Raw genomic sequence first — 55,510 nt, 5'->3', positions numbered from 1 at the left:
GGCGGAGCTGGACCGCACCCAGCGCCTGGAACTCTTCCGCGGCCTCGACGGCCGCGGCGTCTTCGCCGTGCGGCGCGCCGTCGAGCAGGTCGCCGCCCGGCTCGGCATCTCCCGCGCCTCCGCCTACCACTACCTCGCCCAGGCACGCGCCGCGACCGGCCCGGCTTCCGACCCCGATGGAGGACCCGCGTGACCAGCACCCCGCCCCTCACCCCCGACGACGTCCGGGACGCGGCCGCACGCCTCAAGGGCGTCGCCCACCGCACGCCGGTGCTGCGCTCGCGCACCCTCGACGGCCTCGTCGGCGCCGAGGTCTTCCTCAAGTGCGAGAACTTCCAGCGCGTGGGCGCCTTCAAGTTCCGCGGCGCCTACAACGCCGCCTCCCGGCTGACGCCGGACCAGCTCACCCGGGGCATCGCCACCTACTCCTCCGGCAACCACGCCCAGGCCGTCGCCCTCGCCGCCCGGGAACTGGGCACCACCGCCGTCATCGTCATGCCCGAGGACGCCCCGCCCGCCAAGCGGCGGGCCACCGAGGGCTACGGCGCCGAGATCGTCACCTACGACCGCTACACCGGCGACCGGGTCGCCCTCGCCGAGGCCCTGGCCGCCGAGCGGGGCCTCACCGTCATCCCGCCCTACGAACACCCCCACGTCATGGCCGGGCAGGGCACGGCCGCGCTGGAACTCCTCGAAGAGGTGGGGCCGTTGGACGCGCTGCTGACCCCGGTCGGCGGCGGCGGACTCATCGCGGGGAGCGGCACCGTCGCCAAGGCGCTGTACCCGCGGCTGCGGCTGATCGGCGTCGAGCCCGAGGCCGGGGACGACACCAAGCGGTCCCTGGAGGCCGGCCGGCGCATCGAGATCCCGGTGCCCAGAACCATCGCCGACGGCCAGGCCCTGCACACACCGGGCGAACTCACCTTCTCCGTCAACCGACGGCTCGTCGACGCCATCGCCCTGGTCGGCGACGACGAGATCCGGGACGCGATGCGCTTCGCCTTCGAGCGCCTGAAGATCGTCGTCGAACCGAGCGGCGCCACCCCCCTGGCGGCACTCCTCTCCGGCCGCGCGGGCGCGCTGCCGCCCCGGGTCGGAGTCATCGTCTCCGGGGGCAACGTCGACGCCGAGCGGTTCGCCCGGCTGTGCGCGCCCGCCGGCTGACACCCGGGCCGCGCGACCGCCGTGCCGCCGTCACCCGCATGGCGGCGCCGACTGGACAGGCGGACGATGGAGGGGTGGGGTCCGGCCCCCGCCGGGGCCGCTCGGCAGCGGCCGGGAGACGGAGACCGGCCCCGGCCGTACCGACGCGGCCGGAAGGAGATCCGTGATGATCGAAGTGAAGACGCTCGACAAGCCGGACGAGCGGCGCGATTTCCCCAGGGGACACCTGGAGGCCGTCCACCTGACCGGGCTCGACTTCGCCGTGGGCACCTTCGAGCCCGGCTGGCGCTGGTCGGAGTCCGTGGCCCCGATCGCGGGCACCGAGAGCTGCGAGGTCCACCACAACGGCTACGTCGTCCAGGGCCGTCTGCACGTCACGATGGACGACGGCGGCGAGGCCGAGGTCGGCCCGGGCGATGTCTTCGTGGTCCCGCCGGGCCACGACGCCTGGGTCGTGGGCGATGAACAGGTCGTCGTGTACGACTTCGCGGGCACCATGGCCACGGAGTACGCGAAGGCCAAGGAGTAGCGAGGAGGAGCGACGCTCAGACGGTGACGACGATCTTCGCGCGCGCGTGCTCCACCTCCAGGTGGCGAATCGCCTCGGCCGCCGCACTGAGCGGATACGTCCGCTCGACGACCGGCGCGATCCGCCCGGCCTCGGCCAGCTCCTTGAGGGCCGCGAGGTTCTCCCTGCTCTGGCGGGCGGGGAGTTCGAGCAGCCGCTGCCGTGTGAAGGGCGCCGCCAGCCGCCGCTTGAGGAACAGTCCCATGGGGCCGACGATGCTGCCGCCCTCGTAGAATCCGCCGCCGGACAGCACCAGGGTGCCGGTCGGGGTGAGCGCGCGCCGCAACGCCCGCAGTGAGTGGTTGCCGACCAGGTCCAGTACCACGTCGTAGCGCCGGCTCGTGCGGGTGAAGTCCTCGCGTGCGTAGTCGATGACATGGTCCGCGCCCAGTGAGCGGGCCATGTCCGCGTTGCGCGCGCTGCACACCGCGGTCACCTCCGCGCCGTACGCCTTGCCGAGCTGCACGGCGAAGGTGCCGACGCCGCCCGAGGCGCCGTTGACCAGCAGCGTCTGCCCCTGCCGCACACCGCCCACGTCCCGGACGCCGATCAGGGCCGTGTTCCCGGCGAGGGGTATCGCGGCGGCCTGCTCGAAGGTGAGGTGGGACGGCTTCGGGCCCACCGCGTCACCCGGCGCGCACACATACTCGGCGAAGGCGCCGTCGGCCTCGCCGAACACCTCGTCACCGGGCCCGAGACCGGTGATCCCGTCGCCCACCGCCGCCACCCGGCCCGCGAAGTCCCGGCCCCTGACCCGCGCCTTGGGTCCGCGCAGCCCCATCACCGCGCGCGCCACCTTCGGGTCGCCGTGCATGAAATGCCAGTCGTAGGCGTTGACCGACGCGGCGTGCACCCGCACCAGCACCTCGCCGGGTCCCGGCACCGGCCGTTCGATGTCCCGGAACTCCAGCACGTCCGCCGGGCCGTACCGGTCCTGCACCACTGCCTTCATGATCTCCCCCTTCACCGCTTTCGAGACTACGGATCCGGGCCGGTCAGGGACATCAGGGACGAACCCTGATTCGTCCCGGGGAGCGGAGCCCACGACCACCACCGAAGGTTCCGTCGCCCCGGTCACACCGGCAGCAGCCGGGACACCAGGTCGCTGAGCTGGCGGGCGTTGCGGCACTCGTGCATCTCCACCAGCTCGGCGTAGTCCGGCGCGGCGGAGTCGCCCGTGCCCCAGCTCGTGGTCTGCTCCGGGTTCAACCAGTAGACGCGGCGGGCCCTTTCGCTGATGAGCCGGACGGCCGCGAGGTTCGGGTCGCTCATATTGGTGCGCGCGTCGCCGAGCACGAACACCGTGGTGCGCGGGCCGACCGCGTCACCGTACCGCTCGGCGAACTCGCCCAGCGCCACGCCGTAGTCGCTGCTGCCGTGCCAGCCGGTCAGGGTGGCCTCGGTCCGGATGCGGTCGCCCAGACCCTCCGGGTCGGCCGTGCCGTGCACGAGCAGGCCGGTCACCTCGTCGATGCGGTTGACGAACGCGAACACCCGCACCTTGCTGAACTGGTCGTGCAGCGCCTGCACCAGCAGCATGGTGAAGTCCGAGAAGCCGGACACCGAGCCCGACACATCGCACAGCAGCACCAGTTCGGGCCGCACCGGCCGCCGCCTGCGCAGCACCGGCTTCATCGGCACCCCGCCCGTCGACAGCGAGCCGCGCAGGGTCCGCCGTAGATCGATCGCACCGCGCGCGGCCCGGCGCCGGCGGGCCGCCAGCCGGGTGGCCAGCTTGCGGGCGAGCGGCTGAACGGCCCTGCGCAGCTCGGCCAGTTGAGCCTTCCCCGCGAAGAGGAAGTCTACCCGGTCGGCGCTCGGCGCCACCGCCCGCCGGGCGATCTCGTCCCGGCCGCGCCGCTCCGCCACCCGGCGCCGCGCCTCCGCGGTGACCAGAGCCCGGAACCCCTCGATGCGCCGCCGGATCTCGTCCTCCAGCAGCCGGTCGGCGAACCCCGGAGCGCCGCCCCGCGCCCGCACGTCGTCGCGGACCCGGGCGAGCAGCGTCTGCGGGCGGAGCCGGTCGAGGGTCTGGTACGACGACCAGCCGTCCGACCCCGGGGAGGAGCCGTATCCGCCGAAGCCGTCGACCGCCTCCACCGCCAGCCGGCCCATCAGCGCCCGGTCGTTCGCCGCCAGCGCCGCCGCCAGCCGGTCGCGCAGGTCCTCCCGCCCCGCCGCCTCCTGCTCCGGCGCGCCGACGCCCCGCGGGAAGTACAGGTCGAAGACCGGGTCGAACACCGGCCGTTGGGCCGTACCGTGCAACAAGGTCGCCGCCAGGCCCTCGCGCAGCCGCTCCCGGTCCGTCAGGCCGAGCGCCGCCACCGCCTGCGCCGCGTCCACGGTCTCGCCGGTGCCGATCCGGATGCCGTGCGCGCGCAGGGCGGCCACCAGCGACGTCAGCCGCTCGGCGACCCCAGCGGGGGTGGTCACAGGGCGTCCAGGTCGAGCTTGGCGGTGGCCTTCAGCACGTCCTCCTGGTGCTTGAGGAGGACGCCGAGACTGTCCCGTACGACGGTCTCGTCCAGGGTGTCGGCGCCGAGCGCGAGCAGGGTCCGGGCCCAGTCGATGGTCTCGGCGACCGACGGCAGCTTCCGCAGGTCCATGGCGCGCAGCGCACCCACCACCCGTACCACCGAGCGGGCCAGCGCCTCGTCGAGCTCGGGCACCTTCAGCCGGACGATCCGGCGCTCCAACTCCTCGTCGGGGAAGCCGATGTGGAGGAAGAGGCAGCGGCGGCGCAGCGCCTCGGACAGTTCGCGGCTGGCGTTGGAGGTGAGGACGACGAAGGGGCGGCGGGTGGCGGTGACGGTGCCGAGTTCGGGGACCGTGACCTGGAAGTCGCTGAGCACCTCCAGCAGCAGGCCCTCCACCTCGACGTCCGCCTTGTCCGTCTCGTCGATCAGCAGCACCTTGGGGTCGTCGCCGCGGATCGCCGTGAGCAGCGGACGGGGGAGCAGGAACTCCTCGCTGAAGATGTCCGTGCGCGCCTCGTCCCAGGTCTCGTCACGGCCCGCGCTGATGCGCAGCAACTGCTTGGCGTGGTTCCACTCGTACAGCGCGCGGGACTCGTCCACGCCCTCGTAGCACTGGAGCCGGACGAGCCGGGCCCCGGCGACCTGGGCGACGGCCTTGGCGAGCTCCGTCTTGCCGACCCCGGCGGGGCCCTCGACCAGCAGGGGCTTGCCGAGGCGGTCGGCGAGGAAGACGGTCGTGGCGACCGCGGGCGAGGCGAGGTAGCCGGTCTCGGCCAGCCGCGCGGCGACGTCGTCGACGGAAGTGAACAACGGGGCCTCCAGGTCGGATACTGCCACCTATCTAAGCGCTTGTTCACCTCCTGTGTCACGGCGTCGAGGGCGCTCGCCGCCAGAACGCGCCGAGCCCCCCGCCATCCGTCACCCCACCGCGACCGCCGCCACCGCCGGAGTACGCAGCACCCGGCGGGTCGTCACCAGGCTGGTGCCCAGGGTCGTCGCGGCTGCTACGGCGATGACCGCGGCGGCGACGCCGTAGAACTCGGTGGGCAGGAGCCGGTCGGAGCGGACCAGGGTGAAGGGGATGATGCCCGCCAGCGCCGCCAGCGTCCCGCACACCACTCCGGTCAGCGTGAGGATCAGTCCCTCGGCGCCCACCATCCCCAGCACCTGGCCGGGCGTCGCCCCCGCCAGCCGCTGCTGGCCGAACTCCCGGACCCGGTACGTGGTCGCCGCGTACAGCGAGTTGACCAGCATCACGCAGACGAAGACCACGATGATGCCGACGACCGTGTAGTTGAGCGTCTCCAGGTTCTTCGCGTCGACCGACTTCACCGCGCCCGAGGCCGCGAGGGCGTCGCTCTCCACGGCCTGCGCGGTGAGCGTGGCCGTGGACACCGCCGTGAAGAGGATCAGCGACATCAGCGTGCCCGCCAGGTCGGCCAACCGCCGGCGCAGATTCCGCACCGCCAGCCAGCTGCTCGCACCCCGCGGCGCCAGCCGGTCCAGCACGCCCCCGAGCAGCCGGGGCGCCCGCAGCGCGAACCCCACCGACAGCAGGATCGCCCCGTACACGGCCGGCGCCATCAGCGCCTCGTCCGTCGCCGAGAAGGCGAAGGTGGCGCTCGCCGACAGGGCACCGGCCGCGAGCGCCGCGTACCCGAGATACGTCCGCCCCCTGCCCGGCCGTCGCGACCCGCGCGTGGCCCGCCGTACGGCGAGGAACGCCGCGCCCGCCGACGCGAGCAGCGTGATGCCGACGCCTGTCACGAGCGCGACCGGGCCGAAGACGTGGCCGACGGAACCGGCCACCTGGCCACTGTCCTGGAAGACGGCCAGCAGCGCCCGCCCGCCGAGCATCGCCGCGCCGACCGCCGGTACCGCGCCCACCAGCGCCACCGCCACCGCCTCACCCACCACCATCCGCCGGAGCTGCCCCGGCGTCGCCCCCGAGCAGCGCAGCAGTTCCAGCTCCGCCGTCCGCTGACGGACGTTGACCGTCAGCGTCGAGGCCACGGCGAAGAACACCAGCAGGCTGCCGTAGCCGCCGACGACACTCGCCGCCGTCGTCAGCGTCTCCGCGCTCGTCGCGTCGACGCCGTCCCGCGCCGCGGTGTCGTGCAGGGAGTTGAACGTCATGATGATCGCCGCGCCCAGGAAGGCGGCGAGCAGCGTCGCCAGGAACCGTCCGGGCCGCTGCCGGATCGACCGCATCGCCAGCAGGAACATCGCTCACACCTCCGTCGCCACGGCGTCGCCCAGGTGCGCGAGGCGCTCGGCCACCGCGTCCGGGGTCGGCGCGTCCATCCGGCCCGCGAGCCGCCCGTCCGCCAGGAACAGCACGGAGTCGGCGTAGGAGGCGGCGACCGGGTCGTGCGTCACCATCACCACCGTCCGCCCGTGCCCCCGCACCGCGTGCTGGAGCAGCGTGAGGACCTCCCGCGCGCTGCGCGTGTCCAGGGCGCCGGTCGGCTCGTCCGCGAAGATCACCCGAGGTTCGGTGACCAGCGCCCGGGCGATCGCGACACGCTGTCGCTGGCCGCCGGAGAGCTGGTCGGGACGGTGGCCGAGCCGGTCGCCGAGACCGACCGAGGCCAGCACCTCCCGGACCCGCCGCTTGTCCACCCGCCGCCCGGCCAGCTTCAGCGGCAGCACCGTGTTCTGCGCGACGGTCAGCGTCTCCAGCAGGTTGTACTGCTGGAACACGAACCCGATCCGGCCGCGCCGGAACTTCGTCAGCGCCGTCTCGTCGCCGCCCGTCAGCTCGGTGCCGTCCACCCGCACGATCCCGCTGTCCGGCCGGTCCAGACCCGCCGCGCAGTGCAGCAACGTCGTCTTGCCGGAGCCGGAAGGACCCATCACCGCGGTGAAGGTGCCGCTCCCGAGCCCCAAGGTGACCTCGCGCAAGGCGGTCACCGCGCTGTCGTCCGTGCCGTAGGTCCTGGTGACCTTGACCAGCCGCAGCGCCTCGGCGGCGGGTCCCTCGTCGTGCGCGGGTGTGCCCGTGCGGAACATCGTCATCACTCCCCGGTGGGGCACTCCCTGTGCCCCCCACCACGAAGCTACGGAGACGGCGGGCTCGGCACATGGGGTGCAGAACCCGTATCGGGGGGTGTACTCAGTGACACCACGGCCCCGTCTCCAGGGCAGTGGCCCGCCGAGGTGACACACCGGTGACAACCGTCACGGGACTGGTGCGGCGAGCCGACTTCCCGGCCGTCACCCGCGGCGGTACAGGTACCCCATGACGGTCGACGGGGGACGCCGCCACTCGTGGTGGCAGGGATTGCGGGAGTCGGTCGAGGGGGCGGACACCGATCTGCGGCCCGAGGGACTGATGCACATCGTGCCGGCCGGACTCGGCCCGGCCTACATGAAGTTCGGGGACCTGTACCCCGAACAGCAGCTGCAACTGCAGCTCTTGTACGGCGCCTCGCAGCGCGCCTTCGAGCGCACCACGCGCGTCGCGGCGCGGGTCGCCGTGCGGCGCGTCCTCCACAACGCGCTGAGCGATCCACGCCTCGAGGACGCCAAGCCGAACGACCACCTGGCCGAGTACCTCGACGAGGAGGTCGCCGACCTGCGGGGACGACTCGCCCAGGACAGCGCGATCGCGGTCAGTCGCGGCCTCAACGTCGGCCTGACGCTCGGCTCCGCCGCCAGCCTGGTGCTGCTCGTCGTACCGCTGCTCTGGGGTGCCGGACTGCTCCAGGCCCTGGGGGTGACGCTCAACTGCACCAACCGCTGGCAGCTGCTGGGCGCGTTCGTGTGCGGCGGGGTCGGGGCGCTCGGCGCGGTGCTGAGTGTGCTGGTCCGACTGCGGGGACACACCGAACAGTTGACGCAGCGTCAGAACGGTGCCCAGGACGGTCTGGTCGTGCCCGGCCAGATGGCCCGCAGGATGCGCCACGAGGGCGTGTACCGGGTGGTCGTCGGCTGGATCCTCGCCCTCGCGGTGTACTTCCTGCTCAGCGGCGGCCTCGTGCCCGTCTTCGAGGTCCCGGCCACGGCGGCCGAGATCTGCCCGTCCGCCGCCACGCCCGGCTCTCCCACGAAGGGCACGGACTTCTGGGGGTTCTGGTGCGCGATAGGTTTCGTCGCCGGGTTCAACGAGCGCTGGGCCTTCGGCATCCTGGCCCGCGAGTCGACCCGCAAGCCGAAGAACGCCTGAGTACGGGGGCGGGGATGCGCGGGGGTTGGGGCACCGGTGCGCGACCGGCGCCCCGAGGGCGTACGGCATCTTCCCCGCCCGGCGATCGACCGCTCCGACGTCAGGGCGAGCGGACGCGTCAGCGCCGCGGACTCGGCGACCGTGCGCCACGACGCCCCCCCACCCGCAGCCCACCTGGCCGACCGGCTCCGGCCGCCGCTACGCGCTTGCGTGTCCGGCGGCACGGCGGGTGGCCGGGCCCGTGCCACCGGCGGCCCCTGGCCAGTCCGCGCACCTGCACTTGCTCGGGTCGCCGCGCGTCGTGTGGCCGGGTCCGTGTCACGGGCGGCCGTCGGCCGTTGCGCGCTGGCCTGCGCGCTTGCGTGGTCCGGCGGCACGGCGGGTGGCTGGATCCCTGTCACACCGCGGCCCCCGGCCACTCCCCGCTGACCTGCACCTTTCCCTGGCTCCCCGTACGTCGTGTGGCCGGGCCCGTCCGGGGAACCCGGGCGCCATGGACGATCAGGCCCGCACCCGTAAGTCGCACTGGATCGAGACGGCGCCGCCCGGCGACCTCGCGCCCCCGCCGGACGGTGACCTCACCGTCGAGGTGGCCGTCGTGGGCGCGGGTATCGCCGGGATCAGTACGGCCTGGGAGCTGGCCCGGCGGGGCCACGGCGTCGCCCTGCTGGAGGCGGACCGGATCGCCACCGGCGTCACCGGGCACACCACGGCCAAGATGAGCGCCCAGCACACCCTGATCTACGACCGGCTCCGCCGTACCCGCGGCCGGGACGGGGCACGGCTGTACGCGGCCTCCCAGATGGACGCGATCCGGCACGCCGCCGAAACCGCTGAGGCGCTCGGCGTGGACTGCGACTGGGAGACCACGGCGGCCTACACCTGGGCCGAGAACGCCGACCGCACCGAGGAACTGCGGGCCGAGGCCGCCGCCGCCCGGGAGGCGGGGCTGCCCGCGCAGTACGTGACCGAGACGGACCTGCCGTTCCCGGTCGCGGGGGCCGTTCGGGTGGAGGAACAGGCCCAGTTCCACCCGCGCAAATACCTGCTGGCGCTGGTCGACGACCTGCAGCGGCTGGGCGGTCGCGTGTACGAGCACACCCGTGTGGTCGGCCTCTCCGAGGGCGAACGCTGTGTGCTCACGACCGAGGACGGCGTGAAGGTGACGGCGCGGTCCGTCGTGGTCGCCACCCACTATCCGATCTTCGACCGGGCGCTGCTGTTCACCCGCCTCACGCCCCGCCGGGAACTCGTCGTCACCGCTCCCGTCGACGCCGCCACGGCTCCGACCGGCATGTACATCACCCCCGAGCAGAACACCCGCTCCGTCCGCACGGCGCCCTACGGCGACGGCAGGCGCCTGCTCCTCGTCACCGGGGAACACTTCACCCCCGGCGCCGGCGGCGATGTCGAGGCCCGCTTCGAGACCCTCTCCGCCTGGGCCCGGGAACGCTTCGGTGACCTCGACTTCACCCACCGCTGGGCCACGCAGGACAACGACCCCACCGACTCCGTACCGCTCGTCGGCCCCCTGCACCCCGGGAGCAAGCACGTCTACGTGGCCACCGGCTTCGGCGGCTGGGGAATGGCGAGCGGGATCATGTCGGGCCGCCTGCTGTGCGATCTGATCACCGGCCGGGACAACGCGTGGAGCGACCTGTACGACCCGCGCCGGGTGGCGCCCGTCCTGCGGGAGGGGATGGACTTCCTCAAGCACCAGGCCGACGTGGCACGGCACTTCGTCGGTGACCGGCTCCAGCACCTGCCGGGCCCCTCGGCCACGTCGGTGGACGAGATCGCCCCCGGGGACGGCGCCATCGTCCATGTGTCGGGCAAGCGCTGCGCCGTCCACCGCGACGAGGACGGCAAGGTGCACGCCGTCTCCGCCAAGTGCACGCACATGGGCTGTCTCGTGGCGTTCAACCGCGCGGAGCAGGCCTGGGAATGCCCGTGCCACGGCTCCCGTTTCGCCCCGGACGGCCGGGTGGTCCAGGGGCCCGCGGTGCGGCCCCTGGAGCAACGGGACATCTGAGCCGCCCCCTCAGCCGACCAGGATCACCTCCAGGGTGCGCGGCCCGTGCACCCCCTCGACCCGGTCCAGTTCGATGTCGCTGGTCGCCGAAGGGCCGGAGATCCAGGTCAACGGGCGGACGGGGTCGAGCCGTTCGAGGGCCTGCGGCACGGAGGAGACGACCTGGTCCGGCACCCGTACGACGCAGATGTGATGGTCGGGGACGAGCGTGATGCGGCGACGGCCCTGGTCGGGGCCGCCGTCGAGGACGATGGTGCCGGTCTCGGCGACGGCCACCGCGCACGCCGTGATCACACTGTCGACGCGGTCCAGCTCGTGCGGGGTGCTCTCGATCCGGTCCGGGACCTGCTCTGCATCGGCCACCGCGAGCCACGACGACTCCAGACCGGGCGGCACGAGCACCGTCCTCGCCCCCCGCGCGGCCAGCAGCCCGGCGAGCGTCGCCGGCAGGTCATCGGGGGAGCAACGGTGCACGATCGCCCGGTAGTCGGCCAGGTTCTCGGCCAACAAATCCACCGTCTCCTCCGCGCCCCGCTCCCCGTGCTGCCGCAGATACCCGCGCTCGACCGGCGTGTCCTCGTCCGGTCCTACGTCGGCCAGCGCGCGCCGCACCCGCCCGAGGATCCGTTCCCTGCTGCTCACTTGGCGTCGTCCTTTCCGCCGTGCGTCCGCTGCCACCAGTCCCGGAACGGCTCCCGGGGCACCGCGGGCAGTTCCCGGGTGCCGCTCCACGCCTTCCCGGGCCCCGGCAGGCTGCGGGGATGCAGGCGCCGGGTGCGGGAGGCGAGCCGCTGCCCGGTGCGCAGGGCGGCCGGGTAGGTGAACGCCCAGCGGGCCGCCCGCATCGCCGCCCGTTCCGCCGCGTGTCCCTTGGCGGGCTTGAGCACGACCTTGTTGCCGCCCCGGGTCACCGGCCCGCCCTGCACGACCCGTTCCCGCAGGTGCACCAGCACCTCGGGGATGTCGATGGCCACGGGGCACACCTCGTAGCAGGCGCCGCACAGGGAGGAGGCGTACGGCAGGGAGGCGTCGATCTCGCTTGCCGTGCCCCGCAGTTGGGGGCTGAGGATGGCGCCGATCGGGCCCGGGTAGACCGAGCCGTACGCGTGGCCGCCGGCCCGCTCGTACACCGGGCAGACATTGAGGCAGGCGGAGCAGCGGATGCAGCGCAGGGCCTGGCGGCCGACCTCGTCGGCGAGGGTGTCGGTGCGGCCGTTGTCGAGGAGGACGAGATGAAAGTTCCGGGGCCCGTCCGCCGTCTCGGAGTCCGTCGTACCGGTCCACATGCTCGTGTACGGGTTCATGCGCTCGGCGGTGGAGGAGCGGGGGAGGGTCTGCAGGAACACCTCCAGGTCCTGCCAGGACGGCACGACCTTCTCGATGCCGACGACCGAGATCAGTGTCTCGGGCAGGGTCAGGCACATCCGGCCGTTGCCCTCGGACTCCACGACCACCATGGTGCCGGTCTCGGCGACCATGAAGTTGGCGCCCGAGATGCCGACCTTGGCGCGCAGGAACTTCTCCCGCAGATGCACCCGGGCGGCCTCGGCGAGTGCGGCCGGGGTGTCGGTGAGCCCTTCGGGGGCCGGACGGCCCCACTCGCTCATCTCCCGGGCGAAGATGTCCCGGATCTCGCCGCGGTTGCGGTGGATCGCCGGGACCAGGATGTGGGAGGGCCGGTCCTTGCCCAACTGCACGATCAGTTCGGCGAGATCGGTCTCGTAGGCGCGGATGCCCTCCGCCTCCAGCGCCTCGTTCAGCCCGATCTCCTGCGTGGCCATCGACTTGACCTTGACGACCTCCGACTCGCCGGTGGCCTTGACGAGGTCGGTGACGATCCGGTTGGCCTCGTCGGCGTCGGCGGCCCAGTGCACGGTGCCGCCCGCGGCGGTCACCGACTCCTCCAACTGCACCAGGTAGCGGTCCAGATGGCGCAGCGCACGGTCCTTGATCCGCGCGCCCGCGTCGCGCAGCGCGTCCCAGTCGGACACCTCCGCCACGGCCGCGGCCCGCTTGCCGCGGATGGTGTGCGTGGCGTGGCGGAGATTGCCGCGCAAAGTCTGGTCGTGCACGGCCTCGTGCGCGGCCTTCGGGAAGGCCGGCATCCCTACGAACGTCCCGCTCATACGGCCGGTTCCTCCTCCGTGCTCGCCAGGATCTCGGCGATGTGGACGGGCCGCATCCCCGTCCTGAGCCGGGCCATGGTGCCGCCGATGTGCATCAGACACGAGTTGTCGGCCGAGCAGAGCACGTCCGCGCCCGTGGACTCGGCGTTGCGTACCTTGTCCGCGCCCATCGCCGCCGAGACATCGGAGTTCTTCACGGCGAAGGTGCCGCCGAAACCGCAGCACTCGTCGGCGCCCGGCAGCTCGACCAGCTCAAGTCCCTTCACCGCCCGCAGCAGCCGCTGGGGCTTGTCACCGAGCCCCAGCCCGCGCAGCCCGTGGCAGGCCGGGTGGTAGGTCACCGTGTGCGGGTAGTACGCCCCGACGTCCGTCACCCCCAGCACGTCCACCAGGAACTCCGTCAGCTCGTACGTCTTCGGCACCACGGGCGCGAGGGTGGCGGCGAGCGCGTCCCCGCGCCCCTCCGCCCGCGCCCGCTCGCCCATCCGCGGGTACAGCTCGCGCACCATCGCCCCGCACGACCCGGAAGGCGTCACGATCGCCTCGTACTCCCCGAAGACATCGGAGAAATGCCGGGCCAGTGGCTCCGCGCCATGCCGGTAGCCGGTGTTGTAGTGCGCCTGCCCGCAGCAGGTCTGCGCCATCGGGAAGTCGACCTCGACACCCAGCCTGGTCAGCAGCTTCACCACGGCGCGCCCGGTGTCCGGATAGAGCGTGTCGTTGACACAGGTCAGGAACAGAGCGACACGCATCGCGGCTCCTTGTCGTCGATCATCGGATGAGTGCAGGGTAGTGCGGGGCAGCGGCCCGGGGGAGTCCCGCTCATCCGCGGGCGAACCGGGCCTCGGCCTCGCGCCACCGGGCGGTGTCGCCCCGTGGCTCGTAGCGGGTCAACGGCTGGGTACGGGTGAGCAGTTGCCGCCCGTCCATGAGATCCCGGACCAGGCCGTGCGGGCGGGCCTGGACCAGGACGTTGCCGAGGGCCGCGGCTTCCGTCGGCCCCGCCACCACCGGCAGCCCGCAGGCGTCGGCGGTGAGCTGGCACAGCAGGGCGTTGCGGGTGCCGCCCCCGACGACGTACACGACGTCGACCGGCCGGTCGGCCAACCGCTGGGCGTCCGCGACGGCCCTGCGGTGGGCGAGGGCGAGCGAGTCGAGGATGCAGCGCGTGACCTCGGCGGGCGACTCGGGCACCGGCTGCCCGGAGGCCCGGCACGCCTCGGCGATCCGCTGCGGCATCCGCCCCGGCGCGAGGAACGCCGCGTCGCCCGCGTCCACCACCGACCGCAGCGCCGGTGCCTTGGCCGCCCTGAGCAGCAGCCCGCCCAGATCCGGCTCGTCCCACACGCGCAGGCACTCCTGGAGCAGCCACAGGCCCATGATGTTGCGCAGGTAGCGGACCGTGCCGTCCAGCCCCAGCTCGTTGGTGAAGTTGGCGGCCCGGCTCTCCTCGGTCAGCACCGGCGCGTCCAGCTCCAGACCGGCCAGCGACCAGGTCCCCGTGCAGATGTACGCGAAGTGCTCACCGGCGCCGGCCGGGACCGCGGCCACCGCGGAGGCGGTGTCGTGCGAGCCGACGGCGGTCACCGGCACGGGTCCGGTGAGCCCGGTGTCGTCCAGGACCTCGGGCCGCAGCAGACCGGCCGGCTCCCCGGGCTGCCGCAACGGCGCGAACAGGTCCAGGTCGACGCCGAGCCGGGCGGCGACATCGGTGGCCCACCGCCGGGTCCGCGGGTCGATCAGCTGGGTGGTCGAGGCGTTGGTCAGCTCGGTGCCCTGCTCGCCGGTGAGCCAGTACGTCAGCAGGTCGGGGATGAGCAACAGGCGCCGGGCACGGGCGAGTTGGTCCGTGCCGCGGGCGGCCATGAGCTGGTACAGGGTGTTGAAGGGCGCGTACTGCAGCCCGGTCGCCCCGTACAGCTCCTCGGCGGGCACGGTCGCCCACACCTTCTCCGCGACCCCGTCCGTACGGGAGTCGCGGTAGTGGACGGGGTTGCCGAGCAGCGCCCCGTCGGCGTCCAGCAGGCCGTAGTCGACGGCCCAGCTGTCGATGCCGACGGAGTCGACCTGCCCGGCGGCCCGCAGGCCGTCCAGCACCCCCGCGTACAGCCCGAGCACGTCCCAGCGCAGCCCCTCCGGAACGCGCACCGGCCGGTTCACGAACCGGTGCGCCTCCGCCAGCTCCAGACTGTCGGGCCCCACGCGGCCGACCATGACCCGTCCGCTGGACGCGCCGAGGTCGACCGCGGCGTACGACTTCACGGACCCGCTCACCGCAGGAAGGCGGCCGCGACGCCGGCGTCGACCGGGACGTGCAGTCCCGTGGTGTGCGTCAGCTCCCCGCCGGTGAGGGCGAAGACGGCGTTGGCGACATGCGCGGGCAGCACCTCCCGCTTGAGGATGGTCCGCTGGGCGTAGAACTCGCCCAGCTTGTCCTCCTCCACCCCGTACACGGCGGCCCGCTGGGCGCCCCAGCCACCGGCGAAGATCCCCGAGCCGCGCACGACGCCGTCCGGGTTGACGCCGTTGACGCGGATGCCGTGCTCGCCCAGCTCGGCGGCCAGCAGCCGCACCTGGTGGGCCTGGTCGGCCTTGGTGGCGGAGTAGGCGATGTTGTTCGGGCCGGCGAAGACGGCGTTCTTGGAGGCGATGTACACGATGTCACCGCCCAGACCCTGGGCGATCATCACCCGCGCCGCCTCCCTCGACACGAGGAAGGAACCGCGCGCCATGATGTCGTGCTGCAGGTCCCAGTCCTTGGCCGACGTCTCCAGCAGCGGCTTGGAGATGGAGATCCCGGCGTTGTTCACGACGAGGTCGACCCCGCCGAAGGCGAGCACGGCGGCCTCGAAGGCGTCGGCGATCTGCTCCTCGGAGGTGACGTCCACCGTCACCGCGACCGCCTTGTCGGGCCCGCCCAGCTCCTCGGCGACGGCGGCGGCGTTCTCGGCGTCGAGATCGGCGACGACCACACAAGCACCTTCGGCGACCAGCCGCTGGGCGATGGCCTTGCCGATCCCGCTGCCGGCGCCGGTCACCAGCGCGACCCGGGTGGCGAGCGGCTTGGGCTTCGGCATCCGCTGGAGCTTGGCCTCCTCCAGGGCCCAGTACTCGATGCGGAACTTCTCGGACTCCTCGATGGGCGCGTACGTCGAGACGGCCTCGGCGCCGCGCATCACGTTGATGGCGTTGACGTAGAACTCGCCCGCGACCCGGGCGGTCTGCTTGTCCTTGCCGAAGGAGAACATGCCGACGCCGGGGACCAGCACGATCGCCGGGTCCGCCCCGCGCATCGCGGGGGAGTCGGGCAGGGCGTGCCGCTGGTAGTAGGCGGCGTACTCCTCGCGGTAGGCGGCGTGCAGCTCCTTCAGCCGCGCCACGACGTCCTGAAGCGGCGCCGTGGGCGGCAGGTCCAGCACCAGCGGCCGCACCTTGGTGCGCAGGAAGTGGTCGGGGCACGAGGTGCCGAGGGCGGCGAGCCGGGGGTGCTCGGCGCGGGCGAGGAAGTCGAGGACGGCGTCGGAGTCGTCGAAGTGCCCGACCTGCGCCCGGTCCTGGGAGGCGACGGCACGCACGTGCGGCGCCAGAGCCGCGGCCCGCTCCCGCCGCTCGCCCTCGCCGAGGGCCTCGTACCCCTCGATGACGGGACCGAAGGGATCGGCCTTCCCCTTCTCCGCAAGGAACGCCTCGGCGGTGCGGATGATGTGCAGCGAATTGCGCTCGCACTCCTCGGAGGTGTCACCCCAGGCGGTGATCCCGTGCCCGCCGAGCACGCACCCGATGGCCTGGGGGTTGGCCTTCTTCACCGCGGCGATGTCGAGCCCGAGCTGGAACCCGGGGCGCCGCCACGGCACCCACACCACGGTGTCGCCGAAGCACTCGGCGGTCAGCTTCTCGCCGTCGGCGGCACAGGCGAGCGCGATACCGGAGTCGGGGTGCAGATGATCGACATGGGCGGCCTCGACGAGCCCGTGCATGGCGGTGTCGATGGAGGGCGCGGCACCCCCCTTGCCGTGCAGGCAGTAGTCGAACGCGGCGACCATCTCGTCCTCGCGCTCCACACCCGGGTAGACGTCGACGAGCGCCCGCATCCGGTCCAGCCGCAGCACCGCCAGCCCCGCCTCGGTGAGCGTCCCGAGATCACCACCGGACCCCTTGACCCACATCAGCTCGACATCACCCCCCGTGACGGGATCGGTGCCGGCGCCCTTGGCGGAGGCATTGCCGCCGGCGTAGTTGGTGTTACGGGGATCAGAACCGAGCCGACGGGACCGGGCGAGGAGAGCGGCGGCTTCGGGATGGATAGCCATGGAAAATTTCCTTACTTCTTGAAAAAGGGCGAGTGCACTTCCCAAGGGGCGCGGGGCAGTGCCGATTTGCGGCTCCGCCGCGTGGGCGCGACCAGCCACACACCACGCGCACCCCGCATACGACAGATCAGGGCAGACGCTCACGCCCCCCAACCGGCCTGCTCCCCACCGACTCGCTCAGCAACGATCTTCTCGGCCCACCCGGACCGCGCATACGCGGCAAGGGGCTCAGGATCCAGCCCCATCTCCTCCCGCACCTCCCGCAGCAGCGGCCGCACATCGGTGTTGTACGCGTCCATCACCACGGCATTCGCGGCCAGCACGTCCCCGGCGGCCTGCGCCTCGGAAAGAGAGACGCGATCCACCAGGAGCGCCTTCGCCGTGGCCTCCTGCACGTTCATCACCGACCGGATGATCGCCGGGATCTTCGCCTCGATGTTGTGGCACTGATCGAGCATGAACGCGACCTCGGGGCTGAAGCCCCCGCCGCGGATCACCTCGTACATGATCCGGAACAGCTGGAAGGGGTCCGCCGCGCCCACCATCAGGTCGTCGTCGGCGTAGAAGCGCGAGTTGAAGTCGAACCCGCCGAGCTTCCCCTCCCGCAGCAGCGTGGCGACGATGAACTCGATATTGGTGCCGGGCGCATGGTGCCCGGTGTCGACGACGACCTGGGCCTTCGGCCCGAGCTTGAGGCAGTGCGCGTACGCCGTCCCCCAGTCTGGGACGTCCGTCGTGTAGAAGGCGGGCTCGAAGAACTTGTACTCCAGCAGCATCCGCTGCCCGTCCCCGAGCCGCTCGTAGACCTCGGCGAGACCCTCGGCCAGGCGGTCCTGGCGCCCGCGGATGTCGTCCTGCCCGGGATAATTCGTCCCGTCGGCGAACCACAGCTTCAGGTCGGTGGAGCCGGTCGCGTCCATGATGTCGACGCACTCCAGCAGGTGGTCGACGGCCTTGCGGCGCACCGCCGCCTCGGGGTGGCAGATGCTGCCGAGCTTGTAGTCGTCGTCCTGGAACGTGTTGGAGTTGATCGCACCCAGCTTCACCCCCCGTTCCTCGGCGAACTTGGCGAGAGCCGCGTAGTCCTCGACCTTGTCCCAGGGGATGTGCAGGGCCACCGTCGGCGCCACCCCCGTGAACGTGTGGACCTGCGCCGCGTCCTCCAGCTTCTCCTGGGGTGTCCGTGGCACCCCCGGTTGCGCGAACACCTTGAACCGGGTCCCGGAGTTCCCGTACGCCCACGACGGCGTCTCGACGGCCTGGGTCTTGAGCGCGGCCTTCACCGCGGCGAGGTCGGTCACTTCGGGCTCCTGTGACGTCGGGGCGGAAAGTCTTCAGAAACGCATCACTGTGAAACGATTCAAGACGGGAAGCTATGAGCCCCCCGAAGGGGTGTCAAGCCCCAGGCTCAAGCCTGTTGCTCGTGACCCGGCCGTGACCTTCGTTCATCGAAACTTTTTCGACACGGACCCATTGACGTGACATGCGTCGCATGCCTAACGTCCCGGCAATCAAGTTGAAACCTTTCACGACGTCGCGAGGGCCGTCCCGCCGACGTCGTCGAGGAGCCCCCATGACCCACCCGTCCACCACGGGTCCGGCCCCGGTACTCGCGCTCAGGGACGTGTCGAAGTCCTTCGGCGCGGTCCGCGCCCTGCGGGACGTCTCCCTGGAGCTGTTCCCCGGGGAGGTGCACGCCCTCGCCGGAGAGAACGGCGCGGGCAAGTCGACCCTCATCAAAACGCTCGCCGGAGTGCACCGGCCGGACGCCGGCCAGGTGCTGCTCGACGGCGCACCCGTCGTCTTCCACGGCCCCGGCGACGCCCGGGACGCCGGTATCGCCGTGATCTACCAGGAGCCGACCCTCTTCCCCGACCTGTCGATCGCCGAGAACATCTTCATGGGCCGCAGGCCCCGGCGCGCGTTCGGCCGGATCGATCACAAAGCCACCCATGCCGCCACGCTGGCCCTGATGCGGCGCCTCGGCGTCGAGCTCGACCCCGACCGCCCGGCGCGCGGTCTGTCCATCGCCGACCAGCAGATCGTCGAGATCGCCAAGGCGCTCTCCTTCGACGCCCGGGTCCTGATCATGGACGAGCCGACCGCCGCCCTCACCGGCAGCGAGGTCGCCCGCCTCTTCGGCGTCGTCCGCACCCTGCGCGACCAGGGCGCCGCCGTGCTGTTCATCTCCCACCGGCTGGAGGAGATCTTCCAGATCTGCCGGCGGGTCACTACCCTGCGCGACGGCGCCTGGATCGCCAGCGAGCCGATCGACGGCATGACCGAGGACGACCTGGTCCGCCGCATGGTCGGCCGTGACCTGGACGAGCTGTACCCCAAGCAGGACGTCACCCCGGGCGAGGTCGCCCTGAGCGTGCGCCGCCTCACCCGCGAGGGCGTCTTCACCGACGTCTCCTTCGACGTCCGGCGCGGTGAGATCGTCGGCCTCGCGGGGCTCGTCGGCGCCGGCCGCACCGAGGTCGCCCGAGCCGTCTTCGGCATCGACCGCTGGGACGCCGGGGAGGTGTCCGTCGGCGGGAAAGCCCTCGTCAACGGCGCCCCCTCCACCGCGATGGCCGCCGGTCTCGCCCTGGTCCCCGAGGACCGGCGGGCCCAGGGCCTGGTGATGGACATGTCCATCGAGCGCAACATCGGGCTCACCGGCCTGCGCACGACCGTCCGGGCCGGCCTGATGGACCGCGGGGCCGAGCGCAGCCGCTCCCTCGACTGGGCCGTCAAGCTCCAGGTGAAGTACGCCCGGATCGCCGACACCGTCGCCACCCTCTCCGGCGGCAACCAGCAGAAGGTCGTCCTCGCCAAGTGGCTCGCCACCCGGCCCGACGTGCTCATCGTCGACGAGCCCACCCGCGGTATCGACGTCGGCACCAAGGCCGAGGTGCACCGGCTGCTCAGCGGGCTCGCCGCCGACGGGGTCGCCGTCCTGATGATCTCCTCCGACCTGCCCGAGATCCTCGGCATGGCCGACCGCGTGCTGGTGATGCACGAAGGGCGGCTCACCGCCGAGATCGCACGCTCCGAAGCCACCGAGGAAGCCGTGATGGCCGCAGCCACGGGGAGGGCCGCCGCATGACGGTGACCACCCCCCAGCAAGCCCCCGCCCCAGAGGTGCCCAAGGCAGGCGCGACCCGACTGGTCGACCGCGTCTTCAAGATGCGCGAACTGGCCATCCTGGTCGTCTTCCTGGCGATGATCGCCGTCACCCAGGCCGGCAACAGCGAGTTCCTCACCGAACAGGGCATCAAGGACCTCCTCCTCAACGCGACGATCCTGGTGCTGGTCGCCGTCGGACAGTCCCTGGTCGTCATCACCCGCAACGTCGACCTGTCGGTCGGCTCGACCCTGGGCATCAGCGCCTTCGCCGCCGGTACGTATCTCCAGGGCGGCGGCAACCCGGTCCTGGCCGTGCTGCTCGCGGTGCTGATGGGCATCGGCTTCGGCCTGCTCAACGGCCTGCTCGTCAGCCTCGGCCAGGTGCCGGCCCTCGTCGTCACCCTCGGCACGCTGTACATCATCCGCGGCATCGACTCCATCTGGGTCGGCTCCCGGCAGATCACGGCGGCCGACCTGCCGGACGGCTTCGTCGACTTCGGCTCCGGCGGCATCTCCGCGGTGCCGTGGCTGGCCCTGATCGCCCTGGTGGTGCTGGTGGCCACCGCCTACTACCTCAAGCACTACGGCAGCGGACGCGAACTGTATGCCCTCGGCTCCAACCCCGAGGCCGCCCGCCTCGCCGGAATCCCGGTCCGCAAGCGCATCCTCGCCGCCTACACCTTCTGCGGGGCGCTGGCCGGGCTCGCGGGGGCGCTGTACCTGGCGCGGTTCGGCAACGTCGACTCCGGCACCGGCAACGGCTACGAACTCACGGTCGTGAGCGCCGTCGTGGTCGGTGGTGTCGTCTTCACCGGCGGCTCCGGCAGCGTCTACGGCGCCGCCCTGGGCGCCCTGCTGCTGACCTCCATCAACAGTGTGCTGCCCGCCCTCGGCGTCAGCTCCGTCTGGGTGCTCGCCATCAACGGCATCCTGCTCATCCTCGCCATCGCGGTCGACCGGGTCGTCGCGCTGCGCGTGGCCTCGGCCCTGAAGAAGAGGAACGCCCGCCATGCCTGAGTCCCTGCTGCGCGCGGTCCGCTGGGACACGGTGGTCGGCGCCCTGCTGATCGTGGTGCTCCTGCTGTCCTTCGGATCCGTGGACGGTTTCGGAAACGCGCTCAACCTGTCGTTCCTGATCGGGAACACCCTTCCGATCGCCTTGATCGCGCTGCCCATGACCCTGCTGGTCGTCTCGGGCGAGATCGATCTCTCGGTCGCCTCGACCGCCGGACTGTCCGGAGCGGTCATGGGCGCCCTGTGGAACCAGGGCATGACGATCGAGGCGATCATTCCGATCTGCCTGCTGCTCGGGGTGGTGTGCGGACTGATCAACGGTCTGCTGGTGACCCGGCTCGGTCTGCCGTCCCTCGCCGTCACCATCGGCACACTCGCCGCCTACCGGGGCATCGCGCAGATCGTGCTCGGCTCCGACGCGGTGACCGACTTCCCCACCCCGTACCTGGACTTCGCGTCCGGACGGATCGGCGACACCTTCATCCCGTACGCCCTCCTGCCCTTCCTGGTGCTGCTGGCCATCGCGGTGGTCGCGCTGCACGCCACCCCGTTCGGGCGGTCGCTGTTCGCCATCGGCGCCAGCCAGGAGGCGGCCCGGTTCGCCGGGATCCGGGTCAGGCGGCAGAAGCTGATCCTGTTCACGGTGACGGGCTTCATGGCCTCCCTCACCGGCATCTTCTGGGCCCTGCACTACGCCAGCGCCCGCTTCGACAACGCCACCGGACTCGAACTCTCCGTCGTCGCCGCCGTGTTGCTCGGTGGCATCGACTTCGACGGCGGCAAGGGAACGCTCGGCGGCGCGATCGCCGGTGTCTTCCTGCTCGGCGCCCTGCAGAACGTGATGAGTCTCCAGGACGTCTCCGCCCAGTCGCAGATCCTCGTCACGGGTGTGCTGCTGGTGCTCTCCGTGCTCGGACCCCGCGTCGCACGGCAGATCGCCGTCGCCCGCGCCGGACGCAGAGCCGCGGCCTCGCCGGCGGTGTCCAAAACCCCCGCCCCGACCTCGTAACCCCTTCGCTCACCCCGCCTCCCCTAAGGAAGAGCCCTCATGCGCAAGTCATCGCTCCGCCGTGCCTCCGCGGCCGTCGCCGCCGCCACCTCCCTCGCCCTCGCCCTCACCGCCTGCGGCGGCACCACCAAGGAGGACGTGGCCAAGGAGGACGCCTCCGCCGCCACCGCCGGAAAGGCCGACCCGAACGCCGAACTCGAGAAGGGCCTGACCGTCGGCTTCCTGCCCAAGCAGGTCAACAACCCCTACTTCACCTCCGCCGGCAAGGGCGGCGAGACGGCCCTCGAGCAGCTGGGCTCCAGCTACAAGGAGGTCGGCCCGTCCAGCGCCACCGACACCGCGGGGCAGGTCAGTTACGTCAACACGCTCACGCAGCAGCAGGTCGACGCCATGGCCGTCTCCGCGCAGGACCCCGGCGCCCTGTGCACCGCGCTCAAGCAGGCCATGAAGAACGACATCAAGGTCGTCACCTACGACTCCGACACCAAGGCCGACTGCCGCAACGCCTTCGTCTCGCAGGCCTCCGCCGAGGACCTCGGCCGCACCGAGGTGCAGCTGCTCGCCGAACAGATCGGCTACAAGGGCGAGATCGCGATCCTGTCCGCCGCGCAGACCGCGACCAACCAGAACGCCTGGATCGAGTTCATGAAGGACGAGCTCAAGGACCCGAAGTACAAGGACATGAAGCTGGTGAAGGTCGCGTACGGCAACGACGACGCCCAGCAGTCCTTCCAGCAGACCCAGGGCCTGCTCCAGGAGCACCCGAACCTGAAGGGGATCATCTCCCCGACCACCGTCGGCATCAAGGCCGCCGCCCAGTACCTGTCGGGCTCCAAGTACAAGGGCAAGGTCAAGCTGACCGGCCTCGGCACCCCGAACGACATGCGCAAGTACGTCAAGAACGGCACCGTCGAGGCGTTCGAGCTGTGGGACCCGGCCAAGCTCGGCGAGCTGGCCGCCCGTACCGCCGTCGCCCTGGTGTCCGGGCAGATCACCGGCAAGGAGGGCGAGACCTTCACCGCCGGCGACATGGGCGAGTACACCATCGGCAAGGACGGCGTGATCAGCCTCGGCAAGCCGACCGTGTTCAGCAAGGACAACATCGACCAGTTCGACTTCTGAGCGACAGGGGGCTGTTGATGCACCGCGTGTGCTTTCTGCTGAAGGTCCGGGCGGACCGCCTCGACGAGTACCGCGAGCGGCACGCCGCCGTATGGCCGGAGATGCTCGACGCGCTCTCGGCCACCGGCTGGCACAACTACTCGCTCTTCCTGCGGGACGACGGCCTGCTGGTCGGCTACCTGGAGACCGAGGACTTCGCCGCCGCCCAGGCCGGCATGGCAGCCACCGAGGTCAACGCCCGCTGGCAGGCGGAGATGGCGCCGTTCTTCGAGTCGCTGGACGGCGCCCGACCCGACGAAGCGATGAAACCCCTCACCGAAGTCTTCCACCTAGCCTGAGCCGGAGTTGCTTCCATGAGAAGACGCACTGTCCTGGCCACCGCGCTGCTGGCCGCGGTGGCCACCCCGGGCACGGCGCGGGCCGCCGATCCCGGCCCCTCCGTCACCCTCACCGGCACCACCACGCTCGACTCCCAGGCCATCTTCTTCGTCTCCTACGACGGCCTGGTCAACAACAACTCCTTTCAGAAGAACGGCCTGTTGACCTACAAGGGGTACCAGTACGCCGTCTGGTACACCGCCGACCGCAACGCCGTCGTCGGCCGGCGCGCGCTCGGCGCGAGCACCTGGTCGACCGTCAAGGTCGGCCACACGCTCCGCTACAACGACTCCCACAACGTCATCTCCATGGGCGTCTCCCGCGTCGACGGCCGACTGCACCTGAACATGGACTCGCACAGCGACGGCTTCACCTACGTCAAGTCGGTGGCCGGCCTGATGGACAACCCGGCCGGGCTCTCCTGGACCACCGCCCGCTTCGGCACACCCCAGTCGACGCTGGACGGCCTCACGCTGACGAGTCAGTTCACCTACCCGCAGTTCATCGCCACCCCCGAGGGCCGGCTCCAGCTCAGCTACCGGGTCGCCGTCTCCGGCAACGGCCGCAACGCCCTCGCCGAGTACGACGGCACCAAGTGGACCGCGCTGGGGGAGTGGACCAACTCCACCGGCACGTACACCAGCGAGCACGGCTCCTCGACCGCCCGCAACATGTACCTGCACGGCATCGACTACGACCGGGGCGGCCGGCTGCACTCCTTCTTCACCTGGCGCGAACAGAACGGCGCCGTGATGTGCGCCGGCGGCGGCATCACCAACCACGACACCGGCTACGTCTACTCCGACGACCGCGGCCGCACCTGGCGCACCGACGCGGGCACGGTGGCCGGCACCACCGGCGGCTCCGACAAGGTGTCCGTCACCGACGGCGGCCTGGTCGTGGACCCGCTCAACGCGGACCACTCCCTGATGAACCAGGAGAGCCAGTTCACCGACTCCGCCGGCCGGCCGCACGCGATCATCTCCTACGTCCCCGGCCGCTTCGGGCAGTGCACCACGAACTACGTCGCCGACCGCACCGCCAACGGCCGCGCCTTCCACCTCCGCAAGAACGCCTCGGGCAGCTGGCAGAAGACCGAGATCCCGGTCCCGCTCAACTCCAGCCAGCGCACCAGACTGGTCCTGGACAAGTACGACAACGCGTACGCGGTCCTCCCGTTCGGCCGGATCGCCGGCGCCTCCAAGGCGTCCGGCTACAGCGACTGGAGGCTGCTGTACGACGGCGCCGGGCTGAACGCCTTCGGCGAGGTCGTGATCGACGAGACGCGGATCGCGCAGGACCACGTCCTGTCCGTGATGTACCAGGTGAAGTCCAGCGGTACGACGCCCTCGGCACTGCGCGTCGTCGACTTCCGGCTCCCTGCCTGACCGATGCCGTCCCCGGGCGGCGCGACGGTAATGTGAAGACCCGCCCGCCGCCCCTCGTTCCCCCGGAGGTTCCTGCCTGATGGCCCAGTCGGTGGGTATCAAGGACGTCGCCCGCGCCGCCGGAGTCTCCGTCGGCACCGTCTCGAACGTCATCAACCGTCCGGACTCGGTCGCCACCGAGACCCGGGCCCGGGTGCTGTCGGCGATCGACCGGCTGGGCTATGTCCGCAGCGAGTCCGCACGCCAGCTGCGCGCGGGCCGCAGCCGCATCATGGGGCTGCTCGTCCTCGACATGGGCAACCCCTTCTTCGTCGACGTGGCGCGCGGCGCGGAACGGGCCGCGCGTGACGCCGGACTCGGCGTGATGGTCTGCAACAGCGCGCAGAGCGCCTCCGAGGAGGCCGACTACCTCTCCCTCTTCGCCGAGCAGCGGGTGCGCGGGGTGCTGCTGACCCCGGCGGACGCCACCGGGCGCAACATCGGCGCCTTCCGGCGGCACGGCATCCCCTTCGTCCTCGTCGACCGGGTCGCCGAGGGCGCCACCGAATGCTCGGTCTCCGTCGACGACGTCGCGGGCGGCGCGCTCGCCGTCCGGCACCTCGTCGACGCCGGGCACCGCTCCATCGCCTACGTCAGCGGCCCGCCCAGCCTCAACCAGGTCCGTGACCGCCGTACCGGCGCGCTGTCCGCGCTCGCCGAGGCCGGCCTCGCCCCCGAGGTGCTGCGCGAACTGCCCACCGAGCGGCTCGACGTCGCCGCGGGCCGGGACGCCGGCGCCCGGCTGCTCGGCCTAGCCGACCGCCCCACCGCCGTCTTCTGCGCCAACGACCTGCTCGCCCTCGGCGTCCTGCAGGCGATGTACGCGGCCGGGGTCGGCGTCCCCGACGACCTCGCCATCGTCGGCTACGACGACATCGAGTTCGCCGCCGCCGCGGCCGTCCCGCTCACCTCGGTCCGGCAGCCCGCCGTCACCATGGGCGCCCTCGCCGCCGAGCTGCTGCTGGAGGAGACCGAGGACGAGGGCGGCACCCGGGGCCACGAGCACCGCAGGGTCGTGCTCCAGCCCGAGCTGGTGGTCCGGCGCTCCAGCCTGTCCACCCGCTGACCGGAGATTCAGTACGATCTCATGATCCCGGCCGGCGAGCAGCGGACGGACCTGTGCTGAACTGGGACGCGGCCCGCACATCCGTCCGCCCCGGGAGCCCTGTTGACCGCGACCTACCGCCAGCCCGGCGTCGTCCTCACCGACCGCCGCTTCACCGTGCCCCTCGACCACGACGACCCGGCGGGCGAGACCATCGAGCTCTACGCCCGTGAGGTCGTCGCCGCGGAACGCGCGCACCAGCACCTGCCGTGGCTGGTCTACCTCCAGGGCGGCCCCGGCTTCGGGGCGAACCGCTTCGTCGGCCGGGAAGCCTGGCTGAAGCGGGCGCTGACGGAATTCCGGGTGCTGCTCCTGGACCAGCGCGGCACCGGCGCCTCCACCCCGGCCAACCGCCAGACGCTCCCGCTGCGCGGCGGCCCCGCCGCACAGGCCGGCTACCTCGCGCACTTCCGCGCCGACTCCATCGTCCGCGACTGCGAGGCCATCCGCCGGCAGGTCACCGGCGGAGCCCCCTGGACGGTCCTCGGCCAGAGCTTCGGCGGCTTCTGCACCGTGACCTATCTGTCCCTCGCGCCCGAGGGCCTGAGCACCGCCCTCATCACCGGCGGACTGCCCTCCCTCGACGCGACCGCCGACGACGTCTACCGGGCCGCCTACCCGCGCATCGAACGCAAGGTCGCCGCCCACTACGCCCGCTATCCGCAGGACGTCGAGCGGGCCCGGCAGATCGCCGAGCACCTGCTCCGGCACGACGTCGTCCTGCCGAACGGCTACCGGTTCACCGTCGAGGCCTTCCAGTCCCTGGGCATCCTCCTCGGCCGCGGGGACGGCAGCCACCGGCTGCACTTCCTGCTGGAGGACGCCTTCGTCCGCGCCCCGCAGGGCCCCGCCCTCGCCGACTCCTTCCAGGAGGAGGTCCAGGGGCTGCTGTCATACGCGGGCCATCCCCTGTACGCGCTGCTGCACGAAGCGATCTACGGCCAGGGCCCGGGCGCCACGGACTGGGCCGCTGAGCGGGTGCGCGGCGAGTTCCCGCAGTTCGACGCCGCCAAGGCCCTGGCCGGTGACGGCCCGCTGCTGTTCACGGGCGAATCCGTGCACCCCTGGATGTTCGACAACGACCCGGCCCTGCGCCCGCTGCGCGAGACCGCGCAGGACCTGGCCCGGAACCGGGGCTGGCCGCCCCTGTACGACCCCGCCCGCCTCGCCGCCAACGACGTCCCGGTCGCGGCGGCCGTCTACCACGACGACATGTACGTCGACACGGCCCACTCCCTGGCCACCGCGCGCGCCGTCCGCGGCCTGCGCACCTGGGTCACCGACGAGTTCGAGCACGACGGCGTACGCGCGGGCGGCCCGCGCGTCCTGGACCGCCTGCTGGCGCTGGCACGCGACGAGGTGTGACGACGCGCCGCAACCCACCGCGCGCCTGTCCCGGCCGAGGCGGACGGTCCGCGCCACGGCTAGTCTGCGAGGCATGAGCGATCCGTCGATCACCCAACTCCACCCCATGCCCGAGGACTGGCAGCGCGCCCTCGCCGTCGTCGCGCACCCGGACGATCTGGAGTACGGCTGCTCGGCGGCCGTCGCCGCCTGGACCGACCAGGGCCGTGAGATCTGCTACGTCCTGGCGTCCCGTGGGGAGGCGGGCATCGACACCCTGGAGCCCGCCGAGTGCGGACCGCTGCGGGAGCGGGAGCAGCGGGCGAGCGCGGCGGTCGTCGGGGTGTCGGTGGTGGAGTTCCTGGACCACCGGGACGGTGTGATCGAGTACGGCACCGCGCTGCGCCGGGACATCGCGGCGGCCGTCCGCCGCCATCGGCCCGAGCTGGTGATCACCCTGAACCACCGGGACACCTGGGGCGGCGTCGCCTGGAACACCCCCGACCATGTGGCCGTCGGCCGCGCCACGCTGGACGCGGTCGGGGACGCCGGGAACCGGTGGATCTTCCCCGAGCTGACCGAGCAGGGCCTGGAGCCCTGGGACGGCGTCCGCTGGGTCGCCGTCGCCGGATCCAGCTCCCCCACACACGCCGTCGACGCCACGGCGGGCCTGGACCGGGCGGTCCGCTCACTGCTCGAACACCGCACCTACATCGAGGCGTTGACCGCAGAGGACCCCGAGACCTACGCCCGCGACTTCCTCACCGGCAACGCCACGGCGACGGGGGAGCGCTTCGGCGGAAAACCGGCGGTGTCCTTCGAACTCTTCTCGCGCTGAGAGCTGTCAGATGTCCCGAACCGTTCGTATCCGGGCTCGCCGACCTTCCGCCAGCCTGCGCGGCCCGGAGTGCCAGCGGTGCGTAAGGCCGCCATGTGGCCGCTGGAGCAGTTCACGGTGTTCGACGACGCGCGCATCCACGTGGAACTGCTCGCCGCGAAGGTGACAGTCACGGCCCCTGACGAGTTGAAGATCTACGTCCGGGCGTTCGCCCGCCTCACCGAGCTGGCCGAATACGGCGCGGACGCCCGCGTCCTGATCCTCAAGGCCATCGAGACCTTGCACTCACCGCGCCGGTCACATCGGTGGCGGGCATGGCCAGCGGACCCGCGCGAGGGTGCGGATTCTGATCTCGGGGTCTTGGAGATCGCCATGCCAATGACCCAGTCCGACGTCGTGGCTTTGTGCTCCAGAAGGGGACGGCCGAGGAGCTGACCGGCCTGGCTGGTTCAATCCGTTCGGAATGGCGTCAGTGACGGCCAGTCGGTGAGGGGGCGTGGTTCTTGGAGGCGGCCCTTGCCGGAGCGGTCGCCTGCCGTGTGGACGAGTAGGTACTGGTCGCCGGAGAAGACCCAGAAGCGGTGGTCGTCACCGGGAACCGGCAGGACTGCGTCGATTTTGTCCGTGAAGCGGTCCAGGCCGCCGAACGTCTTGCGCCACTGCGCGATCGGGGCCGGCCCGCTCACCCGCCGTGCCGATGCCGGGTCCGCCCCCATCTCGACGAGCATGTACTCGCTACCGGAGAACACCCAGAACCTGCCCTGCGCACCCGGGACCGGCATCACCGCATCCACACGGTGCGAGAAGTCCGGGGTCTCTCCGATGCTGTTGCTCCAGTCGGTGAGGGGGCGTGGTTCTTGGAGGCGGCCCTTGCCGGAGCGGTCGCCCGCCGTGTGGGCGAGTAGGTACTGGTCGCCGGAGAAGACCCAGAAGCGGTGGTCGTCACCGGGAACGGGCAGGACTGCGTCGATTTTGTTCGTGAAGCGGTCCAGGCCGCCGAACGTCTTGCGCCACTGCGCGATCGGGGCCGGCCCGCTCACCCGCCGTGCCGATGCCGGGTCCGCCCCCATCTCGACGAGCATGTACTCGCTACCGGAGAACACCCAGAACCTGCCCTGCGCACCCGGAACCGGCATCACCGCATCCACACGCGAGAGTGCATGGGCACCAGTGGACGTCTGCCCGGTCGGGTGGGGCGAACCAGAACCAGAGCCGGAGTCGTCCCCGGCGACGGCGGTGATCACGCCCGCTCCGGCGAGGAGCACCACCACGGCGATCACCCCTGTGATCGCCGTGCGGCGCCGGTTCGCGCGTGGGGGCTGCACCGGCTGCCGCAGTGTCGCCCGCACCGTTCGGGGAACGCCGTCGGCTATCGACTGCAGCGCGTCTTTGAGTTGCGCGCTGGACGGGCGCTTGGCGGGGTCCTTGTCCAGCAACTGCTCGATGACGTCGCCCAGCGGGCCCCGGACGTGGACGGAGGGCGGTTCGAAGGCGACGGCGAACGACGTGGCCGTGAGGTCCCCGCGGGCGAAAGGGGTCTGACCGGAGGCGAGGAAACACAGAGTGACACCGAGGGAGAACAAGTCGCTGGCCGGTCCGGTGGGCTGATCGCGCAGGCGTTCCGGGGCCATGTACTCGGCCGAGCCGACTACGCCCCCCGTGCCCGTGAGGCCCGTGTGACCGGACAGGGCGGCGATACCGAAGTCGGTCAGCACGCTGCTGCCGTCCGCACGCAGGAGCACGTTGGCCGGTTTCACGTCACGGTGCAGCGCACCGGCCGCGTGGACCGCCTCCAGCGCGGACAGGACCTCCAGACCCACGCGGGCTGTCTCCACCGGTGACAGGAGCCCGCTCGTTCGCACGCGCTCGCTCAGCGAGCCACCTGGCACCAGTTCCATGACGAGCCAGAAACCGCCGTCGAACTCCACCAGGTCGTAGATGTCGATGACATGAGCGTGCGTCACCCGGGCGATCGCCCGGGCCTCCGACAGCACCCGCCGCATCGACGCCTGTTGCTCATACCCGCCGCCAAAGGCGTGGAGCTCCTTGACAGCCACCGTCCGCTGCAACAGGTGGTCCCAGGCGCGCCACACCGTGCCCATCCCGCCGCTGCCCAGCCGGTCGGCGAGCACGTACCTGTCGGCGACGACTCGCCCGCCCACACTTTCGATCACGACGAGACAATGTACATGCCGACTTCGAGGCGATTCCGGGTCGGGACAGTGGCACGCGGAGCACACGAGTCGAAGACGCTGTGGCCCTTTACGCTCAGGGACGCGGGAGATCGGCCGTAGGGCAGGCGTTGAACACTTCGGTGAGGACATCCGCAACCTCGGGGGCGGCTGACCACAGTGATCGCGCGGATCGGGAGCGTAGTCCCGCCGCGATTCGCCGGCCGCGCCCGGCGCCGGGTGCGGGGCGCCACCCCGTCGACCGAGCCCGACCTCGGCCGGCAGCGGCAGGTCCCCGACGCGTTCCTGGCGGCCTGCCGGGCCGGGGACTTCGACGACCTCGAGATCATGCTTTGCGGGCCGCTGACCGGCGGTGCGGCGGCGCCGAAGCTGGTGCGCGGCGCGCGTCCGGTGGCCGAACAGGCCATGCTGTTCCGCCAGTTCGCACAGTACGCCCGGTTCGTCCTGGTCGACGGGTAGCTCGGCATGGTCGGCGCCCCGATGGCACGCCGGTGTCGGTCGCCGGTCTCGTCATTGCCGACGGGGGCATCACCGGGATGTACATCCTGGTCGGCCCCGAGCCGCTGGGCCTGCCTGACCTGCGGCGCTGGGTGGGGGCAGCCGCCCGTAGGGTGGTCGGTATGCAAGACCTCACCCTTGACCCGGCCGGCCTGCGCGGTGACTGCGCGAATTGTTTCGGGCTGTGCTGCGTCGCCCTGCCCTTCGCCCGCTCCGCCGACTTCGCGGTCGACAAGCAGGCCGGCACGCCCTGCCGCAACCTCCAGGACGACCACCGCTGCGGCATCCACACCCGGCTGCGGCAGGAGGGCTTCACCGGCTGCACGGTGTACGACTGCTTCGGCGCGGGGCAGCGGGTCTCGCAGGTCACCTTCGGCGGGGAGGACTGGCGTGCCGGTTCCGCCGAGCGCGCCCGGCGCATGTTCGAGGTGTTCCCGGTGGTCCGCCAGCTCCATGAGCTGCTCCGGTACCTCACCGAGGCGCTGACGCTGCCCGCCGCCCGCCCGGTCCGCGCGGATCTGCGCCGGATGCTGCGCAAGACCGAGGAACTGGCCGGGGGCAGCCCCGAGGAGCTGTCCCGGCTGGATGTGGGCCCGCACCGGCAGGAGGTCGGCGGGCTCCTGCTGCGGACGAGTGAGCTGACCCGGGCGGGTGTGCGCGGACGCCGGAAGGACCGCCGCGGGGCGGACCTGATGGGCGCCCGCCTCAAGGGTGCGGACCTGCGCGGGGTGAGCCTGCGCGGCGCCTGCCTGATCGCCGCCGACCTCCTCGGCGCGGACCTGCGCGCCGCCGATCTCCTCGGCGCGGACCTCCGCGACGCCGACCTCACCGACGCCGACCTGACCGGCGCCCTCTTCCTCACCCAGCCCCAGCTGAACGCGGCCAGAGGGAGCACGGGGACCGGTCTGCCGGGGACGCTGACGCGGCCGGCGCACTGGGCGGGGGAGGCCTGAGGGGCGGGGTCGGTTGCCGTGTGGGTCACAGAAGCACCGGTGCCGGCGGGTTGCAGGCGGTCGCGCGGTGGCCGGTACTGGTCGCCCTCGTGACCGACCGGCTCGGGCTCAGTCGCCCGTCCCGCCCACCGGATGCGGTTGTTCCCGGGCCGCCGGGTCCACGGCGGTGCGGCGCTCCAGGCCCATCCGCAGGCCCTCCGGCATGAGGGTGAGGCGTTCCGTCACCCGCAGCCGGTACGCGGGGTCCGGGCGCAGGGTGTAGCGGCGCAGCAGCAGGCCGAGGACCAGCGTGGCCTCGTGCAGCGCGAACTGGCGGCCGATGCACGCCCGCGCGCCGGTGCCCCACGGCTTGAAGGCGTGCGGGGGCCGGGAGCGTACCGCCTTCGGGTCGAAGCGGTCCGGGTCGAAGCGCTCGGCGTCGGCGCCCCAGACCTCGGGGTCGCGGTGCAGCATCGGGGTCAGCACCAGCGCCCAGGCGCCCCGCCGCATGGGATGCTCCCCGGCCAGCACCGTGTCCTCGCGGGCCTCCCGGGCGAAGGCGGGCGCGGTCGGCCACAGCCGCAGCGACTCGTCCAACACCCGGCGCAGAAAGCGCAGTTTGGCCACCTGGTCGTAGCCGGGCCGGTCCGTATCGCCCCAGACGCGGTCCACCTCGGCGCGGGCGCGGGCGGCGACGTCCGGATGGCGGGCGAGGTAGTACAGGGCGAAGGAGAGCGCGCCCGAGGTGGTCTCGTGCCCGGCCACCAGGAACGTGATGACCTGACGCCGGACGTTCTCGGCCGACAGCCGTTCCCCGGTCTCGGGGTGGGCCGTCTCCAGCATCCGGTCCAGCAGATCGTCGTCCCCGCTCGTCGTACGGCGGGCCCGGACCAACTCGTCGACCGTGCGGTTGAGATAGGCGATGTCGGCCTCGTTGCGCCGCGCGGCGCGGCGGGTGAGGAACGCCGCCGGGACGGTGTTCAGCCGCTGCGCGTGGGCGAGCGTCCCCACCATCGCGGTCACGAAGGGGTGCGGGCGCGCGCGTTCGAAGGAGCCGAAGTCGTGCCCGAACCCGGTTCGCGCGATGGTCTCCAGGGTCAGCTTCGTCATGTCGCCGGGCACGTTCACCGTCCGCCCGGCCAGGGCCGCGCGGTCCCAGTGGTCGGTGAGCCGCCCGGCCACGTCCAGCATCGCCGTGTGGTAGCTCGCCATGGCCTCCCGGCTGAACCCGGGGGCCAGAACGTCGTGCGCGAGCTGCCAGTTGGGCTCGTGGTGGTAGGCGGTGAACAGCGCGTCCCCGACGACCGGCCGCAGATTGGCGATGCCGAGACCCACGTGCTTGGTGAACCGCGTCTCGTCCGCGAGGTCGGCGGTCAGGTCCGCGCCCCACACGAACACGAACTCCTTGCCGAACGCCTTGCGCCGGAAGATCGGCCCCAGTCGGCGGGCGAGCCGTACGGAGTCCTGGAGCGGTGTCGTCCGGCTCGCGCCCAGGAGGTCGCCCAGCAGCGGGATCCGGTGGGGCGGGTGCGGAATGCGGTGCAGCTCGGGCCAGCCCTGCTCGGCGCCGCGGAACCCCTTGGGCAGCGCGGACCCGGTCGTCTCCGCCATGACGCGATCTCCCTTGATCTTGCGGCACATTGAGCAGGCAGCGCGTGTTGTACGCCGGTTCAATAGCGCGTTTCAGTCTGGTCCGGTTGTTGAACCGGCGTCAAGTAAGGTGCGGACATGAGCGCGAACCAGGGCGAGCGCACGCGCCGTCGGCTCAGCACCGAGGAGCGCCGGGAGCAGCTTCTCGCCGTCGGGGCGCGGCTGTTCTCGGAGAGTCCGTACGACGAGGTGCGGATCGAGCAGGTCGCCGAGATCGCCGGTGTCTCGCGCGGGCTGCTCTACCACTACTTCCCGGCCAAGCGGGACTTCTTCGCCGCCGTGGTGGACCGCGAGAGCGCGCGCATGCTGCGGATGACGGCCGCCGTGCCCGGCCTTCCGGTGCGCGAGCAGCTCACCGTGAACCTCGACAGGTATCTGGCGTACGTCGAGGAACACGCCCACGGTTTCCGTGCCTTCCACCGCGCCGAGGCGTCCGGCGACCGGGCCGTGCGCAAGGTCTACCGGCAGGCCCTGGCCGCCCAGGAGAGGCAGATCCTCGCGGCGATGGCGGCGGACCCCGAGTTCGGCCCCGCCGTCGAGCGGCGCCCGGACCTGCGGTTCGCGGTGCGCGGCTGGCTGGCGTTCACCACCGCCGTCTGTCTGGAGTGGCTGCGGGGCCCGGAGGAGTTGACCCGGGACCAGGTGCGCGACCTGTGCGCCCGCGCGCTGTTGGGCGTCGTCGCCTCCTGAACGCGTCCCCGTGATTCCACGCGCTATGGCGGGGGGTGTTGGCGTGCACCCTGATCTTCGGTAAGTTAGGCAAGGCTTACCTTAGGAGGTACGGAATGGGTGACAGCCGGAGCTGGACGGCCACGCCTGCCGCGGCGGAACGCGCCCGGTCGGTGCTCGCCACCGCGTGGTCCTGCGCGGTGACCGCGGAGGGCGGCCGGGAGGAGTTCGTCGGCGCGCACAGCGTGACCGAGGACGGCCGGGTGCTCCTGCACGTGCCCGAGGACAGCGCCCTGGTGACGGCCGCGATCTGCGCCCCGCGCGGAGAACCCTCCGCGGTGCTGGAGTTCGCCGACGTCGCGCCCGTCCCGGTCCGCCACCGCATCCGGGCCCGGCTGTGGATCGCCGGATGGTTCGGGGCCGAGGAGGACCATCTCGCCTTCCGGCCCACCCGCGTGGTGCTGCGGGAACCGGACGGAGCCGTCGTCGTCGACCTCGACGAGTTCGCCGCCGCCGCACCCGACCCGCTGGCCACGGCCGAGGCCCGGCTGCTGACCCACCTCGCCGACTGCCACCCCGACGCGGTCGAGCGGCTCACCCGGCTCGTCGAGCCCGAGAGCCTGCACGGCGCGGTCCGGGTCCAGCCCCTGGCCGTGGACCGGCACGGACTGACCCTGCGCATCGAGCGCACTCGCGCCCACGGCGACGTACGCCTGCCCTTCCACCGGCCCGCCGACGACGTCGCCCAGCTCACCGAGCGCATGCACGTGCTGCTCGGACAGGCGAGCGCCGCCTCCTGCCCGCGGGCGCTACAGCGGCAGCGCACAGACCGCGACGGGTGACGCGAACGGCTCACCCGCGCGCCGCAGCTCCCCGCTGTCCTCGTCGACGCGGAAGACGCTGACGGTGCCCGACCGCTGGTTCGCCGTGAAGAGCAGCCCGCCGTCCGGCGAGAGGCTGAGCTGACGGGGGAAGTCGCCGCCCACCGGCACCGTGCCGAGCAGCCGGAGCCGGGCCCCGTCCGCCTCCACCGCGTACCGGGACAGGCTGTTGTCGCCCCGGTTGGCCAGCCAGGCGTACCGGCCGTTCGGGGTGACCACGAGCTGCGCCGGATAGCTGGTGCCCGGCCCGGTGCCCGTGGACTGCGCTTCGCCGACGGACATACGGCCCGTTGCGGGGTCGTATGCGCAGACGGCGACGGTGTTGTCGACCTCGTTGGCGAGATACGCGTACCGGCCGCCGGGATGGAACGTCAGATGACGCGGCCCCGCACCCGGGCGCGTCCGGGCCCGGGAGACCTCCGCGAGCGTGCCCTTCGCCGGGTCGAGCCGGTAGGTGTACACCGTGTCCGTGCCCAGGTCGACGGCGAGGACATGGCCGCCGTCGGGACTGGTGACGACCTGGTGGGCGTGCGGCCCGTCCTGGCCCGGACCCGGCGCCGGATCGGCGTGCGTGACCAGGTGGGTGCGTTCCCCGAGCGCCCCCGAGGCAGCCACGGGGTGCACGGCGACGCTGCCGGTGCCGTAGTTCGCGCTGAACAGCCAGCGCCCGCTCGGATGCACCGACAGATGACACGGCGCCTGCCCGCCGGTGCTCCGACTGCCCAGGACCTCGCGGTCGGACAGCCGTACGGCGGTCACGGCACCGTCCGCGCGCTCGTTCACGGCGTACAGCGTGCGGCCGTCCGGATGGACCGCGAGATACGACGGGTCGGCGAGGTCCGCGAGGACGCCCGCACCGGTGACCCGGCCCGTGCCGGGGTCGTACGACGCGACCCCGACGCCCTTTCCGCCGCCCTCCGCCGAGGTGTACGTGCCGAGGAACAGCGGGCGGGGGCCGGAAGGGCTCGCGGATCCGGGCGAGGTGCCCGGGGCTGCCTCGGGGGCCCCCGGTGCCGACGCCTCGTCGCACCCCGGGAGCGCCATCACGGCGGCGGTACCCGCGAGGGCACCGACGAACCGCCGCCTGCTCACGCCACCCCTGCCCATGCCCACACCCTCCGCTCGTCCGTCGTCGCGACAGTCACCCTGACGCGGATCACCCGGCCGGTGCAACCGAGGACGCCCGGCCCGCCGGCTCGGTCACCGGGAACGGCGGACCGAGGCGAGACGCTTGCGGCCCACCCGCACGCTGTCCTGCACGCGGGTCAGCCGCGGCATCCGCTCGCGCTGCTCGCTGGAGACGCGGTCCAGCTCCTCCAGCAGCCGGCGCGAGCGGTGCTCGGTGTCCAGCTCGTCGAGGATGCGGTTGACCTCGGTCAGCACCGCGCCGTGCAGCTGCCACTGGCGGGCGTCGCGCTGGACCTCCGCCAGCAGCAGCTGGGCGAGCTTGTCGCGGGTGGCGGCGGCATGGCGCAGGTCGGAGGTGAGCCGCTCCTCCGCCGACTCGGCGTCATCGCTGACATGGGCGGTGACCAGCACCGCGAAGCTCACCATCGCGTCCGCGATCTCGGACAGCAGCTGTTCCACCGCGGCGCCGATCTCCGGTGTGAACAGCGGGTCGGGATCGCGCTCCTTGGCCAGGTCGGTGAGGGTGCGGGCGATCACCCGCAGCACCACGGTGCAGATCTCCAGGGTGTCCAGGCCGGTGCGCAGCACCACCCGGTGCAGCAGGCCCTCGCGGACCCGTGGATTGAGCCGCAGGCTGTCCTCGGCCTGCCGCAGCGCCGCGTCCACCTGGACGATGTCGTGGTCGAGCCGCCGCGCCTCGTGCAGCCGGGCCGCGGCCCGCTCGAAGGGCGTGCGGCCCGCGGCCTCCTCACCCATGCTCAGCATCAACTGGCGCACCCGGCGCGCCAGATCCTCGATGGACTCACCCGCCTCACCCACCCACACGGGCGGGGCCAGCAGCAGATTGCAGGCGAGGCCGACCACCGCGCCGATCAGGGTCTCCAGGACGCGCGCCCACGCGTAGTCGCCGACGGCCGTCACACCGAGCACCAGCATCGCGCTGATCGCCACCTCGGGCACGTACTCGTCCACCCGGACCAGATGCCCGACGGCCAGCGAGGCCAGGATCAGCAGGCCCAGACTCCACCAGGTCAGACCCACCAGCAGACTGAAGGCGATGGCGACGAAAACCCCGGCCACCACGGCGTTCACCCGGCGCACACCGTTGGTGAGGGTCGCGTAGAGGGTGACCTGGACCACCAGCAGCGCGGTCAGGGGCGCGGTCAGCGGGGCCGCCTCGGGGCTCAGATGCAGCGCGATGACGTAGGCCACCGTGGCCGCGGCCGCCGACCGCACGGTCTGGACGATCACGGGGTCCCGGCGCAGCCTCAGCAGCCGCTCCCGCGACACCCGCCACTCACGTACGTCTTGCATCCTTGCGCTGTTCCCCTCTCACGGGGCGCCGAACATGATCACCGCGACCGACTTTGCGGATCGCAACGGTCCGCCGCCCCTGCTCATCATCCTCGGCGCTCCGACGCCCGTCCTCCTGGCGGCCGGCCCCGTCCGCTGCCCGGGACGGCTCATGCGTACAGCTTGTCCAGGAAGGCCGTGAGGTTGGCCTCGGTGCGTGCCACCTGTTCCGCTTGCGTGAGGCTCTCCTCGATCCGGGCCCCCGAGTCGGGGACCTTCTTGCCGCGGAGGTAGAGGGAGCAGGCGAGGTCGGTGCACATGTAAAGGCCGACGGAATTGCCCTCGCGCCCGGCGGCACCGGCTTTGCGCGCGGTCATCAGGGACACCCCGCCGCCCCGGTGGGTCGTCAGGCACAGCGAGCACATGCTGCGGTGCAGGAACCCGCGCTGGGAGGACGGGAAGCGGAGCGTGATGCCGACGAGCCGTCCGTCCCGCTCGGTGACCAGATAGCTGCGGTCGGACGCCCCCGGATCTCGCCAGCCCAGGAAGTCCAGGTCGGCCCAGGGGAGCCGGTCCAGGTCCCGGGGGACGGCGAGGCGCTTGGCCTCGCCCTTGGAGCAGTTGACGAACGACGTGCGGATCTCCGGCTCGGTGAGGGGTCGCATGGGGGCCTCCTGGGGTGCTGTCCTTACGTGAACCTAGTGTTCCTAGGTTTCTGGCTAAGGCTAAACGTGACTCTCCGGGAGGGGCCAGCCAATTAGGGTCCGTAGGCTGTGCCGCGAGCGCACGGGGGTGCGCGGGGCGACCGACCGAGGGGGCGACGTGGCGGACTCATGGGAGCGGGCCGGGCGGATCCTGAGCGTGGCGGGGCTGCCCCCGGGCGACCTCACCGGGGTGCGCCCGCTGACCGGCGGGACCTACAACACCGTGGAAGAGCTCCTGCTCGCCGACGGCAGCCGGTACGTGCTGAAGGTGCCGCCCGCCCGGACCGTGCCGGGGCTGCGGCACGAGCGGGACCTTCTTGTCTCCGAGGCGGACTTCTACCGCGCGGCGGCGACCGTCGGCGTGACGGCTCCGCGGGTCGTCGCCGCCACCCCGGGCGAGCTGCTGATGACGGCCTGCCCCGGCGACGGGTGGGACGACACGCTCACGGACGCCGAAGAGCGGCAGCTGCGCGCCGAGCTGGGCCGACAGGTGGCACTGCTGCACCGGGTGAGCGGGCCGGGTCACGGCTGTCCCTCCGGCGCCCTCGGTCCGCTCGCCGCCGACTGGCGGACCGCCTTCACCGGCATGCTCGACGCCGTCCTCGACGACGCCCGCCGCTATCGCCCCTGGCTGCCCCGCCCCGTCGAGGAGACGGCCCGCGCCCTCCGGGCCGGCTACCCGGCACTCGCCGCGATCACCGTCCCCCGTCTGGTCCACTTCGACCTGTGGCGCGGCAACATCCTGGTCGACCGCTCGACCGGCGCGCCCCGCATCGGCGGGCTCATCGACGGCGAGCGGATGTTCTGGGGCGACCCGGTCGCCGACTTCGTCTCCCTGGCGCTGCTCGGGGACATCGAGAAGGACGAGGCGTTCCTCGCCGGCTACCGGGAGGCCGGGGGCCTCGTCGAGTTCGACACGCCCACCCGGCTGCGGCTCGCCCTGTACCGGGCCTACCTGTACCTGATCATGCTCACGGAGACCGTGCCGCGTGCCGTCGGCGCCGGGCGGCTGCGATGGACGCGCGAGACCGTCGGGCCCGAACTGGTGGCCGCGCTCGACGAGATCGCCGAGCTGGGACGCTGAGCCGGTATCTTCCAGGTCGGACGGCGGGTCGAAGGGGGAGCCAGATGGTGGGCCGGAACAGGCGAACGGTACGTGATCTCCGCCGGGCCAACCGCGCGGTCGTCCTCCAGTGCCTCTACTTCGACGGTCCCCTCAGCCGCTTCGAGCTCGGCCCGGCCACCGGGCTCAGCTCCGGCTCGGTCAGCAACGTCGTCGCCGACCTGCTCGCGGACGGCGTGCTGGAGGAGGCCGGAAACGTCGACTCCGACGGCGGACGGCCCCGCACCCTGCTCAGGGTGGCGCCCGCCAGCGGCCACATGATCGGCGTCGACGTCGGCGAAACCCGGGTCCGGGTCGAGCTGTTCGACGTAGCGCTGACCGAACTCGCCCGCGCCGAAAGGCCGTTGGGCCCCGAGGGGTACGAGGTCGATGTCGTCGTCGGGCACATCCGGGACGCCCTCACCGAGGTGCTCACCGCCGCGGACCTCGCCCCGGAGCGGCTGCTCGGCGTCGGCATCGGCGTCCCCGGCATCGTGGAGCACACCCCGGACCGCGGCGCGGTGGTGCACGGGCAGACCATCGGCTGGGACGCCGTGGCCCTGGAGTCGCTCCTCCGCGAGCGGTGCGAACTGCCCTCTTCCGTCCCGTACTTCATCGACAACGGGGCCCGGACCCTCGGCCAGGCGGAGATGTGGTTCGGGGCCGGACGCGGCGCCCGCAGCGCGATCGTCGTCCTCTTCGGCTCCGGCGTCGGAGCCTGTGTCGTCACCCCGGAGGCCGAGGACGGACGGGCCGTGGAGGGCGGGCATCTGACCGTACGGGTCGGGGGCCGCCGCTGCCGGTGCGGCGCGCTCGGCTGCCTGGAGGCCTACGCCGGCGCGGAGGGCCTGCTCGAACGCTGGCGCGAGCAGGGCGGACGCCCGCCGGAGGGCTCGGGACAGGAGAGCGCCCTGGCCGCCCTGGTCGCCGATCCCGGGGCGCGGGCCCTGCTGGACGAGACCGCCGAGTACATCGGGGCCGGTCTGGCGGACCTGATCAACCTGTTCCAGCCCGAGCGCATCCTGATCGGCGGCTGGGCCGGCCTGCTGCTCGGCCCCGCGCTGCTGCCCGGCATCCGGCGCCACGCGGGGGCGTACGCGCTGCGGCACCCCGCCGGGCGGGTCACCATCGACCTCGGCGGGCTGGGCCCGGACGCGGTCACCGTGGGCGCCGCGATCCTGCCGCTCGCGGACTTCTTCGCCCACGGCGGCAGCCGCGCCGCCCCGGCTCCCGAGAGCCCGCGGCCCGCCTGGCAGACGGCTCTGGACGAACGTACCCCGCGCTGACGTTTCGCCGCACGGCCCGGAGGTACTCGCGTGACCTTGGCCATGTGAGGGAAGGAGGACGCCGTGACCGACGAGAACGGCGGGCCCGTCCCGCGCGATCTGCCGGATCAGCAGGCGGGCGAGGGGGAGGACCACTGGGACGTGGACCCGGCCCCCGAGGACGTGGAACAGGGCGAGGACGTCCCGGAGTCCGACGAGGCCGGCGGCCGCCGCGGCGACACAGCCCCGTTGACGGATGACCCGGAGCCGGAGGAGTCGACGGCCTGAGACTTCGGAGCGCTGAAATCCGAGAGAGCGGGACGACCAATACTGGTCGTCCCGCTCTCGGCTAGCTGGCCTTACGACCCCGCAGGGGCGCCGTGTCCGCGCCCGCACCGTGCTGGAGGCCGTGCAGGAACTCCGCCAGGACCTCGGTCGCCGTGTGCCGGGGGCTCCAGCCCAGTTCCGTGCGAGCGCGGCTGCTGTCCATCAGGGGCAGCCGCAGCACGGCGTCGAACAAATGCGGCGAGGCCGGCAACAGATGCAGCCCCCAGGCGGCGGCGATCGCCGAGCGGGCGGCCGTGCGCGGCAGCCGTACCGGACGGGCGTGGAACATCTCGCCGAGCAGGTGCGCGTCCACCGGCGGATCGGCCGCCAGGTTGAAGGCGCCGCGCACGTCCGAGCCGATCGCGAGCCGGTACGCCTCGGCCGCGTCGTCGGTGTGCAGCGCCTGCACGCGCAGGCCCGGGATGTCGGGCAGGAAGGGCAGCAGCTCCGGGCGCGCCAGTGGCCCCGGCAGGAAGCGGCCGCCGAAGATCCTGCGCTGCTCGCTCGCCGACTCCCGCTTGAACAGGAAGGCGGGCCGCATCCGCACCACGCGCACCTTCGGGTGCGCCCGGTCGAAGGCGTCCAGCGTCCGCTCCAGATACGCCTTCTCCCGGCAGTAGGCGGCGTCCGGCCAGCCGTGCGTCGGCCATGACTCGTCCACGGGGTGGTCCTTCGGACCGGGGGAGTACGCGCCGACCGACGAGGCGTGCACCAAGGTGGGCACCTTCGCCGCGGCCACCGCCTCGAAAACGCGGATGCTGCCCAGGACGTTGGTCCGCCAGGTCACGGCCGGATCGTGCGTGGGCTGGAACGCCCAGGCCAGATGGACCACGGCCGTGGCGCCGTCGAAGACCTTCACCAGATCGGTCTGCGCGGACGCCAGATCGACTGCCGCCCACTCCGTCTTCGGCGGCGACCACTCGGGAACCCTGCGGGCCAGCCCCAGTACGGAGCCGACCCCCGGATCCTCGGAAAGCAGCCGCACCACACTCGTGCCGACGTTCCCCGTGGCGCCGGTGACAACGATCCTGCTGCCCTGTGTGCTGGTCACCTTCGGCTCCTCTCGGCCGCTGCGGGGGAGTACCGAGTACCCGGAAATGCGCGAGGACACGAAGAGGACACAAAAAGGGCCCCGACCGCGACGGGGGAATCACGATCGGGGCGATCAGGGGCGGGCGCGGAGGGCGGCCGCCGGGCGTGTCACCTCATGCGAACGGGCCGTGCTCGAGGGAGGCCAGCAGGTGCGCGGGATCGTCGTAGACCTCGTCCGCGCCCGCCTCCACCAGGTCGGACCGCGGAATGCCCCCGCACAGCACGGCGACGCACCGCACCCCGGCGCGGGTGCCCGCGCGCATGTCCCACACGGTGTCCCCGACGAACACCGCCCGCTCGGCGGGCACGCCGGCCAGTTCCAGCGCGTGCTCCACCGGCTCGGGCGCGGGTTTGCCCTGTTCCACGTCGTCCGCGCTCGCCGTCGCGGCGATGGCGTCGTCCGCGTCGATGGCCCGCCGCAGCGCGCCCAGTTCGCCGCCGCCGGCCGAGGTGGCCAGCACCACCGTCCAGCCGTCCTGGTGCAGCCGCCGCAGCAGCCGTCCGGCGTCCGCCAGGGCGGGCAGCCGGTCGAAGTACTGCCCGTACAGCGCCTTGTGCGCGGCGCTCAGCTCCTCGTCGGCCTCCTTGCCGCGGTCGTCACCGAGGAGGTGGGCGATCAGGTCGTCGGAGCCGAGTCCGATCGCCCGGTGGATGGCGTGCATGGGCACCGTGTGGCCCGCCTGCCGGAAGGCCTCCCACCAGGTCACCGCGTGCAGGTGGTTGGTGTCGACGAGCGTGCCGTCGACGTCGAACACGGCCGCGCGTCCCATGCGCCGTCCCTTCGTCGTCCATGAGTCCCGGAAGTTGTCGAGTACCACGTCAGGAGCCCGCCAAGCGTGCCGGCAGGCGCCCCTCCCGGGTCCAGGCCAGCAGTTCCTCCAGCGGCCAGGTGGTGACCACCCGGTCCGCGGGCACCCCGCACTCCTCGGCCCGGGCGCAGCCGAGGACCTGCCAGTCCAGCTGGCCGGGCGCGTGGGCGTCGGTGTCGATCGAGAACAGCACCCCCGCCTCCACCGCCCGCCGCAGCAGCCGCCGGGGCGGGTCGAGCCGCTCGGGCCTGCTGTTGATCTCCACCGCGGTGCCGCTCTCCGCGCAGGCGCCGAACACCTCGTCCGCGTCGAACTGGGACTCCGGCCGCCCCCGCCCGGTGACCAGCCGCCCGGTGCAGTGCCCGAGCACGTCGGCATGCGGATTGCGGACGGCGGCCACCATCCGGCGGGTCATCGAGCGGGCGTCCATCCGCAGCTTGGAGTGGACGGAGACCACCACCACGTCCAGCCGGTCCAGCAGCTCCGGCTCCTGGTCGAGCGAGCCGTCGTCGAGGATGTCGCACTCGATGCCGGTCAGCAGCCGGAACGGCGCCCAGGTCTCGTTCAGCGCCGCCACCACGTCCAGTTGCTCGCGCAGCCGGTCCGCCGACAGGCCGCGGGCCACCGTCAGCCGCGGGGAGTGGTCGGTCAGCACCGCCCACTCGTGCCCCAGGTCGGCCGCCGTCCGGCCCATCTCCTCGATCGGGCTGCCGCCGTCCGACCAGTCGGAGTGCAGATGGCAGTCCCCGCGCAGCAGCGCCCGCAGTCCGGTGCGGTCCGCCCCGGACGGCGCCTCGGCCTCCAGCTTCTCCAGATAGCCGGGGACCTGCCCGGCCAGCGCCTCCCGCGCCACCTGCGCCGTCTTCGGGCCGACACCGCCGAGCGCCTCCAGCGTCCCGGCGGCGGCCCGCTCGCGCAGTTCCGCCTCCGGCAGCGCCGCCAGCACCCGGGCCGCGGTGCGGAAGGCGCGTACCCGATAAGTCGGCGCCAAGGATCGCTCCAGCAGGAAGGCGATCCGCTCCAGTGCCTCGACGGGATCCATCGCCACCTCCGCCTCCAGGGTTCCCCAGCGGGGCGGCAGCCGCACGGCGGGCCCTCCGTTTGCGCGCCACCCGCCCCGGGTATCGCGATGCGCAGATTTCGTCCGCCCGAAGATCCGCCCGAGGAAGAGGCCCGATATGTCCCTCCCCACCGAGTCCACCGGCAAGGTGGCCGTCATCACCGGCGCCGACTCCGGCATCGGCCGGGCCACGGCGGTCCGTCTCGCACAGGCGGGACTGGACATCGGCATCACCTGGCACGGCGACCGGCGGGGCGCCGAGGAGACCGCCGCAGAGGTCCGCGCACAGGGCCGGCGGGCCGCCGTGGCGCAGATGGACCTCACCCGGCTGCCCGAGGCGGCCGACACGATCGACGAGCTGTGCGACCGGCTCGGCCGGCTGGACGTCCTGGTCAACAACGCCGGCATCGGCACCCGCACGCTCTTCCTCGACCTGAAGCTCGACGACGTCCGCGAGGTCCTCGACGTGAACCTGGTCGGGCCCTTCCTGTGCGGACAGAAGGCGGCCCGGCACATGATCCGGCAGGGCGACGGCGGCCGGATCGTCAACGTCACCTCCGTCCACGAGCATCAGCCGCGGGTCGGCGCGGCACCGTACTGCGCGGCCAAGGGCGGCCTGGGCCTGCTGACCCAGGTGATGGCCCTGGAGCTGGCCGAGCACGGCATCACCGTCAACGCGGTCGCGCCCGGCGAGATCGCCACGCCGATGACCGGCCAGGAGGACACCGACCCGCACACCGAGCGCCGCCCCGGCGTGCCGCTCGGGCGGCCCGGCGACGCCCGGGAGGTCGCCGCCGTGATCGCTTTCCTCGCCGGACCGGACGCGTCCTACGTCACCGGTGCCTCCTGGAGCGTCGACGGCGGCATGCTGCGCATGGGACCGCAGGCCGGTTCACACCTGACCGCCGACGACTGGCGGCGGCCGTGAGCGGGCGGCCCTGCGGTCCTGACGCGCTGACCGGGTGACCTGCGAGGTTCGCGAACGGCGGATGCGATTTACGCTCTATTGCATGACCGAAATCGCGAGCCCGTACATCTCCCATCCACGGATCATGGTGCTCGGGGTCCAGCCGGGCACGCCCCCGTTCCGCATCGTGGAGATCGACGGCATTGTGGTCGGGGAGGCGAAAGCCGTCACCGACGTCCTGTCCACCGCCGCCGCCTTCGGCATCACCGTCCATGACCTGGACGACCCGGACGTGGTGCGCTGGGTGGGCGGCGACAAGTTCACCTGGACCCGGCACTAGCGGCCCAGCCGACCTTCAGCGGTTCAGCCGACCTCAGTGGCTCTCAGCCGACCGTCCACTTCTGGTTGGCGGCGCCGGTGCAGGACCAGATCTGGAGCCGGGTGCCGTTGGCCGCGTTGTGGCCGGTCACGTCCAGGCATTTGTTCGCCTGCGGGTTGACGATGTCGCGGGCCGCGGTGACCGTCCACCGCTGGGCGGCAGTGCCATTGCAGTCCCACAGCTGTACGGGGGTGCCGTCGGCGGTGCCCGCCCCGGAGACGTCCAGACACTTGCCGAGCGCCCGGATCGTGCCGTCCGCGCCGACCGTCCACCGCTGGGCGGCGGTGCCGTTGCAGTCGTAGAGCTGTACCGGGGTGCCGTTGGCGGAGTTCGCCCCGGCCACGTCGACGCACTTGCCGGCCAGGCCCCTGATCGCGCCGCCCGTGGGAGTGTCGGCCGTGGTCACGGTCACGTGGTCGACGACCATCTGCTGCGGGAAGACGGTGGAGCCGTCCGGGTCGCCGGGCCAGTACCCGCCGACCGCGAGGTTCAGGATCAGGAAGAACGGCTTGTTGAAGACCCAGGCGCGGCCGCCCAGGTCGGCCGGGGTGCGCCGCTGGTAGACGTTGCCGTCCACGGACCAGGTGATCGAGTCGGGCGCCCAGTCGATGGCGAAGGTGTGGAAGGCGTCGGCGAAGGCCTGCCCGCCCGGCAGGGTGTATCCCGCGCCGATGCCGCCCGCGCCGGAGTAGCCGGGGCCGTGGATCGTGCCGTGGACCGTGGAGGGTTCGAAGCCGACGTTCTCCATGATGTCGATCTCGCCCGAGTCCGGCCAGTTCACCGGGGTGCCGAGCATCCAGAACGCGGGCCACATGCCCTGCCCGCGCGGCACCTTGATGCGCGCCTCGATGTGCCCGTACTGCGCGGTGAACTTCCCCGCGGTGTTCAGCCGGGCCGAGGTGTACTGGCAGGTCCCGTACCAGCACTGGTAGTTGGCGGGGTTCTCGCGCCGGGCCGTGATGACCAGGTTGCCCTGGCCGTCGAGGGCGGCGTTGCGGTTGCCGGCCGTGTAGTACTGCCGCTCGTGGTTGTTGACGTTGTCGCCGGTCTCCATCTGCCACTTCGAGGAGTCGACCGCCGATCCGGCGGGCCCGTCGAAGGTGTCGGAGAACGTCACCGCGGTGACACCGGCGTCCGCGTCGGTGTCGGCCCGGGCGGGCCCGGTCGCGGCGGTCGCGACCAGTACGGCCGACAGGGCGGCCGGCAGCCAGGCGCGCGGGCCGCGGGTTCTGCGTGATTCACGGGATCTACGGGAAGAGGGCACGACTCTCCCTTCTGTCGGCACCCCAGGGGGAAAGGGCGCCGAACCGAGGTGGGGGGGTGAAAGTGTCGCCTCTTGATTTAAGGAGTGAGGTAACGGGGCGTCAATACCTTGGTACGGACCAGGAGTTACCGTTACCGACTAGCGAGCGTGCACCGCCCGGCCCATCCGTCGGCCCAGCAGCAGGTAGCCGATGAGCGCGCCCGTGGTGTTCAGGATGACGTCGTCGATGTCGAACGCGCGGCCGGTGATCATGGCTCCCTGGGCGAACTCGACCAGGAGCATCACCGTCGCGGTGAGCAGCAGCACCCGGATCACCCCGCGGGTCTTGGGAGCGACGACCGGGGCGAGCACCCCGAAGGGGATGCCCAGGAGCAGGTTCCCGCCGATCTGCTTGACCGCGTCGCGCAGTTCGGGCTGGTCCAGATAGGCCCTGAGCGACCGGCCCGGACGCAGGTTGGTGTGCGTCAGGGACTCCGAGGCGGGGGACGGTTCGAGCGTCAGCTTGGCGAGCACCACCGCGAAGCCCACCATGAGCGTGAACGCGCACAGCATCGCAAGCAACCGGCCGAGGAAGCGGAGTGGGTGGGCGGAGCGGGGTGTCTTCTCGGGTTCGGTCACCGGCGGGGGCTTGCGCGGGCGCGGCCGGAACATCTCGGCGCGGGATCGAAAGGCTGCACGGGCCATGCGGTTGGTCCTCCGGTCTTCCATGTCCCTTTGTCGCAAGGCGGTTACCCGCTGACTGCCCGAGGATGCCGCCGAGCCCCCTCGAACCCGAGGCCGCCGCCCGCGTCCTGAACGGCCGACTGCTCACGGCGGTCGCCAGGGCCCGCCCGGACCGGCGGCTTGCCGCGGCGGTCCGGGCGGTTCCGCTCAGGCGTCTTCAGGTCCGCCCCGGCGTGGACTGCTTGGCCTGGCTGATCGGCGCTCCGCACAGGGCTCGGGTGTCCGGTCACGTGGTGCCGAAGACGACCTTCACCTCCTTGAAGCCGAGCGAGCGCAGCAGGCCCTTGAGCATGCCGGTGGTGTTGCCCTCGGCGCGCCGGGTCAGCTCGCTCTCCTTCGCGGCGTCGCCGATGTGCTTCGCGGCGAGCTTCTGCACCGCCTGCTCGCTGTTGGGGTTGTCCGAGAACAGGTCGCCGAACCGGTCGAGCAGCCCGCGCTGCTTGGAGACGGCGTAGGAGCGGTCGGGGTCGAGCGCGGGCTCGCCGAGTTTCGCGTGCGGCAGCCGGATCGTGGCCGACGTCCGGTCCTCGTTGACCTTGACGTCGTTGTCGCCGACCTTGCCGAGGTCGACATAGGCGTCCACGCTGCCCGCCCCGACGTACAGCGTGCGCGAGCCGCGGATCGCGTCGGGCAGGTACTTGGCGTCCTTCTCCAGGTCCACCACGACCTGGAAGTTGCCCGAGGCGGCGTCGTAGCGGCTGATGTCCTGGATGGACTGCAGCAGCGCGGGACCCGATCGGTCGTGGGTCTCGGTGCCGAAGAGGTCCTTCAGCCCCGGGAGCACGGTCAGCCCGATCCCGGCGAACAGCACGGCCAGCACCAGCACTACGGCGCTCACGGCCTTCGCCCAGCCGGGCATGCGCCTGGGGAGGCGTCTGATGGGAGTCGACATGGCGACGGCCCTCCTTCCTACCGTTCGAATGCCCCCCAAAAGCCGTGCGAGACCCGGGGCTTGTCCGAAGGGCACACCCGGCGGAGGCAGGCGGGGCGCAGGGGCGCGAAGCCGGTCAGTAGCATGAGGCGCGCCAGCCGGAGTGATCATGCGAGGAGCGGTTCGTGCGAGACATCGCGGTGTTCAGCGGTAGCGCCCACCCCGACCTGGCGGCGGAGGTCTGCGCGCACCTGGGCGTGCCGCTCAGCCCCACCCGGGTCAGCCGGTTCGCCAACGACTGCCTGGAGGTGCAGCTCCAGGCCAACTGCCGGGAACGGGACGTCTTTCTCGTCCAGCCGCTGGTCGCGCCGGTTCAGGAACACCTGGTGGAACTGCTGCTGATGTGCGACGCGGCCCGCGGCGCGTCCGCCGGCCGGATCACCGTCGTCATGCCGCACTACTCCTACGCCCGCTCCGACAAGAAGGACGCGCCCCGGATCTCGCTCGGCGGGCGCCTGGTCGCCGACCTGATGGTCGCGGCCGGGGCGAGCCGCGTGCTCGCCATGACACTGCACTCGCCACAGGTGCACGGCTTCTTCTCGGTGCCCGTCGACCACCTGCACGCGCTGCGCGAACTGGCCACCCACTTCCGCCACCACGACCTGTCCCGCACGACCGTCGTCTCGCCCGACCTCGGCAACGCCAAGGAGGCCGCCGCGTTCGCCCGGATGCTCGGCGCCCAGGTCGCCGCGGGCGCCAAGCAGCGTTTCGCGGACGACCGGGTCAGCATCAACTCCGTGATCGGTGAGGTCGCCGGCCGCGACGTCATCGTGCTGGACGACGAGATCGCCAAGGGCAGCACGGTCCTCGAACTCCTCGACCGGTTGCGGGAGCTGGGGGCGCGGTCCATCCGGGTGGCCTGCACCCACGGCCTGTTCACGTCCGGCGCGCTCAAGCGGATCGGTGAGCAGCCCGACGTACTGGAGATCGTGTGCACCAACACCGTGCCGGTCCCGGACGAGGAGCGCACCGACAAGCTGCGGGTGCTGACCGTCGCCCCGCAGCTCGCCGAGGCCGTACGGCGCATTCACAACGGTGAGTCCGTCAGCGCCCTGTTCGACGCGCCGCGGAGCGAATAGACAGGGGACAGCGGGTATCCGGCGATCCGCGAGGGCGGGCGGACCGTGGGCGCCGGACAGGTCACCAGGGTCGTGACGTAGCCGCCGGGTCACACCGAGCCGGACGCGGCCTCGGGCCGGCCCAGGGCCGCGTCCAGCGTCGGATGCGGAGGCAGCAGCCGGGAGAGCCCGGTCAGCCGCAGCACGCGCAGGGTGAGCGGATGGACGCAGACCAGGAAGAGCTGGCCGCCGTGGTCGAGGACCCGGCCGCGCGCCCGGTACAGCAGCCGCAGCCCTGAGCAGTCGAAGAACTCCGCGGGCCGCAGGTCGATCACGATCCGCGGGTGCGGGCCGGCCGTCAACCGGTCGAGCCAGGGAAGGAGTTCGACCGCCGCGGCGATGTCGATCTCGCCGTGGAACTCCAGGACCGTGTGCCCCCGGTCCTGGCGGACGCGCAAGTGGCGGGTGAGCGGCGCAGGCTCCTGCTGCACGACGACATCGCCTCCAACTTGCGGCCAGGGCGGCGGGGTTGTGGGTGGAACGAAAGCGTTCCCGCACTGCAAGTTACCCTCGATGGCGTGCATTTGAGCATGTTCGATTGACATATGTCTTTGAATCGAGCGCCGGAGTGCGCCGGGTGGCGCGGTCGACGACTCGAACCGCACCGCCCGATCGGCGGCCGTCCGTTCGCGGACCTCGATCAGGCGGTGCGGGAGACGAGCGCGCGGGCGGCGCCGGTCGAGCCGGCGCCGCTGGTCCGGGCCCGGTCACTCGCCGAGCAGGACCAGCTTTCCGGTGGTCCGGCCCGTGTCGCCGAGCCGGTGCGCCTCGGCGGCGTCGGCCAGCGGGAAGGTACCGGCGATCGTGGCCCGCAGGGCGCCCCGCTCGACCAGGTCCGCGACGGCCCTCATCCCGGAGTGCGAGGCGTCGACGAGCATCCGCAGGGCACGCACGCCCAGCCGCTCGGCCTCCTGGTACAGCTCGTCCGAGCCGACCGGCAGGATCGACACCAGCAGCCCGCCGGGGCGCAGCACCCGCAGCGAGCGCAGGCTGTAGTCGTCACCGATGGTGTCCAGGACGACATCGACGTCCCGCACGGCCTCGGCGAAGTCCGTCGACCGGTAGTCGATCAGCTCGTCCGCGCCGAGCTCGCGCAGGAAGTCGTGCTTGCCCTCGCTCGCCGTGCCGATGACGTAGGCGCCGCGCGCCTTGGCGATCTGCACGGCCACGTGCCCCACCCCGCCGGCCGCCGCGTGGATCAGCACCCGCTGCCCGGCCTGCAGGTCGGCCGTCTCGGCCAGCGCCTGCCACGCGGTCAGCGAGACCAGCGGCAGCGCGCCCGCCTGGACGTGGTCGATCACGGCGGGCTTCAGGGCGAAGGCGCGGGCCGGACCGGTCACGAACTCGGCGTGCGAGCCATGGCCGAAGGGGTACGGCAGCATGCCGAAGACCTCGTCGCCGGGCTGGAAGCGGGCGACGCCGATGCCGACCTCCTCGACCACTCCGGAGACGTCCCAGCCGAGGACGAAGGGCGGCCGGCCCAGGAAGCCGCCGTGGGCGCGGTGCTTCCAGTCGGTGGGGTTGATCCCGGCCGCCCGCATCCGGACCAGGATCTCGTTGGGGCGCGGCGACGGCCGCTGCAGCTCGACTTCCTTGAGGACCTCGGGACCGCCGAGGACGTCCTGACCGATGGCGCGCATGGTGTTCACAGTGTTCATGGTCATCCAGCCTGGCGGGTGCCGCCCGTCCGGACAATGGCAAGATTGCCACCGTTCGATAGGATCGTGCCATGCAGCGAGAACATGCGGAGCGGGGAGTGGAGCGGGTCGTCGTCCTGGCGCTGGAGGGTGCCTACCCCTTCGAGCTGGGCATCCCGGCCCGGATCCTGGGCGCCGCGGAGGGCCGGTACGAGGTGCTGACGTGCAGCGTCGACGGACAGCCGGTGCGCACCAGCGCCGACTTCACCATCGGCGTCGCCCACGGTCCGGAGATCCTGGCCACCGCCGACACCGTGGTGATCACCGCGATCGAACCGGCGCACATCCCCGACGAGCTCCCGGACGAGATCGGCGCCGCCCTGGCGCTGATCCGCCCCGAGGCGCGCGTGGTCTCCATCTGCACCGGCGCCTTCGTGCTCGCCGCGGCCGGACTGCTCGACGGCCGCAGGGCCACCACCCACTGGCAGGTGACCGACTGGTTCCGCCGCAGATTCCCGCGGGTCGACGTCGACCCCGATGTGCTGTTCGTCGACGACGGCCGCATGCTCACCTCGGCCGGTGCCGCCTCCGGTGTCGACATCTGTCTGCATCTGGTCCGCAAGGACCACGGCAGCGAGCTGGCCAACCGTGTCGCCCGCCGCTGTGTCGTGCCGCCCTTCCGGGACGGCGGCCAGGCCCAGTACATCGAGCAGCCGGTCCCCGACCAGGGCGCCGCCGGCACCGCGGCCACCCGGGCCTGGGCCCTGGAGCGGCTCGGCGAGCCGCTGACGCTGGCCGACCTCGCCGCCCACGCCCGGATGAGCCGGCGCACCTTCGCCCGTCGCTTCAGCGACGAAGTGGGTCTCAGCCCCGGCCGCTGGCTGATCCAGCAGCGGATCGTCCGGGCCCGTCATCTGCTGGAGGCCAGCGACCTGCCGGTGGACCACATCGCCGGCGAGGTCGGCTTCGCCACGGGCGCCTCCCTGCGCCAGCATCTGCACGCGGCGATCGGCGTCTCACCCCAGGCGTACCGGCGCACGTTCCAGGAATCGCGCCGCGCCTGAACGTTCCCGGTGCGGCGTGCTTCGAGACCGAGCAGCCGAATGTGCCTCGCACCGGCTGCCGCGAGGGCGGCAGGGTGCTGCACTCGAGCCGGTTCCTGCTTACTCCCCTTGAGCTGCGTAGACCCGCGCGCCCCCCACATAGGTCCGTGCCACCCGGGCCTGCGCGATCTCCTCCGGCGGCCCGGCGAACGGGTCGCGGTCCAGGACCACGAGATCCGCCAGCGCCCCCGGCCGCACCGCACCGGTGTCGTCGAGATGGTTCGCGTACGCCGATCCGGCCGTGTAGGCGGCCAACGCCTCGGCGAGCGCGATGCGTTCGGCGGGCAGGAACACCGGCCCGGTGCCGCCGGGCGCCACCCGGTTCACCGCCACATGGATGCCCTCCAGCGGGTCGGGGCTGCTGACCGGCCAGTCGCTGCCCGCCGCGAGCCGGGCACCGGAGCGCAGCAGCGCGCCGAACGGGTACTGCCATCCGGCCCGTTCGGGCCCGAGGAAGGGAATGGTCAGCTCGTCCATCTGCGGTTCGTGCGCCGCCCACAGCGGCTGGATGTTCGCCGTGGCCCCGAGCGCCGCGAACCGCGGTACGTCATCGGGGTGCACGACCTGGAGATGGGCCAGGTGCGGCCGTGTGTCGCTCGGCCCGTTCGCCCCGCGGGCCGCCTCGATCGCGTCCAGGGCGTCGCGTACCGCCCGGTCGCCCAGCGCGTGGAAATGGCACTGGAAGTCGAGCGCGTCCAACTCGGTCACGTACGCCGGGAGTCGGCCGGGGTCGATGAAGCTGGTGCCCCGGTTGGCGGTGGCGCAGCCGCACCGGTCCAGGTAGGGGTCGAGCAGGGCCGCGGTGCCGTTCTCGGCGACCCCGTCCAACATCAGCTTCACGGTGCCGGCCCGGAATCGGCCGTCGCTCAAGGCCCGTCGGCGCTCGACGAGTTCGGGGATCTGCTCGGCGCCGCGTCCGCGGTCCCACCACAGGGCACCGACGACGCGCGCGGTCAGTGAGCCGTCGCGGGCGGCCGCCAGATACGCCCCGGCCGGGTCGTCCATGCCGGGGAAGTCCCCGACGAGCGCGTCCTGCCAGGCGGTGATGCCGAGGGAGTGCAGATGGCGCTGGGCGTGCAGCAGCGCGGCGAGCCGGTCCCCGGGCGTGGCGGGCGGGGTGAGCCGGCCGACCAGGTGCATCGCCCCCTCCTGCAAGGTCCCGCTCGGCTCGCCGGAGGCGTCCCGCTCGATCCGCCCGTCGGCCGGGTCGGGCGTGTCACGGGTGACCCCGGCCAGTTCCAGGGCGCGGCTGTTGACCCACGCGCCGTGGTGGTCGCGGTTGGGCAGATACACCGGCCGGTCGGGCACCACCGCGTCCAGCAGCTCCTTGGCCGGCGTACCGCCCTCGAACGCCTCCATGGACCAGCCGCCCCCGGTGATCCACTCCCGCTCGGGGTGCGCCTCGGCGTACGCGCGCACGGCGGCGACCGACTCGGCCGCGGTCTTCGCCCGGGTCAGATCGCACTGGGTCAGTTCGAGCCCGGCCGGCACCGGATGGACGTGCGCGTCCTGGAAGCCGGGCAGCAGCAGCCGTCCGGCCAGCTCCACCACCTCGGTGCGAGGCCCGGCGAGTTCCAGGACCTCGTCCCCTCCTACGGCGGTGACGCGGTCGCCGGTGACGGCCACGGCGGTGGCGGTGCGGCCCTCGGGGGTGAGGACGGGGCCGCCGGTGAAGAGCAGATCTGCGTGCATACGGGGTTCCTTGCAACTAGGAGGGTGACAGCGCCGCCTCAGGCCCGGTGACCGCACATGAAACTGGCCGCCCGCTGCACAAGTCAACAGTGTTGTCATAAGGTGCGCCCACCAGGCCACAGGGCATCCGGCCCCCCGGTCCCCAGGAGGCACCCATGAGCGACCGCGTCGTCCCGGCCGGCGGCCGTCGGCGTCGGCGCCCCACCAAACAGGGCGTCGTGCTGTCCGAGGAGCTGATCGTCGCCACCGCGCTCCGGCTGATCGAGGAGCACGGCGCCGACGCGCTGTCCGTACGCCGGCTCGGCCGTGCCCTGGGCGCCGACCCCAGCTCCCTGTACCGCTACTTCCGGCACACCGACGACCTGATGCTCGCCATCGCCGACGAGTTGATCGGCCGCACCCTGCGGACCTGGCGGCCGACCGGCGACTGGTGCGCCGACCTGCGCGACCTGGGCCTGCGCATGCACGCGGGGGCGCTCGCCCACCCCCGGGCCGCGGTGCTCAGCGCCTACCGGGTGACCGGGCGGGTACACGAGATCCGGGCCGTGGAGACGATCCTCGGCGTGCTGCGCGGAGCCGGCTTCCCCGACCCCGACGCGGTGCGCGTCTACCACGCCTTCGTCGACCAGGCCCTCGCCTTCGGCGCCCTGGACTCGGCGAGCACCGCCCTGCCGAAGGCCGCCCGGGACGCCGAGAGCGCCGTCTGGGAGGCCACGTACGCCCGGCTGCCCGCCGACACCCACCCGCACATCGCCGCGACCGCCCGCCATCTCGTCGCCGACATGCGCCGCAGCTCCTATCCGGCCGCGCTGGACCTGCTGCTCGGCGCGGCGGCGGCCCGGCTCGCGGAAACCCGGAGACGTACGTGATCACCCGCTGTCACACTGGTCCGCACCGACCGACGTCCCGCCCGGAGGCTGTCCCCGATGACCCCGCCGCCCGCACGTCCCGCGAAGCAGCGCAAGCTCGACACCCTGCGCCGCCTGGAGCACGACGAGGATCTGTGGGTCGCCACCGCCGGCACCGGCGGAGGAGCGCCGTACCTCGTGCCCCTGTCCTTCCTCTGGGACGGCGAGACGCTGCTCCTCGCGACGCCCGCCGCCAGCCCCACCGGCCGGAACCTCAAGGCCACCGGCACCGTGCGGATCGGCCTCGGGCCGACCCGGGACGTGGTGATGATCGACGGCACTGTCGACGCGCTCACGGCCGACGGACTCCGGGCGAGTGAGGGGGACCGGTTCGCCGCCCGGACCGGCTTCGACCCGCGCGAACTCACCGCGGAGTACCTGTACTTCCGGGTGCGGCCGCAGCGCGTGCAGGCCTGGCGCGAGGCGAACGAGCTCGCCGGGCGGGAGCTGATGCGCGACGGGGTGTGGCTGGTCGCGGACTGATTTCCGCGGGCGGGGATATCCGAACGGGTAAGGGCGGCGGGGCAGTTCGGCTCCGCGCCCGCGACCGTACGGAGGAGACATGACGCTGGTGAAAGCGGGGGTCTTGGTGCTCGACTGCGCCGAGCCCGAGAAGCTCGCGGTGTTCTACAAGGAGCTGCTGGAGGCCGAGCAGACCGAGGCGAACGCCAACCGGGTGGAGATCAGGGGCGCCGAGGGTACCCGGCTGGCCTTCCGACGCGACGTGAACGCGACGCCGCCGAGCTGGCCCCGCCCGGAGAACTCCCTCCAGACGCATCTGGACTTCGTGGTGGAGGACCTGGACGAGGCCGAGCGCAGGGTGATCGGCCTGGGCGGCCGTCCGCTGGAGACCAAGGACGCCTCGGGCCCCTTCGAGGAACGCGGATACGCCGACCCGGCCGGCCACTCCTTCACCCTGCGCCTGGTGACGCCGACGGCGCCGAAACAGGGCTAGGGGCAATGCCGTTGCATTACGTGGTTGAGGGTTGTGGTCGTTTGATGCGGACTGCTCGGGCGCCGGTGTGGGTGGGTTGGGGCCAGGTGTGGTGTTCG

54 protein-coding genes (1 of these 54 cut by a window edge) are annotated in these 55,510 nt (G+C 72.3%); 29 read left to right on the top strand and 25 right to left on the bottom strand.

Annotation, left to right across the window (positions count from 1 at the left end; genetic code table 11):
- From ACWD11_RS29990 to ACWD11_RS29980, 3 genes are all read left to right on the top strand, one after another.
- A protein-coding gene (locus ACWD11_RS29990) for a helix-turn-helix transcriptional regulator (protein ID WP_451286722.1) crosses the window boundary here: on the top strand, positions 1-193 show its 3' end. It extends 503 nt beyond the left edge of the window; 193 of the gene's 696 nt are visible here — the last part of the coding sequence; its start codon lies off the left edge, out of view; it ends in the stop codon at positions 191-193.
- Positions 190-1,164 carry a pyridoxal-phosphate dependent enzyme gene (locus ACWD11_RS29985; protein ID WP_389417029.1) on the top strand — a complete coding sequence of 325 codons (975 nt, stop codon included), beginning with the start codon at positions 190-192 and terminating at the stop codon, positions 1,162-1,164. Before ACWD11_RS29990 ends, ACWD11_RS29985 begins: the two co-directional genes overlap by 4 nt.
- A 166-nt stretch (positions 1,165-1,330) precedes the next feature.
- Complete coding sequence (locus tag ACWD11_RS29980; RefSeq protein ID WP_250076540.1) at positions 1,331-1,693, top strand: cupin domain-containing protein; 363 nt, start codon at positions 1,331-1,333, stop codon at positions 1,691-1,693.
- A 16-nt stretch (positions 1,694-1,709) separates the two neighbouring features.
- On the opposite strand, the gene ACWD11_RS29975 is transcribed toward ACWD11_RS29980, so the two are convergent.
- The 5 genes from ACWD11_RS29975 to ACWD11_RS29955 all read right to left on the bottom strand — a co-directional run bounded on the left by ACWD11_RS29975 (position 1,710) and on the right by ACWD11_RS29955 (position 7,227).
- The gene (locus tag ACWD11_RS29975) at positions 1,710-2,684 is read right to left on the bottom strand and encodes an NAD(P)-dependent alcohol dehydrogenase (protein ID WP_389417030.1); all 975 of its coding nucleotides are present in this window, start codon (positions 2,682-2,684) and stop codon (positions 1,710-1,712) included.
- 122 nt (positions 2,685-2,806) lie between these two features.
- Positions 2,807-4,165 (bottom strand): vWA domain-containing protein, encoded by a 1,359-nt coding sequence (locus ACWD11_RS29970; protein ID WP_451286719.1) that lies wholly within the window; start codon positions 4,163-4,165, stop codon positions 2,807-2,809.
- Entirely contained in the window at positions 4,162-5,019 is an 858-nt protein-coding gene (locus ACWD11_RS29965; RefSeq protein WP_451286717.1) for an AAA family ATPase, read from the bottom strand. The genes ACWD11_RS29970 and ACWD11_RS29965 overlap by 4 nt, the downstream gene beginning before the upstream one ends.
- A 108-nt stretch (positions 5,020-5,127) precedes the next feature.
- Positions 5,128-6,435: an FtsX-like permease family protein gene (locus ACWD11_RS29960; protein WP_451286715.1), complete on the bottom strand. Its 1,308-nt coding sequence runs from the start codon at positions 6,433-6,435 to the stop codon at positions 5,128-5,130.
- 3 nt (positions 6,436-6,438) lie between these two features.
- Positions 6,439-7,227: an ABC transporter ATP-binding protein gene (locus ACWD11_RS29955; RefSeq protein ID WP_451286714.1), complete on the bottom strand. Its 789-nt coding sequence runs from the start codon at positions 7,225-7,227 to the stop codon at positions 6,439-6,441.
- A gap of 223 nt (positions 7,228-7,450) precedes the next feature.
- On the opposite strand from ACWD11_RS29955, the gene ACWD11_RS29950 reads away from it, so the two are divergent.
- The gene (locus tag ACWD11_RS29950) at positions 7,451-8,377 is read left to right on the top strand and encodes a hypothetical protein (protein ID WP_451286712.1); all 927 of its coding nucleotides are present in this window, start codon (positions 7,451-7,453) and stop codon (positions 8,375-8,377) included.
- A 493-nt stretch (positions 8,378-8,870) separates the two neighbouring features.
- Positions 8,871-10,409: an FAD-dependent oxidoreductase gene (locus ACWD11_RS29945; RefSeq protein ID WP_451286710.1), complete on the top strand. Its 1,539-nt coding sequence runs from the start codon at positions 8,871-8,873 to the stop codon at positions 10,407-10,409.
- A gap of 9 nt (positions 10,410-10,418) precedes the next feature.
- Here ACWD11_RS29945 and ACWD11_RS29940 read toward each other — a convergent pair whose 3' ends face one another.
- From ACWD11_RS29940 to rhaI, 6 genes are all read right to left on the bottom strand, one after another.
- Positions 10,419-11,051 (bottom strand): LutC/YkgG family protein, encoded by a 633-nt coding sequence (locus ACWD11_RS29940; protein ID WP_389417037.1) that lies wholly within the window; start codon positions 11,049-11,051, stop codon positions 10,419-10,421.
- Complete coding sequence (locus ACWD11_RS29935) at positions 11,048-12,535, bottom strand: LutB/LldF family L-lactate oxidation iron-sulfur protein (RefSeq protein WP_451286708.1); 1,488 nt, start codon at positions 12,533-12,535, stop codon at positions 11,048-11,050. Before ACWD11_RS29935 ends, ACWD11_RS29940 begins: the two co-directional genes overlap by 4 nt.
- Entirely contained in the window at positions 12,532-13,287 is a 756-nt protein-coding gene (locus tag ACWD11_RS29930) for a (Fe-S)-binding protein (protein ID WP_389417039.1), read from the bottom strand. Before ACWD11_RS29930 ends, ACWD11_RS29935 begins: the two co-directional genes overlap by 4 nt.
- A gap of 70 nt (positions 13,288-13,357) precedes the next feature.
- Positions 13,358-14,809, bottom strand: coding sequence for a rhamnulokinase (locus tag ACWD11_RS29925; protein ID WP_451286706.1), 1,452 nt, complete (start codon positions 14,807-14,809; stop codon positions 13,358-13,360).
- Positions 14,806-16,845, bottom strand: coding sequence for a bifunctional aldolase/short-chain dehydrogenase (locus ACWD11_RS29920; protein WP_389417041.1), 2,040 nt, complete (start codon positions 16,843-16,845; stop codon positions 14,806-14,808). Before ACWD11_RS29920 ends, ACWD11_RS29925 begins: the two co-directional genes overlap by 4 nt.
- Positions 16,846-16,985: 140 nt before the next feature.
- Positions 16,986-18,146 (bottom strand): L-rhamnose isomerase, encoded by a 1,161-nt coding sequence (gene rhaI / locus ACWD11_RS29915; protein WP_451286704.1) that lies wholly within the window; start codon positions 18,144-18,146, stop codon positions 16,986-16,988.
- Between the two features lie 272 nt (positions 18,147-18,418).
- On the opposite strand from rhaI, the gene ACWD11_RS29910 reads away from it, so the two are divergent.
- The 10 genes from ACWD11_RS29910 to ACWD11_RS29865 all read left to right on the top strand — a co-directional run bounded on the left by ACWD11_RS29910 (position 18,419) and on the right by ACWD11_RS29865 (position 28,628).
- Positions 18,419-19,936 carry a sugar ABC transporter ATP-binding protein gene (locus ACWD11_RS29910; protein ID WP_451286702.1) on the top strand — a complete coding sequence of 506 codons (1,518 nt, stop codon included), beginning with the start codon at positions 18,419-18,421 and terminating at the stop codon, positions 19,934-19,936.
- Entirely contained in the window at positions 19,933-20,973 is a 1,041-nt protein-coding gene (locus ACWD11_RS29905) for an ABC transporter permease (protein WP_389417044.1), read from the top strand. Before ACWD11_RS29910 ends, ACWD11_RS29905 begins: the two co-directional genes overlap by 4 nt.
- The gene (locus tag ACWD11_RS29900; protein ID WP_389417045.1) at positions 20,966-21,979 is read left to right on the top strand and encodes an ABC transporter permease; all 1,014 of its coding nucleotides are present in this window, start codon (positions 20,966-20,968) and stop codon (positions 21,977-21,979) included. The genes ACWD11_RS29905 and ACWD11_RS29900 overlap by 8 nt, the downstream gene beginning before the upstream one ends.
- A gap of 39 nt (positions 21,980-22,018) precedes the next feature.
- A complete protein-coding gene (gene rhaS, locus ACWD11_RS29895) occupies positions 22,019-23,101 on the top strand; it encodes a rhamnose ABC transporter substrate-binding protein (RefSeq protein WP_389417046.1) in 1,083 nt (360 codons plus the stop codon).
- 17 nt (positions 23,102-23,118) lie between these two features.
- The gene (locus ACWD11_RS29890; protein ID WP_451118423.1) at positions 23,119-23,439 is read left to right on the top strand and encodes an L-rhamnose mutarotase; all 321 of its coding nucleotides are present in this window, start codon (positions 23,119-23,121) and stop codon (positions 23,437-23,439) included.
- 15 nt (positions 23,440-23,454) lie between these two features.
- Positions 23,455-24,867 (top strand): BNR repeat-containing protein, encoded by a 1,413-nt coding sequence (locus tag ACWD11_RS29885; protein ID WP_451286699.1) that lies wholly within the window; start codon positions 23,455-23,457, stop codon positions 24,865-24,867.
- Between the two features lie 79 nt (positions 24,868-24,946).
- Entirely contained in the window at positions 24,947-25,972 is a 1,026-nt protein-coding gene (locus ACWD11_RS29880; RefSeq protein WP_451286697.1) for a LacI family DNA-binding transcriptional regulator, read from the top strand.
- Between the two features lie 102 nt (positions 25,973-26,074).
- Positions 26,075-27,376: an alpha/beta fold hydrolase gene (locus ACWD11_RS29875; protein ID WP_451286695.1), complete on the top strand. Its 1,302-nt coding sequence runs from the start codon at positions 26,075-26,077 to the stop codon at positions 27,374-27,376.
- A gap of 73 nt (positions 27,377-27,449) precedes the next feature.
- Positions 27,450-28,193, top strand: coding sequence for a PIG-L deacetylase family protein (locus ACWD11_RS29870; protein ID WP_389417051.1), 744 nt, complete (start codon positions 27,450-27,452; stop codon positions 28,191-28,193).
- Between the two features lie 78 nt (positions 28,194-28,271).
- On the top strand, positions 28,272-28,628 hold the full coding sequence (locus tag ACWD11_RS29865) for a hypothetical protein (protein ID WP_451286693.1): 357 nt from the start codon (positions 28,272-28,274) through the stop codon (positions 28,626-28,628).
- 14 nt (positions 28,629-28,642) lie between these two features.
- Here the strand turns inward: ACWD11_RS29865 and ACWD11_RS29860 are convergent, their stop codons facing one another.
- Positions 28,643-30,517: a protein kinase domain-containing protein gene (locus tag ACWD11_RS29860; RefSeq protein WP_451286691.1), complete on the bottom strand. Its 1,875-nt coding sequence runs from the start codon at positions 30,515-30,517 to the stop codon at positions 28,643-28,645.
- 27 nt (positions 30,518-30,544) lie between these two features.
- Here ACWD11_RS29860 and ACWD11_RS29855 point away from each other — a divergent pair, with 27 nt between their 5' ends.
- Both ACWD11_RS29855 and ACWD11_RS29850 read left to right on the top strand, forming a co-directional pair.
- Positions 30,545-30,844, top strand: a complete 300-nt coding sequence (locus tag ACWD11_RS29855) for a hypothetical protein (RefSeq protein WP_451286689.1) — start codon at positions 30,545-30,547, stop codon at positions 30,842-30,844.
- A gap of 161 nt (positions 30,845-31,005) precedes the next feature.
- Positions 31,006-31,836: a pentapeptide repeat-containing protein gene (locus ACWD11_RS29850; protein ID WP_451286749.1), complete on the top strand. Its 831-nt coding sequence runs from the start codon at positions 31,006-31,008 to the stop codon at positions 31,834-31,836.
- A 108-nt stretch (positions 31,837-31,944) separates the two neighbouring features.
- On the opposite strand, the gene ACWD11_RS29845 is transcribed toward ACWD11_RS29850, so the two are convergent.
- Positions 31,945-33,426, bottom strand: a complete 1,482-nt coding sequence (locus ACWD11_RS29845) for a cytochrome P450 (protein ID WP_451286687.1) — start codon at positions 33,424-33,426, stop codon at positions 31,945-31,947.
- 117 nt (positions 33,427-33,543) lie between these two features.
- On the opposite strand from ACWD11_RS29845, the gene ACWD11_RS29840 reads away from it, so the two are divergent.
- Together ACWD11_RS29840 and ACWD11_RS29835 are read left to right on the top strand one after the other, a co-directional pair.
- The gene (locus ACWD11_RS29840; RefSeq protein WP_389417056.1) at positions 33,544-34,155 is read left to right on the top strand and encodes a TetR/AcrR family transcriptional regulator; all 612 of its coding nucleotides are present in this window, start codon (positions 33,544-33,546) and stop codon (positions 34,153-34,155) included.
- Between the two features lie 95 nt (positions 34,156-34,250).
- The gene (locus ACWD11_RS29835) at positions 34,251-34,976 is read left to right on the top strand and encodes a DUF2470 domain-containing protein (RefSeq protein ID WP_389417057.1); all 726 of its coding nucleotides are present in this window, start codon (positions 34,251-34,253) and stop codon (positions 34,974-34,976) included.
- On the opposite strand, the gene ACWD11_RS29830 is transcribed toward ACWD11_RS29835, so the two are convergent.
- The 3 genes from ACWD11_RS29830 to ACWD11_RS29820 all read right to left on the bottom strand — a co-directional run bounded on the left by ACWD11_RS29830 (position 34,944) and on the right by ACWD11_RS29820 (position 38,101).
- Positions 34,944-36,122, bottom strand: coding sequence for a lactonase family protein (locus ACWD11_RS29830; protein WP_451286685.1), 1,179 nt, complete (start codon positions 36,120-36,122; stop codon positions 34,944-34,946). The genes ACWD11_RS29835 and ACWD11_RS29830 overlap by 33 nt on opposite strands.
- A 93-nt stretch (positions 36,123-36,215) precedes the next feature.
- Positions 36,216-37,457, bottom strand: coding sequence for an FUSC family protein (locus ACWD11_RS29825; protein ID WP_451286683.1), 1,242 nt, complete (start codon positions 37,455-37,457; stop codon positions 36,216-36,218).
- Positions 37,458-37,606: 149 nt separating this feature from the next.
- Entirely contained in the window at positions 37,607-38,101 is a 495-nt protein-coding gene (locus ACWD11_RS29820; RefSeq protein ID WP_451286681.1) for an FBP domain-containing protein, read from the bottom strand.
- 157 nt (positions 38,102-38,258) lie between these two features.
- Between ACWD11_RS29820 and ACWD11_RS29815 the strand changes: the two genes are divergently transcribed.
- The 3 genes from ACWD11_RS29815 (at position 38,259) to ACWD11_RS29805 (ending at position 40,795) form a co-directional block, all read left to right on the top strand.
- The gene (locus tag ACWD11_RS29815) at positions 38,259-39,224 is read left to right on the top strand and encodes a phosphotransferase family protein (protein WP_389417061.1); all 966 of its coding nucleotides are present in this window, start codon (positions 38,259-38,261) and stop codon (positions 39,222-39,224) included.
- A gap of 44 nt (positions 39,225-39,268) precedes the next feature.
- Positions 39,269-40,528, top strand: coding sequence for an ROK family protein (locus ACWD11_RS29810; protein WP_451286679.1), 1,260 nt, complete (start codon positions 39,269-39,271; stop codon positions 40,526-40,528).
- A gap of 63 nt (positions 40,529-40,591) precedes the next feature.
- On the top strand, positions 40,592-40,795 hold the full coding sequence (locus ACWD11_RS29805) for a hypothetical protein (protein ID WP_389417063.1): 204 nt from the start codon (positions 40,592-40,594) through the stop codon (positions 40,793-40,795).
- A 61-nt stretch (positions 40,796-40,856) separates the two neighbouring features.
- Here the strand turns inward: ACWD11_RS29805 and ACWD11_RS29800 are convergent, their stop codons facing one another.
- The 3 genes from ACWD11_RS29800 to ACWD11_RS29790 form a co-directional block, all read right to left on the bottom strand.
- Positions 40,857-41,885 (bottom strand): SDR family oxidoreductase, encoded by a 1,029-nt coding sequence (locus ACWD11_RS29800; RefSeq protein ID WP_389417064.1) that lies wholly within the window; start codon positions 41,883-41,885, stop codon positions 40,857-40,859.
- A 154-nt stretch (positions 41,886-42,039) separates the two neighbouring features.
- On the bottom strand, positions 42,040-42,696 hold the full coding sequence (locus tag ACWD11_RS29795) for an HAD family hydrolase (protein WP_451286676.1): 657 nt from the start codon (positions 42,694-42,696) through the stop codon (positions 42,040-42,042).
- Positions 42,697-42,745: 49 nt separating this feature from the next.
- A complete protein-coding gene (locus ACWD11_RS29790; RefSeq protein ID WP_389417466.1) occupies positions 42,746-43,777 on the bottom strand; it encodes a PHP domain-containing protein in 1,032 nt (343 codons plus the stop codon).
- A gap of 136 nt (positions 43,778-43,913) precedes the next feature.
- Between ACWD11_RS29790 and ACWD11_RS29785 the strand changes: the two genes are divergently transcribed.
- A complete protein-coding gene (locus ACWD11_RS29785) occupies positions 43,914-44,723 on the top strand; it encodes an SDR family oxidoreductase (protein ID WP_389417066.1) in 810 nt (269 codons plus the stop codon).
- Between the two features lie 82 nt (positions 44,724-44,805).
- Complete coding sequence (locus ACWD11_RS29780) at positions 44,806-45,042, top strand: hypothetical protein (RefSeq protein WP_250076467.1); 237 nt, start codon at positions 44,806-44,808, stop codon at positions 45,040-45,042.
- A gap of 43 nt (positions 45,043-45,085) precedes the next feature.
- On the opposite strand, the gene ACWD11_RS29775 is transcribed toward ACWD11_RS29780, so the two are convergent.
- The 3 genes from ACWD11_RS29775 to ACWD11_RS29765 all read right to left on the bottom strand — a co-directional run bounded on the left by ACWD11_RS29775 (position 45,086) and on the right by ACWD11_RS29765 (position 47,960).
- Complete coding sequence (locus tag ACWD11_RS29775) at positions 45,086-46,345, bottom strand: lectin (protein WP_389417067.1); 1,260 nt, start codon at positions 46,343-46,345, stop codon at positions 45,086-45,088.
- A 138-nt stretch (positions 46,346-46,483) separates the two neighbouring features.
- Positions 46,484-47,029, bottom strand: a complete 546-nt coding sequence (locus ACWD11_RS29770) for a VanZ family protein (protein WP_389417068.1) — start codon at positions 47,027-47,029, stop codon at positions 46,484-46,486.
- A 265-nt stretch (positions 47,030-47,294) separates the two neighbouring features.
- The gene (locus ACWD11_RS29765; RefSeq protein ID WP_389417069.1) at positions 47,295-47,960 is read right to left on the bottom strand and encodes a DUF4230 domain-containing protein; all 666 of its coding nucleotides are present in this window, start codon (positions 47,958-47,960) and stop codon (positions 47,295-47,297) included.
- 164 nt (positions 47,961-48,124) lie between these two features.
- On the opposite strand from ACWD11_RS29765, the gene ACWD11_RS29760 reads away from it, so the two are divergent.
- Positions 48,125-49,078: a ribose-phosphate diphosphokinase gene (locus tag ACWD11_RS29760; RefSeq protein WP_389417070.1), complete on the top strand. Its 954-nt coding sequence runs from the start codon at positions 48,125-48,127 to the stop codon at positions 49,076-49,078.
- Positions 49,079-49,167: 89 nt separating this feature from the next.
- Here the strand turns inward: ACWD11_RS29760 and ACWD11_RS29755 are convergent, their stop codons facing one another.
- Positions 49,168-49,548 (bottom strand): anti-sigma factor antagonist, encoded by a 381-nt coding sequence (locus ACWD11_RS29755; RefSeq protein WP_389417071.1) that lies wholly within the window; start codon positions 49,546-49,548, stop codon positions 49,168-49,170.
- A 276-nt stretch (positions 49,549-49,824) separates the two neighbouring features.
- Positions 49,825-50,775 carry an NADP-dependent oxidoreductase gene (locus tag ACWD11_RS29750; RefSeq protein WP_389417072.1) on the bottom strand — a complete coding sequence of 317 codons (951 nt, stop codon included), beginning with the start codon at positions 50,773-50,775 and terminating at the stop codon, positions 49,825-49,827.
- A gap of 71 nt (positions 50,776-50,846) precedes the next feature.
- Here ACWD11_RS29750 and ACWD11_RS29745 point away from each other — a divergent pair, with 71 nt between their 5' ends.
- Entirely contained in the window at positions 50,847-51,818 is a 972-nt protein-coding gene (locus ACWD11_RS29745; RefSeq protein WP_451286672.1) for a GlxA family transcriptional regulator, read from the top strand.
- Positions 51,819-51,917: 99 nt separating this feature from the next.
- Here ACWD11_RS29745 and ACWD11_RS29740 read toward each other — a convergent pair whose 3' ends face one another.
- Entirely contained in the window at positions 51,918-53,549 is a 1,632-nt protein-coding gene (locus ACWD11_RS29740) for an amidohydrolase (protein WP_451286670.1), read from the bottom strand.
- 155 nt (positions 53,550-53,704) lie between these two features.
- Between ACWD11_RS29740 and ACWD11_RS29735 the strand changes: the two genes are divergently transcribed.
- The 3 genes from ACWD11_RS29735 to ACWD11_RS29725 all read left to right on the top strand — a co-directional run bounded on the left by ACWD11_RS29735 (position 53,705) and on the right by ACWD11_RS29725 (position 55,412).
- Positions 53,705-54,418, top strand: coding sequence for a TetR/AcrR family transcriptional regulator (locus ACWD11_RS29735; RefSeq protein ID WP_451286668.1), 714 nt, complete (start codon positions 53,705-53,707; stop codon positions 54,416-54,418).
- Between the two features lie 57 nt (positions 54,419-54,475).
- Positions 54,476-54,940: a pyridoxamine 5'-phosphate oxidase family protein gene (locus tag ACWD11_RS29730; protein ID WP_451286667.1), complete on the top strand. Its 465-nt coding sequence runs from the start codon at positions 54,476-54,478 to the stop codon at positions 54,938-54,940.
- Between the two features lie 79 nt (positions 54,941-55,019).
- Positions 55,020-55,412 carry a VOC family protein gene (locus ACWD11_RS29725; RefSeq protein ID WP_389417077.1) on the top strand — a complete coding sequence of 131 codons (393 nt, stop codon included), beginning with the start codon at positions 55,020-55,022 and terminating at the stop codon, positions 55,410-55,412.
- Positions 55,413-55,510: the final 98 nt, after the last annotated feature.

It is taken from the genome of Streptomyces sp. NPDC002776 (assembly GCF_053592195.1).
The sequence above is the reverse complement of the archived record's forward strand: the minus strand, read 5'-3'. Positions and strand labels throughout refer to the sequence as shown.

What these genes read in the sequence shown, in the direction of transcription:
- ACWD11_RS29980 (WP_250076540.1), top strand. Translation starts at nt 1,331, where the DNA reads ATGATCGAAGTGAAGACGCTCGACAAGCCGGACGAGCGGCGCGATTTC.
- ACWD11_RS29975 (WP_389417030.1), bottom strand. Translation starts at nt 2,684, where the DNA reads ATGAAGGCAGTGGTGCAGGACCGGTACGGCCCGGCGGACGTGCTGGAG.
- ACWD11_RS29960 (WP_451286715.1), bottom strand. Translation starts at nt 6,435, where the DNA reads ATGTTCCTGCTGGCGATGCGGTCGATCCGGCAGCGGCCCGGACGGTTC.
- ACWD11_RS29955 (WP_451286714.1), bottom strand. Translation starts at nt 7,227, where the DNA reads ATGACGATGTTCCGCACGGGCACACCCGCGCACGACGAGGGACCCGCC.
- ACWD11_RS29950 (WP_451286712.1), top strand. Translation starts at nt 7,451, where the DNA reads ATGACGGTCGACGGGGGACGCCGCCACTCGTGGTGGCAGGGATTGCGG.
- ACWD11_RS29945 (WP_451286710.1), top strand. Translation starts at nt 8,871, where the DNA reads ATGGACGATCAGGCCCGCACCCGTAAGTCGCACTGGATCGAGACGGCG.
- ACWD11_RS29935 (WP_451286708.1), bottom strand. Translation starts at nt 12,535, where the DNA reads ATGAGCGGGACGTTCGTAGGGATGCCGGCCTTCCCGAAGGCCGCGCAC.
- ACWD11_RS29930 (WP_389417039.1), bottom strand. Translation starts at nt 13,287, where the DNA reads ATGCGTGTCGCTCTGTTCCTGACCTGTGTCAACGACACGCTCTATCCG.
- ACWD11_RS29920 (WP_389417041.1), bottom strand. Translation starts at nt 16,845, where the DNA reads ATGGCTATCCATCCCGAAGCCGCCGCTCTCCTCGCCCGGTCCCGTCGG.
- ACWD11_RS29910 (WP_451286702.1), top strand. Translation starts at nt 18,419, where the DNA reads ATGACCCACCCGTCCACCACGGGTCCGGCCCCGGTACTCGCGCTCAGG.
- ACWD11_RS29905 (WP_389417044.1), top strand. Translation starts at nt 19,933, where the DNA reads ATGACGGTGACCACCCCCCAGCAAGCCCCCGCCCCAGAGGTGCCCAAG.
- ACWD11_RS29900 (WP_389417045.1), top strand. Translation starts at nt 20,966, where the DNA reads ATGCCTGAGTCCCTGCTGCGCGCGGTCCGCTGGGACACGGTGGTCGGC.
- rhaS (WP_389417046.1), top strand. Translation starts at nt 22,019, where the DNA reads ATGCGCAAGTCATCGCTCCGCCGTGCCTCCGCGGCCGTCGCCGCCGCC.
- ACWD11_RS29890 (WP_451118423.1), top strand. Translation starts at nt 23,119, where the DNA reads ATGCACCGCGTGTGCTTTCTGCTGAAGGTCCGGGCGGACCGCCTCGAC.
- ACWD11_RS29885 (WP_451286699.1), top strand. Translation starts at nt 23,455, where the DNA reads ATGAGAAGACGCACTGTCCTGGCCACCGCGCTGCTGGCCGCGGTGGCC.
- ACWD11_RS29880 (WP_451286697.1), top strand. Translation starts at nt 24,947, where the DNA reads ATGGCCCAGTCGGTGGGTATCAAGGACGTCGCCCGCGCCGCCGGAGTC.
- ACWD11_RS29870 (WP_389417051.1), top strand. Translation starts at nt 27,450, where the DNA reads ATGAGCGATCCGTCGATCACCCAACTCCACCCCATGCCCGAGGACTGG.
- ACWD11_RS29860 (WP_451286691.1), bottom strand. Translation starts at nt 30,517, where the DNA reads ATGTCCTCACCGAAGTGTTCAACGCCTGCCCTACGGCCGATCTCCCGC.
- ACWD11_RS29850 (WP_451286749.1), top strand. Translation starts at nt 31,006, where the DNA reads ATGCAAGACCTCACCCTTGACCCGGCCGGCCTGCGCGGTGACTGCGCG.
- ACWD11_RS29845 (WP_451286687.1), bottom strand. Translation starts at nt 33,426, where the DNA reads ATGGCGGAGACGACCGGGTCCGCGCTGCCCAAGGGGTTCCGCGGCGCC.
- ACWD11_RS29840 (WP_389417056.1), top strand. Translation starts at nt 33,544, where the DNA reads ATGAGCGCGAACCAGGGCGAGCGCACGCGCCGTCGGCTCAGCACCGAG.
- ACWD11_RS29835 (WP_389417057.1), top strand. Translation starts at nt 34,251, where the DNA reads ATGGGTGACAGCCGGAGCTGGACGGCCACGCCTGCCGCGGCGGAACGC.
- ACWD11_RS29830 (WP_451286685.1), bottom strand. Translation starts at nt 36,122, where the DNA reads ATGGGCAGGGGTGGCGTGAGCAGGCGGCGGTTCGTCGGTGCCCTCGCG.
- ACWD11_RS29825 (WP_451286683.1), bottom strand. Translation starts at nt 37,457, where the DNA reads ATGCAAGACGTACGTGAGTGGCGGGTGTCGCGGGAGCGGCTGCTGAGG.
- ACWD11_RS29820 (WP_451286681.1), bottom strand. Translation starts at nt 38,101, where the DNA reads ATGCGACCCCTCACCGAGCCGGAGATCCGCACGTCGTTCGTCAACTGC.
- ACWD11_RS29810 (WP_451286679.1), top strand. Translation starts at nt 39,269, where the DNA reads ATGGTGGGCCGGAACAGGCGAACGGTACGTGATCTCCGCCGGGCCAAC.
- ACWD11_RS29795 (WP_451286676.1), bottom strand. Translation starts at nt 42,696, where the DNA reads ATGGGACGCGCGGCCGTGTTCGACGTCGACGGCACGCTCGTCGACACC.
- ACWD11_RS29790 (WP_389417466.1), bottom strand. Translation starts at nt 43,777, where the DNA reads ATGGATCCCGTCGAGGCACTGGAGCGGATCGCCTTCCTGCTGGAGCGA.
- ACWD11_RS29785 (WP_389417066.1), top strand. Translation starts at nt 43,914, where the DNA reads ATGTCCCTCCCCACCGAGTCCACCGGCAAGGTGGCCGTCATCACCGGC.
- ACWD11_RS29780 (WP_250076467.1), top strand. Translation starts at nt 44,806, where the DNA reads ATGACCGAAATCGCGAGCCCGTACATCTCCCATCCACGGATCATGGTG.
- ACWD11_RS29770 (WP_389417068.1), bottom strand. Translation starts at nt 47,029, where the DNA reads ATGGCCCGTGCAGCCTTTCGATCCCGCGCCGAGATGTTCCGGCCGCGC.
- ACWD11_RS29765 (WP_389417069.1), bottom strand. Translation starts at nt 47,960, where the DNA reads ATGTCGACTCCCATCAGACGCCTCCCCAGGCGCATGCCCGGCTGGGCG.
- ACWD11_RS29750 (WP_389417072.1), bottom strand. Translation starts at nt 50,775, where the DNA reads ATGAACACTGTGAACACCATGCGCGCCATCGGTCAGGACGTCCTCGGC.
- ACWD11_RS29745 (WP_451286672.1), top strand. Translation starts at nt 50,847, where the DNA reads ATGCAGCGAGAACATGCGGAGCGGGGAGTGGAGCGGGTCGTCGTCCTG.
- ACWD11_RS29740 (WP_451286670.1), bottom strand. Translation starts at nt 53,549, where the DNA reads ATGCACGCAGATCTGCTCTTCACCGGCGGCCCCGTCCTCACCCCCGAG.
- ACWD11_RS29735 (WP_451286668.1), top strand. Translation starts at nt 53,705, where the DNA reads ATGAGCGACCGCGTCGTCCCGGCCGGCGGCCGTCGGCGTCGGCGCCCC.
- ACWD11_RS29730 (WP_451286667.1), top strand. Translation starts at nt 54,476, where the DNA reads ATGACCCCGCCGCCCGCACGTCCCGCGAAGCAGCGCAAGCTCGACACC.
- ACWD11_RS29725 (WP_389417077.1), top strand. Translation starts at nt 55,020, where the DNA reads ATGACGCTGGTGAAAGCGGGGGTCTTGGTGCTCGACTGCGCCGAGCCC.